General features: G+C 58.8%; 50 protein-coding genes and 2 tRNA genes (1 of these 52 cut by a window edge). 25 read left to right on the plus strand and 27 right to left on the minus strand.

Annotation, left to right across the window (positions count from 1 at the left end):
• From ACODTO_RS10400 to rfbB, 5 genes are all read right to left on the minus strand, one after another.
• Positions 1 to 509: the beginning of a sensor histidine kinase gene (locus ACODTO_RS10400; RefSeq protein WP_139646307.1), read on the minus strand. 1,300 nt of this gene lie to the left of the window's left edge; 509 of the gene's 1,809 nt are visible here — the first part of the coding sequence; its start codon is at positions 507 to 509; the stop codon falls past the left edge of the window.
• Between the two features lie 195 nt (positions 510 to 704).
• Positions 705 to 1,586: a dTDP-4-dehydrorhamnose reductase gene (gene rfbD / locus ACODTO_RS10405; protein ID WP_489106384.1), complete on the minus strand. Its 882-nt coding sequence runs from the start codon at positions 1,584 to 1,586 to the stop codon at positions 705 to 707.
• Complete coding sequence (rfbC, locus tag ACODTO_RS10410) at positions 1,583 to 2,128, minus strand: dTDP-4-dehydrorhamnose 3,5-epimerase (RefSeq protein WP_175361943.1); 546 nt, start codon at positions 2,126 to 2,128, stop codon at positions 1,583 to 1,585. The genes rfbD and rfbC overlap by 4 nt, the downstream gene beginning before the upstream one ends.
• A complete protein-coding gene (rfbA, locus tag ACODTO_RS10415) occupies positions 2,125 to 3,000 on the minus strand; it encodes a glucose-1-phosphate thymidylyltransferase RfbA (protein ID WP_139646315.1) in 876 nt (291 codons plus the stop codon). Before rfbA ends, rfbC begins: the two co-directional genes overlap by 4 nt.
• Complete coding sequence (rfbB, locus tag ACODTO_RS10420; RefSeq protein WP_175384573.1) at positions 2,997 to 4,079, minus strand: dTDP-glucose 4,6-dehydratase; 1,083 nt, start codon at positions 4,077 to 4,079, stop codon at positions 2,997 to 2,999. The genes rfbA and rfbB overlap by 4 nt, the downstream gene beginning before the upstream one ends.
• Before the next feature lie 257 nt (positions 4,080 to 4,336).
• Between rfbB and ACODTO_RS10425 the strand changes: the two genes are divergently transcribed.
• From ACODTO_RS10425 to ACODTO_RS10470, 10 genes are all read left to right on the plus strand, one after another.
• Positions 4,337 to 7,249, plus strand: a complete 2,913-nt coding sequence (locus ACODTO_RS10425; RefSeq protein ID WP_139646319.1) for an aminotransferase — start codon at positions 4,337 to 4,339, stop codon at positions 7,247 to 7,249.
• A gap of 263 nt (positions 7,250 to 7,512) precedes the next feature.
• Positions 7,513 to 8,391 carry an N-carbamoylputrescine amidase gene (gene aguB / locus ACODTO_RS10430; RefSeq protein WP_139646321.1) on the plus strand — a complete coding sequence of 293 codons (879 nt, stop codon included), beginning with the start codon at positions 7,513 to 7,515 and terminating at the stop codon, positions 8,389 to 8,391.
• Between the two features lie 3 nt (positions 8,392 to 8,394).
• Positions 8,395 to 9,501 (plus strand): agmatine deiminase, encoded by a 1,107-nt coding sequence (aguA, locus tag ACODTO_RS10435; protein ID WP_139646323.1) that lies wholly within the window; start codon positions 8,395 to 8,397, stop codon positions 9,499 to 9,501.
• Positions 9,502 to 9,744: 243 nt separating this feature from the next.
• Positions 9,745 to 9,945, plus strand: coding sequence for a hypothetical protein (locus ACODTO_RS10440; RefSeq protein WP_041021061.1), 201 nt, complete (start codon positions 9,745 to 9,747; stop codon positions 9,943 to 9,945).
• Positions 9,946 to 10,232: 287 nt separating this feature from the next.
• Positions 10,233 to 10,907 carry a DsbA family protein gene (locus ACODTO_RS10445; protein WP_489106385.1) on the plus strand — a complete coding sequence of 225 codons (675 nt, stop codon included), beginning with the start codon at positions 10,233 to 10,235 and terminating at the stop codon, positions 10,905 to 10,907.
• Positions 10,908 to 11,147: 240 nt separating this feature from the next.
• Positions 11,148 to 12,434 carry an OprD family porin gene (locus ACODTO_RS10450; RefSeq protein WP_489106386.1) on the plus strand — a complete coding sequence of 429 codons (1,287 nt, stop codon included), beginning with the start codon at positions 11,148 to 11,150 and terminating at the stop codon, positions 12,432 to 12,434.
• A 232-nt stretch (positions 12,435 to 12,666) separates the two neighbouring features.
• Entirely contained in the window at positions 12,667 to 13,413 is a 747-nt protein-coding gene (locus ACODTO_RS10455; RefSeq protein ID WP_139646329.1) for a 2OG-Fe dioxygenase family protein, read from the plus strand.
• Between the two features lie 13 nt (positions 13,414 to 13,426).
• Positions 13,427 to 13,864, plus strand: a complete 438-nt coding sequence (locus ACODTO_RS10460; RefSeq protein WP_175362009.1) for a GNAT family N-acetyltransferase — start codon at positions 13,427 to 13,429, stop codon at positions 13,862 to 13,864.
• Positions 13,861 to 14,574 (plus strand): AzlC family ABC transporter permease, encoded by a 714-nt coding sequence (locus ACODTO_RS10465; RefSeq protein WP_139646331.1) that lies wholly within the window; start codon positions 13,861 to 13,863, stop codon positions 14,572 to 14,574. Before ACODTO_RS10460 ends, ACODTO_RS10465 begins: the two co-directional genes overlap by 4 nt.
• Entirely contained in the window at positions 14,553 to 14,870 is a 318-nt protein-coding gene (locus ACODTO_RS10470) for an AzlD domain-containing protein (RefSeq protein ID WP_139646333.1), read from the plus strand. The genes ACODTO_RS10465 and ACODTO_RS10470 overlap by 22 nt, the downstream gene beginning before the upstream one ends.
• Here ACODTO_RS10470 and ACODTO_RS10475 read toward each other — a convergent pair.
• On the minus strand, positions 14,787 to 15,713 hold the full coding sequence (locus ACODTO_RS10475; protein WP_139646335.1) for a LysR family transcriptional regulator: 927 nt from the start codon (positions 15,711 to 15,713) through the stop codon (positions 14,787 to 14,789). The genes ACODTO_RS10470 and ACODTO_RS10475 overlap by 84 nt on opposite strands.
• A gap of 378 nt (positions 15,714 to 16,091) precedes the next feature.
• On the opposite strand from ACODTO_RS10475, the gene ACODTO_RS10480 reads away from it, so the two are divergent.
• Together ACODTO_RS10480 and ACODTO_RS10485 are read left to right on the plus strand one after the other, a co-directional pair.
• On the plus strand, positions 16,092 to 16,502 hold the full coding sequence (locus ACODTO_RS10480; RefSeq protein WP_139646337.1) for an MbcA/ParS/Xre antitoxin family protein: 411 nt from the start codon (positions 16,092 to 16,094) through the stop codon (positions 16,500 to 16,502).
• Entirely contained in the window at positions 16,502 to 17,179 is a 678-nt protein-coding gene (locus tag ACODTO_RS10485; RefSeq protein ID WP_139646339.1) for an RES family NAD+ phosphorylase, read from the plus strand. The genes ACODTO_RS10480 and ACODTO_RS10485 overlap by 1 nt, the downstream gene beginning before the upstream one ends.
• A 70-nt stretch (positions 17,180 to 17,249) precedes the next feature.
• Here the strand turns inward: ACODTO_RS10485 and ACODTO_RS10490 are convergent, their stop codons facing one another.
• Entirely contained in the window at positions 17,250 to 18,857 is a 1,608-nt protein-coding gene (locus tag ACODTO_RS10490) for a methyl-accepting chemotaxis protein (RefSeq protein WP_139646341.1), read from the minus strand.
• Between the two features lie 405 nt (positions 18,858 to 19,262).
• On the opposite strand from ACODTO_RS10490, the gene ACODTO_RS10495 reads away from it, so the two are divergent.
• Positions 19,263 to 20,198 carry an alpha/beta fold hydrolase gene (locus ACODTO_RS10495; protein ID WP_489106387.1) on the plus strand — a complete coding sequence of 312 codons (936 nt, stop codon included), beginning with the start codon at positions 19,263 to 19,265 and terminating at the stop codon, positions 20,196 to 20,198.
• A 491-nt stretch (positions 20,199 to 20,689) separates the two neighbouring features.
• Here the strand turns inward: ACODTO_RS10495 and ACODTO_RS10500 are convergent, their stop codons facing one another.
• Positions 20,690 to 21,337, minus strand: coding sequence for a TetR/AcrR family transcriptional regulator (locus ACODTO_RS10500; protein WP_464710159.1), 648 nt, complete (start codon positions 21,335 to 21,337; stop codon positions 20,690 to 20,692).
• Positions 21,338 to 21,445: 108 nt separating this feature from the next.
• Here ACODTO_RS10500 and ACODTO_RS10505 point away from each other — a divergent pair, with 108 nt between their 5' ends.
• From ACODTO_RS10505 to ACODTO_RS10520, 4 genes are all read left to right on the plus strand, one after another.
• Positions 21,446 to 22,339 carry an NAD(P)/FAD-dependent oxidoreductase gene (locus tag ACODTO_RS10505; protein WP_175361935.1) on the plus strand — a complete coding sequence of 298 codons (894 nt, stop codon included), beginning with the start codon at positions 21,446 to 21,448 and terminating at the stop codon, positions 22,337 to 22,339.
• A gap of 103 nt (positions 22,340 to 22,442) precedes the next feature.
• Positions 22,443 to 22,832 carry an antibiotic biosynthesis monooxygenase family protein gene (locus ACODTO_RS10510; RefSeq protein ID WP_489106388.1) on the plus strand — a complete coding sequence of 130 codons (390 nt, stop codon included), beginning with the start codon at positions 22,443 to 22,445 and terminating at the stop codon, positions 22,830 to 22,832.
• Positions 22,833 to 22,860: 28 nt separating this feature from the next.
• Entirely contained in the window at positions 22,861 to 23,733 is an 873-nt protein-coding gene (locus ACODTO_RS10515; RefSeq protein WP_053193159.1) for a class I SAM-dependent methyltransferase, read from the plus strand.
• A 319-nt stretch (positions 23,734 to 24,052) separates the two neighbouring features.
• The gene (locus ACODTO_RS10520) at positions 24,053 to 24,694 is read left to right on the plus strand and encodes a BRCT domain-containing protein (RefSeq protein ID WP_489106389.1); all 642 of its coding nucleotides are present in this window, start codon (positions 24,053 to 24,055) and stop codon (positions 24,692 to 24,694) included.
• A gap of 339 nt (positions 24,695 to 25,033) precedes the next feature.
• Here the strand turns inward: ACODTO_RS10520 and ACODTO_RS10525 are convergent, their stop codons facing one another.
• The 10 genes from ACODTO_RS10525 to vapB form a co-directional block, all read right to left on the minus strand.
• Complete coding sequence (locus tag ACODTO_RS10525) at positions 25,034 to 26,164, minus strand: hypothetical protein (protein ID WP_489106390.1); 1,131 nt, start codon at positions 26,162 to 26,164, stop codon at positions 25,034 to 25,036.
• A 158-nt stretch (positions 26,165 to 26,322) separates the two neighbouring features.
• Positions 26,323 to 27,312, minus strand: a complete 990-nt coding sequence (locus ACODTO_RS10530) for an Abi family protein (RefSeq protein ID WP_489106391.1) — start codon at positions 27,310 to 27,312, stop codon at positions 26,323 to 26,325.
• 267 nt (positions 27,313 to 27,579) lie between these two features.
• Positions 27,580 to 27,655, minus strand: a tRNA-Thr gene (locus ACODTO_RS10535).
• Between the two features lie 416 nt (positions 27,656 to 28,071).
• The gene (locus tag ACODTO_RS10540) at positions 28,072 to 29,325 is read right to left on the minus strand and encodes a methyltransferase (protein ID WP_489106392.1); all 1,254 of its coding nucleotides are present in this window, start codon (positions 29,323 to 29,325) and stop codon (positions 28,072 to 28,074) included.
• Positions 29,306 to 29,995, minus strand: coding sequence for an ABC transporter permease (locus tag ACODTO_RS10545; protein ID WP_041023462.1), 690 nt, complete (start codon positions 29,993 to 29,995; stop codon positions 29,306 to 29,308). Before ACODTO_RS10545 ends, ACODTO_RS10540 begins: the two co-directional genes overlap by 20 nt.
• Positions 29,992 to 30,687 carry an ABC transporter permease gene (locus ACODTO_RS10550; RefSeq protein WP_139646362.1) on the minus strand — a complete coding sequence of 232 codons (696 nt, stop codon included), beginning with the start codon at positions 30,685 to 30,687 and terminating at the stop codon, positions 29,992 to 29,994. The genes ACODTO_RS10545 and ACODTO_RS10550 overlap by 4 nt, the downstream gene beginning before the upstream one ends.
• A 78-nt stretch (positions 30,688 to 30,765) precedes the next feature.
• Positions 30,766 to 31,521: an ABC transporter substrate-binding protein gene (locus ACODTO_RS10555; RefSeq protein ID WP_139646364.1), complete on the minus strand. Its 756-nt coding sequence runs from the start codon at positions 31,519 to 31,521 to the stop codon at positions 30,766 to 30,768.
• A 13-nt stretch (positions 31,522 to 31,534) separates the two neighbouring features.
• A complete protein-coding gene (locus ACODTO_RS10560; RefSeq protein WP_024778039.1) occupies positions 31,535 to 32,308 on the minus strand; it encodes an ABC transporter ATP-binding protein in 774 nt (257 codons plus the stop codon).
• A gap of 277 nt (positions 32,309 to 32,585) precedes the next feature.
• Entirely contained in the window at positions 32,586 to 33,002 is a 417-nt protein-coding gene (gene vapC / locus ACODTO_RS10565; RefSeq protein ID WP_139646366.1) for a type II toxin-antitoxin system tRNA(fMet)-specific endonuclease VapC, read from the minus strand.
• Positions 33,003 to 33,233 carry a type II toxin-antitoxin system VapB family antitoxin gene (vapB, locus tag ACODTO_RS10570; RefSeq protein WP_139646368.1) on the minus strand — a complete coding sequence of 77 codons (231 nt, stop codon included), beginning with the start codon at positions 33,231 to 33,233 and terminating at the stop codon, positions 33,003 to 33,005.
• A gap of 174 nt (positions 33,234 to 33,407) precedes the next feature.
• On the opposite strand from vapB, the gene ACODTO_RS10575 reads away from it, so the two are divergent.
• Positions 33,408 to 33,857, plus strand: a complete 450-nt coding sequence (locus ACODTO_RS10575; RefSeq protein WP_175384580.1) for a carboxypeptidase regulatory-like domain-containing protein — start codon at positions 33,408 to 33,410, stop codon at positions 33,855 to 33,857.
• Positions 33,858 to 33,866: 9 nt separating this feature from the next.
• On the opposite strand, the gene ACODTO_RS10580 is transcribed toward ACODTO_RS10575, so the two are convergent.
• The 9 genes from ACODTO_RS10580 to panM all read right to left on the minus strand — a co-directional run bounded on the left by ACODTO_RS10580 (position 33,867) and on the right by panM (position 40,907).
• Positions 33,867 to 34,313, minus strand: coding sequence for a hypothetical protein (locus ACODTO_RS10580; protein ID WP_489106393.1), 447 nt, complete (start codon positions 34,311 to 34,313; stop codon positions 33,867 to 33,869).
• Between the two features lie 141 nt (positions 34,314 to 34,454).
• Positions 34,455 to 35,513: a PDDEXK nuclease domain-containing protein gene (locus tag ACODTO_RS10585; protein ID WP_489106394.1), complete on the minus strand. Its 1,059-nt coding sequence runs from the start codon at positions 35,511 to 35,513 to the stop codon at positions 34,455 to 34,457.
• Positions 35,514 to 35,752: 239 nt separating this feature from the next.
• Positions 35,753 to 36,160, minus strand: coding sequence for a hypothetical protein (locus tag ACODTO_RS10590; RefSeq protein WP_055136767.1), 408 nt, complete (start codon positions 36,158 to 36,160; stop codon positions 35,753 to 35,755).
• A 65-nt stretch (positions 36,161 to 36,225) separates the two neighbouring features.
• Positions 36,226 to 36,555, minus strand: a complete 330-nt coding sequence (locus ACODTO_RS10595) for a DHCW motif cupin fold protein (protein WP_055136766.1) — start codon at positions 36,553 to 36,555, stop codon at positions 36,226 to 36,228.
• Positions 36,556 to 36,679: 124 nt separating this feature from the next.
• Positions 36,680 to 36,755: transfer RNA gene (locus ACODTO_RS10600), tRNA-Phe, on the minus strand.
• A 102-nt stretch (positions 36,756 to 36,857) separates the two neighbouring features.
• A complete protein-coding gene (locus ACODTO_RS10605; RefSeq protein WP_024778047.1) occupies positions 36,858 to 37,130 on the minus strand; it encodes an oxidative damage protection protein in 273 nt (90 codons plus the stop codon).
• Positions 37,127 to 38,194 carry an A/G-specific adenine glycosylase gene (gene mutY / locus ACODTO_RS10610; protein ID WP_139646376.1) on the minus strand — a complete coding sequence of 356 codons (1,068 nt, stop codon included), beginning with the start codon at positions 38,192 to 38,194 and terminating at the stop codon, positions 37,127 to 37,129. Before mutY ends, ACODTO_RS10605 begins: the two co-directional genes overlap by 4 nt.
• Positions 38,191 to 40,416: an AsmA family protein gene (locus ACODTO_RS10615; RefSeq protein ID WP_175361882.1), complete on the minus strand. Its 2,226-nt coding sequence runs from the start codon at positions 40,414 to 40,416 to the stop codon at positions 38,191 to 38,193. The genes mutY and ACODTO_RS10615 overlap by 4 nt, the downstream gene beginning before the upstream one ends.
• Before the next feature lie 92 nt (positions 40,417 to 40,508).
• Positions 40,509 to 40,907: an aspartate 1-decarboxylase autocleavage activator PanM gene (gene panM, locus ACODTO_RS10620; protein WP_489106395.1), complete on the minus strand. Its 399-nt coding sequence runs from the start codon at positions 40,905 to 40,907 to the stop codon at positions 40,509 to 40,511.
• Between the two features lie 261 nt (positions 40,908 to 41,168).
• Here panM and ACODTO_RS10625 point away from each other — a divergent pair, with 261 nt between their 5' ends.
• The 7 genes from ACODTO_RS10625 to ACODTO_RS10655 all read left to right on the plus strand — a co-directional run bounded on the left by ACODTO_RS10625 (position 41,169) and on the right by ACODTO_RS10655 (position 46,987).
• The gene (locus tag ACODTO_RS10625) at positions 41,169 to 42,830 is read left to right on the plus strand and encodes an OFA family MFS transporter (protein ID WP_489106396.1); all 1,662 of its coding nucleotides are present in this window, start codon (positions 41,169 to 41,171) and stop codon (positions 42,828 to 42,830) included.
• A 301-nt stretch (positions 42,831 to 43,131) separates the two neighbouring features.
• Complete coding sequence (gene hisB, locus ACODTO_RS10630; RefSeq protein ID WP_024778052.1) at positions 43,132 to 43,725, plus strand: imidazoleglycerol-phosphate dehydratase HisB; 594 nt, start codon at positions 43,132 to 43,134, stop codon at positions 43,723 to 43,725.
• Entirely contained in the window at positions 43,725 to 44,363 is a 639-nt protein-coding gene (hisH, locus tag ACODTO_RS10635; protein WP_047699832.1) for an imidazole glycerol phosphate synthase subunit HisH, read from the plus strand. Before hisB ends, hisH begins: the two co-directional genes overlap by 1 nt.
• Positions 44,363 to 44,617 carry a DUF2164 domain-containing protein gene (locus ACODTO_RS10640; protein ID WP_033034336.1) on the plus strand — a complete coding sequence of 85 codons (255 nt, stop codon included), beginning with the start codon at positions 44,363 to 44,365 and terminating at the stop codon, positions 44,615 to 44,617. Before hisH ends, ACODTO_RS10640 begins: the two co-directional genes overlap by 1 nt.
• A gap of 42 nt (positions 44,618 to 44,659) precedes the next feature.
• Positions 44,660 to 45,397 (plus strand): 1-(5-phosphoribosyl)-5-[(5-phosphoribosylamino)methylideneamino]imidazole-4-carboxamide isomerase, encoded by a 738-nt coding sequence (hisA, locus tag ACODTO_RS10645; protein WP_139646386.1) that lies wholly within the window; start codon positions 44,660 to 44,662, stop codon positions 45,395 to 45,397.
• Between the two features lie 9 nt (positions 45,398 to 45,406).
• Positions 45,407 to 46,177: an imidazole glycerol phosphate synthase subunit HisF gene (hisF, locus tag ACODTO_RS10650; RefSeq protein ID WP_041024709.1), complete on the plus strand. Its 771-nt coding sequence runs from the start codon at positions 45,407 to 45,409 to the stop codon at positions 46,175 to 46,177.
• 63 nt (positions 46,178 to 46,240) lie between these two features.
• Positions 46,241 to 46,987: a substrate-binding periplasmic protein gene (locus ACODTO_RS10655; protein WP_489106397.1), complete on the plus strand. Its 747-nt coding sequence runs from the start codon at positions 46,241 to 46,243 to the stop codon at positions 46,985 to 46,987.
• Positions 46,988 to 47,097: the final 110 nt, after the last annotated feature.

Here is a 47,097-nt window from a genome sequence, read left to right on the forward strand (position 1 = left end):
TCGCGCACGGCGGCGGCGAAGAAATAGCCGCGCTTGGCCGACGTGGTGCCCAGGCCGAAGAAGCGCCCCAGGCGTCCGGCCATGGCTTCGATGTAATACGGCCGGAAGGCGAAATTGCGCCCGACGAAACTGTCGTGTTTGTCCCAGTTCGAGGCCGCCAGCGTCTTGCCGGTGGCGTCCATCAGGTACATCACCTCGGCGCCGGTCTGGGTGCTGATTTTTTTCAGGAGCTGGTTGGCATTGCTTTGGGTGAACTCATCGTCCGGGGCCAACAACGTCGCACGCAGGGCCGGCAGGTCACCGAGAATCTGCGGCAAGACTTCATAGCGGTGCAGCGTGCCCAGCAGGTTGGCGACGTAAAGGTCCAGGGTCTGGCGATTCTGCCCGGCCAGCTCGCTGCGGTAATAGCGCTCGGCCAGATGCTCCAGCGGCCATAGCAATGGGGCCAGGCACAGGGCGAGCAAGGCCAGGCTGCGCCAACGGGGTCTGCGGGGAAGGGTGGAGTTCATGAGCGTGCGCCTGTAGGAACAAGCGCATTATGCCTAGTGTCCTGTCTCGGAAATACGTTCTTTTTTGGCGAGTGGCTTGGGTGTTCGGCCAAGGCGCCGCGACGAGTCATAGCAGGGCTATGGCGAGGAGTGGCAACGCCGGCCGGGCACCCAAGACGCCGCCAAAAATGAACAGCTTATTTCCGAGACCGGACACTAGTGTCGCTCGGCAAGACACTGCTGCAACGCGCTTCGCCAGTCGGGTTGGCTCACTCCCCATTCCCGTAACAGGCGTGTGCAATCCAGACGCGAGTTCAGTGGGCGTGGGGCGGGCGTCGGGTACGCGCTGGACGGGATGGCCTCGAGCACCGAACAAGGCTTGTGCTGCTCGACCAACCGTTCGCCGATGGCCTGGGCAAAGCCGAACCAGGACGTCTCGCCCTGGGCCGTCAGGTGATAGGTGCCCCAGGTGCCGCACCGGCCGGCCTGCCAATGCTCGATGAGCTTGGCGGTACTGTCGGCGATGGTTCCAGCCCACGTCGGTGCGCCGATCTGGTCGGCTACTACTCGCAGGTGTGGTTTTTCCTGGAGCAGGCGCTGCATGGTCAGGAGGAAGTTGCGACCTTCCATGGAGTACACCCAACTGGTGCGCAATATCAGGTGCTGCCCGTCGGCTTGGCGAATGGCATCCTCGCCGGCCAGTTTGCTGCGCCCATAGACGCTCAGCGGGTTGGGTGTGTCGTCCTCTGTATAGGGCGCCGGTTTGCGGCCGTCGAAGACATAATCGGTGGAATAGTGGATCAGCGGGGCGCCCAGGTCGTTTGCTGCGAGGGCCAGGATCCCCGGTGCAGTGGCGTTGATGGCAAAGGCCAGTTCCGGCTCGCTCTCGGCCTGGTCGACGGCCGTGTGGGCAGCGGCGTTGATGATCAGGTTGGGGCGCAGGGCACCGATGTGGGAGCGCAGTTGATCGGGGCGTGCCAGGTCGAGCTGATCGCTTCCGCGCACAATCAGCTCGCCGGTGTCGGCCAGACGCGACTGGAGTGCCCGGGACACCTGGCCGTTCTTGCCGATAATCAGGATTCGCAAGGACTCACTCATGGGAACAGGTCGGCTTCATGCAGGAACTTGCCGTTCTGGTCCTTGGGCGACAGGGTGGGTGGATCCGCCAGTTCCCAGTCGATGGCCAGATCTGGATCGTCCCACCGGATGCAGCGTTCGGCCGAAGGCGCATAGTAGTCCGTGGTTTTATAGAGAAAATCCGCTGACTCGCTCAGGACCACAAAACCATGGGCGAAGCCTGGCGGAACCCACAACTGCCGCTGATTCTGTGCCGACAGGTGCACGCTTTCCCACTGGCCGAACGTGGGCGAGCTGCGGCGAATGTCCACCGCCACGTCCAACACCTCGCCAGCGATGACACGCACGAGTTTTCCCTGGGCCTGTTCGATCTGATAATGCAGGCCGCGCAGCACGCCTTTGGTCGAGCGCGAATGGTTGTCCTGGACGAACTGCAGGTCACAGCCAGTGGCCTCGGCGAACGCCCGGGCATTGAAGCTTTCGTAGAAAAAGCCACGGTCGTCACCGAAGACTTTCGGCTCGATGATCAGGACCTCCGGCAACCGGGTGGCAATGACGTTCAACGGGGTTCTCCAGCGATTTTGAACAAGTACTGGCCGTAACCGGTCTTGCCGAAGTACTCGGCACGCTCAAGTATGTGCTCGCGGCTGACCCAGCCCTGTTGGTAGGCAATTTCTTCCAGACAAGCTACTTTCAGGCCTTGGCGATGTTCGATGGTCTGCACGTATTGCGAGGCTTCCAGCAGGCTGTCGTGGGTGCCGGTGTCCAGCCAGGCGAAACCGCGACCGAATCGCTCGACATGCAGGTCGCCGCGTTGCAGATAGGCGTTGTTGACGTCGGTGATTTCCAATTCGCCGCGTTTGGAGGGCTTTATCGCCTTGGCGATCTGGATCACGTCGTTATCGTAGAAATACAAGCCAGTGACCGCATAACTGGATTTTGGCTCGGCAGGTTTTTCTTCAATGGAAAGGGCGTGGCCTTCAGCGTCGAAGTCGATCACGCCAAAACGCTCCGGATCCTTGACCCAGTAGCCGAATACGGTCGCACCCTGCTGTCGATTGACAGCGGTCTGCAATTGTTCACCGAAGTACTGCCCATGGAAAATGTTGTCACCCAGGATCAGGCACACCGGATCGCTGCCAATGAACTGTTCGCCGATCAGGAATGCCTGCGCCAGGCCATCGGGTGAGGGCTGTTCGGCGTAACTGATCTGCACGCCGAATTGGCTGCCGTCGCCCAGCAGATTGCGATATTGCGGCAGATCTTGTGGGGTGGAGATCACCAGGATGTCCTTGATACCCGCAAGCATCAGTACCGAGATCGGGTAGTAGATCATCGGTTTGTCGTAAACCGGCAGCAGTTGCTTGGAAACCCCGAGGGTAATCGGGTGCAGTCGTGTGCCGGAGCCACCGGCGAGAACAATACCCTTCATCATGCGATCGATTCCTTTTCGTCGAGCGAGCCGAGGCGCTCGCCCTGGTAGCTGCCGTCCTGGACACGTCGGCACCATTGGAGGTTCTCAAGGTACCACTGCACGGTTTTGCGCAGGCCCGTGTCGAAGGTTTCCCTGGGCGTCCAGCCCAGTTCCCGTTCGATCTTGCCGGCATCGATGGCATAGCGCAGGTCGTGGCCGGGACGGTCCCTGACGAAGGTGATCAGGTCGACATAGCGCCCGATCCCTGCGGGCTTGTCGGGCGCCAGCTCTTCGAGCAGCGCGCAGATGTTGCGCACGACGTCGATGTTCTTTTGTTCGTTGTGGCCGCCAATATTGTAGGTTTCGCCGACCACGCCTTCGGTGACGACTTTCAGCAGTGCCCGGGCATGGTCTTCGACATACAGCCAATCCCGCACCTGTTGTCCGTCGCCGTACACCGGCAATGGTTTACCGGCCAAAGCGTTGAGGATCACCAGCGGAATCAGCTTCTCAGGGAAGTGGAACGGCCCATAGTTGTTTGAGCAATTGGTCAGCAGCACGGGTAAGCCGTAGGTGCGCTGCCAGGCACGGACCAGATGGTCGGACGCCGCCTTGCTGGCGGAATAAGGGGAGCTGGGTGCATACGGGGTGGTTTCGGTGAACAGGTCATCTACGCCGTGCAGGTCACCGTACACCTCGTCGGTGGAGATATGGTGGAAACGAAATGCCTGTTTCTGCGGTTCAGGCAGGGTCTGCCAATAGGCACGGGTAGCTTCCAGAAGGCTGTAGGTGCCCACGATATTGGTCTGGATGAAGTCCGCCGGGCCATCAATGGAACGGTCCACATGAGACTCTGCAGCCAGATGCATGATTGCATCGGGCTTGAACCGCGCCAGCACTGCACTCACGGTGGCTTGATCGACGATATCGGCCTGCACGAACTCATAACGACTGGAGTGATCGACGCTGTTCAGCGATTCGAGATTGCCAGCGTACGTCAGCTTATCGAGGTTCAGGATCTGGTGTTCGGTATCAAGGATCAAATGCCGTACGAGGGCCGAGCCGATGAAGCCGGCACCGCCAGTGATGAGAATGCGCATCCGGTTAAGCCTTTTTTCCATGAGACGACAAAATATGGAGCATAGCTTGTCGACATGCGGATGACGGCGCAAGTGGGATATCTCAAGCGGTGTCCCCGAATCTGGAGGTCAAGCCAGGATTGAGGTAACTGGCCTAAAAGTATCCGTCAGTCTGCAAGAAAGGTGCGTACGCCTCTCTTCCAACAAAGAGGGGTTGCTTATTCTTCAACTCAATGGCGTGATAGGTGTTCAATAAAAACCACATCAGGGGTCGTTGTATGCCGCTCGCTACGTTGGTTCACCGTGCCAGTTTGCCAAGCCCACAGATCAGCGCCGAGCAGGCGTTGGTGCTGCTGCGCTTGAACTACGGACTCAGCGGCGACCTGCGACCCCTCGGCAGCCAGCAGGACCTCAACTACCGCGTCGACAGCGAGCGCGGGCGATTTGTGTTGAAAATTTGCCATGGCGACTACGCCGTCCAGGAGCTCCAGGCCCAACATGCGGCTCTCAGGCAATTGGCCAATCACGGCACGGTAAAAGTGCCACGGGTGATTGTGGCCAATAACGGCCAGGATCTGTTGACGCTCGACGTCGACGGACAGGCGGTCCATGTCCGGCTGCTGGAGTACATCGACGGGCAGCCCCTGACCCAACTCAAGCATCTGGGGCAGGAGCTGGTGAGCGGCCTGGGGCGCTTGTGTGCGGAAATCGATCTGGCCTTGGCCACGTTCGATCATCCGGGCCTGGAGCGCACCCTGCAATGGGACGCCCGCCATGCCAATGCGCTGATCGGCCATCTGCTGCCGGTCATCCAGGACGATCAACGGCGTGGTCTGATCGCCGAGGTTGCGCAACAGGCCGAACGACGCCTGCATCCGCTCAAGGCCCACCTGCCGGTGCAAGCGATCCACATGGACCTGACCGATGACAATGTCGTCTGGCAGCGCGATGCCCAGCGCCAGTGGCAATTGCAAGGCGTCATCGATTTCGGCGACCTGATCCGCACCTGGCGCATCACCGAGTTGGCGGTGACGTGTGCGGCGTTGCTTCACCACGCCAATGGCGATCCGTTCTTCATCCTGCCGGCGATCCAGGCTTATCACGGGACGAACCCGTTGCAGCGTGAAGAGCTGCTGGCGCTCTGGCCGCTGATTGTGGCGCGTGCCGCCGTGCTGGTGCTCAGTGGCGAACAACAGGTTTCCATCGATCCGGACAACGCGTACAGCCGTGCCAACCTGGAGCATGAATGGGAAATCTTCCGGGTTGCCCACTCGGTGCCGTTCGAACTGATGGAAGCGGCAATCCTGAGCGCCGTTGGCCAGAATCTGCCACCGATTGTCAGTGAAGGCTTTGTACCGCTGTTGCCGACCCTGGTGGGCCGTGAGTTCGCGCTGATCGACCTGGGCGTGCTGAGCCCGCATTTCGAGGCCGGTAACTGGGAGCAGCCGGGTATCGATCAGCGTCTGTTGAGCGAAGCTGCCACCGTTCACGGATTGGCCGCCAGCCGTTACGGCCAGTATCGGTTGTCGCGCACCCGGCCGGACAGCGCGGTGGAGCCTGATACCTGCGCGCTGCATGTGGAACTGCATGTACCTCGCGACACGCCGCTCGAGTCGCCGTTCGCCGGGGTGTTGCACAAGACGGCTGATGGCATGCTGCAACTGGACAGTTCTCAGTTGAGCATACGGCTTTGGGGTGTGGCATCGCCGCTGCATTCCGGGGCCGCACTGGTCAAGGGACAGGTCTTGGGCGAAGTGGTTGGTCCGTTGCGGGTGCAGTTATGCCGAGGCGCGCACTTGAACCCGCCGCTGTTCTGCACGCCGTCCGCAGCCCCGGCCTGGCAGGCGTTGTGCCCTTCACCGGCGGTATTGCTCGGGCTGGCTTGCGACGCAGAGGAGGAAGTCGACGCCAAGGCGTTGTTGGCCCGTCGCGATGCCAGCTTCGCCCGTACCCAGAAACACTACTACGTCGACCCGCCGCGCATCGAGCGTGGCTGGCGCAACCACCTGATCGACATGCAAGGGCGCTCCTACCTCGACATGCTCAATAACGTCGCGGTATTGGGGCACGGCCACCCACGCATGGCGGCCGTGGCTGCCCGGCAGTGGTCGCTGCTCAATACCAACTCCCGTTTTCACTACGCGGCGATTGCCGAGTTTTCCGAACGGTTATTGTCACTGGCGCCGTCAAACATGGATCGGGTGTTCCTGGTCAACAGCGGCACCGAGGCCAACGACCTGGCGATCCGCCTGGCCTGGGCCTACAGCGGCGGGCGGGACATGCTCAGTGTGCTAGAGGCCTACCATGGCTGGTCGGTGGCGGCGGACGCGGTCTCGACGTCCATCGCCGACAACCCCAAGGCCCTGAGCAGCCGTCCGGACTGGGTGCACCCGGTGACCGCTCCCAACACTTATCGCGGTGAATTCCGTGGTCCCGACAGTGCGCCGGACTACGTGCGCAGTGTCGAACACAACCTGGCAAAAATTGCCGAGCAAAAACGCCAACTCGCCGGTTTCATCTGCGAGCCGGTGTACGGCAACGCTGGCGGTATTGCGTTGCCACCTGGCTATTTGAAGCAGGTCTATGGGCTGGTGCGCGAACGGGGCGGCGTGTGCATCGCTGACGAGGTGCAGGTCGGCTACGGGCGCATGGGCGAGTTTTTCTGGGGCTTCGAAGAGCAAGGCGTGGTGCCGGATATCATTACCATGGCTAAGGGCATGGGGAATGGGCAGCCGCTGGGGGCTGTCATCACCCGCCGGGAAATCGCCGAGGCGTTGGAAGCCGAAGGTTATTTCTTCTCGTCGTCCGGTGGCAGCCCGGTCAGCTGTCAGATCGGCATTGCCGTGCTGGATGTCATGAAGGAAGAAGGGCTGTGGGAAAATGCCCGAGTGGTGGGCGGTCACTTCAAGGCACGGCTGCAAGCCCTGATGGACCGATACCCATTGGTCGGCGCGGTGCATGGGTCCGGGTTCTATCTGGGCCTGGAACTGATCCGCAACCGCGAAACCCTGGAGCCTGCGACCGAAGAGACCGCGACGCTGTGCAATCGCCTTCGGGAGCTGGGTATCTTCATGCAACCCACCGGTGATTACCTGAACATCCTCAAGATCAAGCCACCGATGGTCACGACCCGTCAGAGTGTGGATTTCTTCGTCGATATGTTGGAGAAGGTCCTGGACGAAGGACTCTGAACCGAGGCTGATGCTCCAAAGCAGGAGCCTGCTCGCGATGCCGGATGGAAAGTCGCATCGCAAGCAGGCTAGTTCCTCCAGACTGATCGCGAGTATTTTCCGATTTTTATCGGCGATAATCGCGATTTTTTTTCGTCTATATGTTTTTCAAGCTTTTAAGTTCGATTTTTATCGGCTATAAAGTCTTCGTGCCGAAGCCATGGTCGCTTCTTGCTCGCCGTTATCCTCTTTGTCATCCGCTGCACATCGCCCGGAGATGATTCATGAGCCGTATCGTTACCGTTGCCGCCACTCAGATGGCCTGTTCCTGGGACCTTGAAGCCAACATCGAGACCGCTGAAAATCGGGTTCGCGAGGCCGCAGCCAAAGGCGCCCAGATCATCCTGATCCAGGAATTGTTCGAGACTCCGTACTTCTGCCAGAAGACGAACCCGGATTACCTGCTGCTGGCGACCTCGGTTGAAGAGAACGTAGCCATCAAGCATTTCCAGAAGCTGGCGAAAGAGCTGCAGGTTGTGCTGCCGATCAGCTTCTTCGAACTGGCCGGACGTGCGCGTTTCAATAGCATTGCAATCATCGACGCCGATGGGCGGAACCTGGGTGTGTACCGCAAGAGTCACATTCCGGACGGTCCCGGCTACCATGAGAAGTATTACTTCAACCCGGGGGATACCGGCTTCAAGGTCTGGAATACCCGTTATGCGAAGATAGGCGTAGGCATTTGCTGGGACCAATGGTTTCCCGAATGTGCCCGCAGCATGGCGCTGCTGGGTGCGGAAATACTGTTCTATCCGACGGCCATCGGCAGCGAGCCGCACGACAAGACCATTTCGTCCCGTGATCACTGGCAGCGTGTGCAACAAGGCCATGCCGGCGCCAACCTGATGCCGCTGGTGGCCAGCAACCGCATCGGCAATGAAGAACAGGACGGTTACGACATCACCTTCTACGGCTCGTCGTTCATTGCCAATCAGTTCGGCGAAAAAGTCCAGGAACTGAACGAAACCGAAGAAGGTGTATTGGTGCACAGCTTCGATCTCGACGAGTTGGAGCGTATTCGCAGTGCCTGGGGCACTTTCCGGGATCGTCGTCCGAACCTGTACGGACCGATCAAAACCCTCGATGGCTCACTGGAGTCCTGATTCATGACAACGTTGCACAGCACTCCCCGCGCGGATGGTTTCTACATGCCTGCCGAGTGGGCAACCCAGACCCAGGCCTGGATGATCTGGCCGGAGCGCCCGGACAACTGGCGCCTGGGCGGCAAGCCCGCGCAGGCTGCCCACGTAGCGGTCGCCAAGGCCATTGCCCGTTTCGAACCGGTGACCGTGGCGGTGTCTGCGGCTCAATACGAAAACGCCCGGGCGCGCCTCGATGTACCGAATATCCGCCTGGTGGAAATGTCCAGCGACGACGCCTGGGTCCGGGATACCGGCCCGACGTTCGTCATCAATGACAACGGCGAAGTACGCGGTGTCGACTGGGATTTCAACGCCTGGGGCGGATTTGACGGCGGCCTGTATTCACCGTGGAATCGGGATTCGCAAGTCGCCAGCAAGATCCTTGAAATCGAGCGCAGCCCGCGTTACCGCACTGAAGGTTTCGTGCTCGAGGGTGGTTCCATCCACGTCGATGGCGAAGGCACCGTGATCACTACCGAGGAATGCCTGCTCAATCGCAACCGTAACCCGCACTTGAGTCGCGAAGAAATCGAGGCCGTGCTCAGCGCCCAATTGGCGGTGGACAAAGTCATCTGGTTGCCGGATGGCCTGTTCAATGACGAAACCGACGGCCATGTGGACAACTTCTGCTGCTACGTGCGTCCTGGCGAAGTGTTGCTCGCCTGGACCGACGATCCACAGGATCCGAATTACGCACGCTGTCACGCCGCGATGGATGTGTTGCAAAACAGCACCGACGCCCAGGGCCGCTCTTTCATGGTGCACAAAATGCCGATTCCGGGGCCGTTGTATGCCACCGAAGCAGAATGCGCCGGTGTGGATGCGGTGGAAGGTTCCCAGGAGCGCAATCCGAGCGTGCGACTGGCCGGATCCTACGTCAACTTCCTGATCGTCAATGGCGGCATCATCGCGCCAAGCTTCGACGATCCGCTGGATGCTACAGCCAGGGAGATTCTGCAGAACCTGTTTCCACAGCACGAAGTGGTTATGGTTCCGGGTCGTGAACTGTTACTGGGGGGTGGGAATATCCATTGCCTTACTCAACAGCAACCGGCGCCGTACACAAAATGAGTGGCGATGTAACAGCAAGGTGACGTTGGTTACAGCGGCCTTGCATGACGGTTTTTGGATCCAACCAAGCAAGCCCGCAGCCCGATTGGGGTGCGGGCTTTTTTGCGTCTGTTTATTAGCGGTGCCGGATACATTGGCATAGCTCTTGTATCTGCATCCCGGCAGTCCGGAGTGCGGAGCTGCGTTGTTTTGTAATAAACCTTGGATAAATTGGCCGCTCATCAACCAGGAGAGGGCGCTGGAATGAATATGATAAGCGAGCGCACATGCCATCCCTTGGCCGTTAATGGTGAGTCGCTTCAAGCCTTGGCGCAGTGGTTGAAATCCAATGGAACGCGTCAGATCAGAGAACCTGATCCGCGTCGGCTGATCATGGAGCGCTACCCCGCTGGGTTGTTCAGCGAGGCGGAGTTGGAAGCGTTGTGGGATGTCATGCAAGGATAAGAATTCGACGGATTGATAGAAAGCGCTGGCCGGGATGGCAGCGCTTTTTTTATGTGCACGAACCAGAGACTGAAACAGCCCCTGTGGGAGCGAGCCTGCTCGCGATGGCGGTGTACCGGCTGGCATCGGGGTAACTGATCCATCGCTATCGCGAGCAGGCTCACTCCCACAGGGGACACGGGATTTGACCGATTCACGAAACAGACTGAAAGCCATTTCGACATTTTTCCGCGAGGTCCTCGAGGGTACGCTGCCGTTATTCAGTCCTGACGGCGAGCGGAGTTTCCATGACCACCCTTCATTACATCTACGACCCGCTCTGCGGCTGGTGCTATGGCGCCAAGCCGCTGGTGCAGGCCGCCCGTGCGGTGCTGCCGGTGATCGCCCATGGCGGCGGCATGATGACCGGTGCCAATCGCCAACCGGTCTCACCCCAATTGCGCAATTACGTGATGCCCCATGACCGGCGGATCGCCGAATACACCGGCCAGCCGTTTGGTGAGGCCTATTTCGAGGGATTGCTGCGGGACGAACGTGCGGTGTTCGACTCGGCGCCACCCATCGCAGCGATTCTCGCTGCCGAGCAACTGGGTGGACGGGGGTTGGACCTGTTGGAGCGCTTGCAAACCGCACATTACGTTGAAGGCCGCAGAATTGCCGATGAAACGGTGCTGCTGGAACTGGCCCAGGCTATCGGACTTGAATCCAAGGCATTACAGTCGGTTTTCACCGTGGTTGATGTGGAGGCTCATATCAAGGCCAGCCGTGCCTTGCTGGCCCAGGTCGGTGGCCAGGGCTTCCCGACCTTGGTCTTGCAACAGGATGGACAGTTCACGCGTGTGGACATTGGTCCTTGGCTTGGCAAACCCGAGGCATTCGCCGAGTGGTTGAATCTGTCCTTGCCGACGCAGGCCTCTTCTCCGACCCCGGTCTGCAGCCTGGATGGATGTTCGGGGTCTTAGACGTTTTTCGCCTGATTACAGACGATTAACGAAATTGACACATTCTTGAAGGCACGGCTAGGATTCGTCCCACGCCTGTGGCTAACAGCCATGACTCTTAAATAATAAAAAGGCCCGACACGATCTTTCGTGGGCGGGCCTTTTCATTATTTCAGGGGCAAGAGTCCGAAAAAGAGTGCAAAAAGCGCCATTTCGGCTGCCGGTCGCAGTGCGTATCAACCCATTACAAGGAAAACAATTATGTTGAACACGCGCATCGGTTTGATCGCACTGGGGATTTTGAGCACGACACACGCCATGGCCAGCGACCAGTCTGAGTCCAAGGGATTTGTTGAGGACAGCAGCCTGAAAGTGCTGTTGCGCAACGCGTATATCAACCGTGACTACAAAGACGGCAACAAGGACAAGGCCGAATGGGGCCAGGCGGCCATCGGTACGTTCTCGTCCGGCTTCACCCAAGGTACTGTCGGTGTGGGGGTGGACGGCTTTGGCCTGTACGCATTGCGTCTAGATGGTGGCAAAGGCCGCAGCGGTGCGGGCGGCATCGACTTCTTCAAGCAAGGCGATAGCGGTAACGCGGCGGATGATCTGTCCAAGTTCGGTGCAGCAGTGAAGTTCCGCGTCTCCAACACGGTGTTGGCCTATGGTGACCAGATGCCGGCCTTGCCGGTGTTGAGTTATGACAACTCGCGGCTGCTGCCGGAAAGCTATACCGGCACGCTGATCACATCCAAAGAGATCAAGGGCCTGGAACTGAATGCCGGCCGTTTCACCGCTGAATCGCGCAAGAGCGCCGAAGGCCGTGACAGCGGTGGGTTGAAGTCGATCAACGTATTGGGCGGCAGCTATCAGTTCACCGAGCAGTTCAAGGCTTCGCTCTACGCCTCGGATGTCGAAGATGTGCTGAAGAAGCAATACGTCAACGCCAATTATGTATTCCCACTGGCCAAGGATCAGTCCCTGACACTGGACTTCAACGGCTACCGCACGAAGCTGGACAACGACTACGTTCGTGAAAACAACGTCACTGGCGACGACAACAAGATCTGGAGTCTGGCCGCCACCTTCGCCACCGGGCCGCACAGCTTCACGCTCGCTCATCAGCGCAGCACCGGCGACAGCGACCTGGGCTATGCCTACGGTGGCTATCAGCGTGAACAGAATCGGGTGGGGGACGGTGGCAACACGATCTACCTGGCCAACTCCTACTGGTCCGACTTCAATGCTGAAGACGAACGCAGCTGGCAACTGGGCTACGGCCTGGATTTCACCACCTTCGGCGTCCCAGGCCTGACCTATAACGTCGCTTACGTGCGTGGCGATAACATCACCACCTCCACCAGCGAAGGTGGCACCGAGCGCGAGATCTTCAACCAGCTCAAATATGTGGTCCAGAACGGCCCGGCCAAGGATCTTAGCGTGAGGTTGCGCAGTTCTGTCCTGCGTGTTTCGCAGAAGTCCAGCGAGTACAACGTCAGCGGCAACGAGCTGCGAGTGTTTGTGGATTACCCGATCAACGTTTTCTGATGCCTGATCGCGTTACCTGAACCAGAAAAAACCTCGAATCAGATTCGAGGTTTTTTTGGCTTCCGGTGCCAGAATATTGCTGTAATCGACTGTTTTCCCGATAAAAAGTCGTACTAATGGCTCTTCACCCTTCGTTTCAAGTATGTCTTGAAATGACTCAAATTCTTTTTCATGGACGGAAATTTTGCACCTACTAGATTAGGCCGCTCAATGCAGTGGAGACCTAATAAAAATGATCGTTCTGAACAGGGAAGTGGGCGAAGCGCTACGACGTGACAAATACGTTAACGTCCGCGGTGGAGACTTCAATCTCTACGGTCATTTCGGCGACTTTGTCCGGCTGACCAAGAGCTGGGACAACATGGAGCCCGACAGCTACTACGGCCAGGCCGAGTCAGGCATGCGTTTTCGCCGTTACAGCGACTTCGAATACAACCCCCAGACCCGTGAGCTCAAGCAGCTCGAACATCGGGCCTATATCCAGTCCAAGGCCAACAACAGCTACGTCGGGGGACTGGAGCGGCACTTCCAGGATTTCTCCAACGAAGTGATCAACTCCCCGGTGATGCGCAGCCTGATCGACACGGACTTCGAGGTATACAAGAACGTCCTGCCGCAGGAACTGCATGATGAAATCTGGCAGTGCCAGATCCATCAGATCCGCATCGAGATCAAGCCGGGTAAACAACTGGAAATCACCCCCGAAGGCATTCACTGCGACGGATATCCGTTCAGCGGTGTGCATTTCTGGGGCCGTCACAATGTGGCGGGCGCGGAGAGCCGGTTGTATACCGCCCAGGAAGAACAATTGGCGGCGGTTACCTACGAGGACATCCTCGATACGACGTTCTTCCTCGATCGCGACATGCGTCACTACGTGACCCCGGCTCGCAATGTCCACAGCCATGAAATGGCGTTCAGGCAGATCCTGGCGATTTCCTTCTCGCGGCCCGGGACCGCTTTTGACATTGTTCGCTGAACAGCTGGTACCCATGGACGACCCGGAGCAGCAGGTGCTGTTGCGCCGGGCGATGGTCAGGGATGCCGAGCGAATGGAGCAGTTCTTTCGCGCTTTCGACGAAGTGTCGTTCTGCGAATGGCAGGATGCCCGGTTCTTGCGGGGGGTGTTGTTGCAGGAAACCACCACGGCGTACCTGGCCATCGATGCCACTGGCAGCGTGGTGGGCGCCGTGATTGGCGGTATGCTCGGTACCCGTGGCACCATCAATCACCTGGCGGTCAGCCCAAGGCATCGTACCCGGGGCCTGGGTCAGCGCCTGGTGGAAGCGGCATCCGCCGACATGAAGCGGGTGGGCGTGCTGCGCATGTTCCTGTTCGTCGACGATGCTAACCTGGCCGGCAAGCGTTTCTGGGCGGCCCAGGGGTTCTGCGAACCACGGGGTGAAATCACTTTCGAGAGGGATCTATGAGCAAGACTTCCAGCCAGCCGCTGGTGGTCGAACCACAAACCTCGCGTACCTTCGCCGAAGCCAGTCCGGTGGTCGCGGGTTATTTTACGGTTTCGTTTGTGTTCGGTCTGATGGCGGTCAACGCCGGGTTACCCTTGTGGTTGCCGGTAGCGATGTGCCTGTTCGTCTACGCGGGCGCCTCGCAGTTCGCGGCGTTGGCGTTGATCTCCAGCGGGGCGTCGCTGACCACCATCGTGCTCACTACATTCCTGATCAATGCGCGACACATGTTGATGTCGGTGTACATGGCCAAGGCCCTGCGTGCGCTGGGGCTCAGTCGTTTCGAGCGCTGGTGCTACGCGTCAGGGCTGACGGACGAGTCGTTCGCCTTCCACAGCGTCAAGTTGGGTAGTGGCGCGCCGGTGAGTGTGCGCTATCTGATCGGCTTCAACCTGTTCTGTCATACGTCCTGGGTGCTCGGCGGCTTATTGGGTGCCGTGTGTGCGCAGTACGCTGCGCACCTGATCAAGTATCAGCTCGACTATGCCTTGACCGCGATGATGCTCTACGTGCTGGTTTCGCTGTGCAATACCCGTAACAAGCTGATCGCGGCCCTGGCGGCCGTCGTCTGCATGGGTGGGCTGAGCCTCCTGGGCAGTTCGCCATTCAATGTCTTCATTGCCACGTTCGTTGGCTGCGGGGTGGGCGTATGCCTGACCAAACGTTCCTGATCCTGGTCGTGGGCCTGATGATGGTCGTGACCTTCCTGCCGCGGGCCTTGCCGTTGCAGGTCAACACGGAACACTGGCCGCCCTTCATTGCCCGTGCCCTGGAATACCTGCCGGTGGCGATCGTCGCTGCGATCAGCCTCACCCCGTTATTGATCAAGGATCAGCAGATACAACTCGACCGCCCGGAGCTCTACGCCGCGATTCCGACGCTGTTATGTGCGTATTTCAGCCGTAACCTGTTTCTCAGTGTGGCGGTGGGCACGGCGGCGTATATCGCGCTCGGTTCGTTCCTGTAGCGCGAGGTCCACTACATCGTGCAGCGCCTGGCCGGACAGTTCAGGATTGTTCACTGCCAGGCGTACCTCGAGAGAGTCCTCGAAGTCGGGGAAGATCGTCAGGCCGTTGCGCAGTGCCGCATCCCGGGATACCAGCCCCAGGCCATCGAGTTGGGTGATCAACGACAACGTCAGCGTTTCGCTGCAGGAATACACCATTCGCTGACTTGAGCCATATTCGCTCAGCCCTGCGTCGAGAAAACGGAGGAAGCTGTGGGAATATGGACACTCTTCTGCGGGACGTACCTGAAACCTGTCTCCGAGCAAACCGAGGGAGTCGCCTTCGTTGCCACAATGGGCACCCACCACCCGAACCTGTACATCAGGCATCGTGATGCTGGAAAAGCCGCTCTGCTGCGCCCCGATCAGGATGGCCAGGTCAAAATCTTCATTCTTGAGTTTGCTCAGGTTCTCCATCGATTCGGCGTAACTGAATTCCAGCTGATACTGGGGGAAGACGGCTATCAACCGATCGATCATCCGCCGGTTGAACTCCGCCGGCAGGGTGGTATTGAGCGCCATTTTCAAGGTGCGCTGCCGCGGCTTCTTGAGCGCCGTGACTTTCTCTTCGAGCTGGCGTGTGGCCACCAGCACCTGATCCATGAAAGGGGTCAGTTCCGAGCCTTGGCTCGTCAACGTCAGGCCCTTGTTCGAACGCCTGAACAGCCGGAAACCAAATTGTTCCTCGACCTTGTTCAACTGCGCCGCCAATGCCTGCACCGTGAGGCACGAATGTTCCGCGGCCGCCGACAACGAGCCGGTCTGCACGATGCGCATGAGGTTGCGTAGGGTTCTGCTATCCATGAGGTAATGCCCTCTGCTTAAGTGGGCTCGCTATTGTTGTGCACTTGGCCCGGGTCAGGCGGTGCATGCGGCTATCATCGTGCAGCTTGCCACGGTTGTCGCGGTTTTGTGGTGAAAAGCTCCGGTAGGCGCTGTTTGGAGCTTATGTGGGATTTTGGTTTTTTGCTGGTTTGGCGCGTGTTGGCTTGTGTAATTCTTCTTGTCAGGGCTGAGGCGAGGCAATCAGGCGACAAAACCCGTGGGAGCCTTGATTTCAACTGACGGGTATTAGCAGGACCTGAATACAACTTTGGCTTGTTCGTTTGCGAATTAAATATTAATTTATATCCGTATGTGTACTACTCTCTAAGCGTCACCCGTAAAAGGAGCCCAAATCCCATGGCTACTTCCTCCATCACCCTCAACGCACAGCAACAACTGGATTCCCCGGACGCGGGTCGAATTGCGTTGAAGTTTTTCTTCAACCTCATGGAGTTGTGGGGCTGCAGCGTCGAGCAACAGCGCACGTTGCTGGGCAAGGTGGGGAACACGACCTTCTACAAGTACAAACAATTACCCACCAACGTCAGGTTGCCCCGTGACACCTTGGAGCGTATTTCCTATCTCATGGGTATCCACAAGGCGCTGAGCATCATCTTCAGCAACAGCCGGGACCGGGCCTATCAATGGGTCAGCAGCCCCAACGCCGCTGCGCCGTTCAATGGCCAGTCGGCGCTTTCCTACATGCTGGCCGGGCGAGTGGTGGATATCGCCGATGTGCGGCGCTACCTGGACGGAGTGCGCGGTTGATGACGCCACCTCTGACAGAGCCGCAATGGAAGGGTGCCTATCGGATCGTCAACAGCAGCTTCCCGCCGATCACGCTGTTCGAAGACGTGCTCGATCCCGAGGATTTGCCCACGGCCTATGCCTTGGAAGCGCTGACCAACGATCGGTTGATGGAAGAGGCCGGCGTGCTGTCGCGGGTACGTCCTGAAGACCGGGTTTCCGGGCCTGGTTCCTCGCCGGTGATGGCGGCGTTCACCCATATCGGCAAGAGCAGTCGCTTCAGCGACGGCACCTTTGGTGTCTACTATGCCGCCAGCAGCCAGGAAGCCGCCATTGCCGAGACTTGCTATCACCAGGCGCGCTTTCTCGGGGCAACCAATGAGCCGGATCTGGAGTTGACCATGCGCACCTACGTCAACCAAGTCATCAAGCCCTTGCACGATATCCGCCACGACTACCCCCACCTCCACGACCCGGACCCCACCGCCTACGGCCCGTCCCAGGTATTCGCCCGGCAACTGCGTGAAACATTATCCTGGGGCCTGCTCTACAACAGCGTCCGCCTGCCCGGCCACGAATGCGTCGCCGCATTTCGCCCACCGGCGGTTTCGATTCCAGTGCAGGGCAAGCATATCCGGTATGTCTGGAGTGCCCAGAAGCGGGAGATTTCGTTTGTGTTTGAGGTGAGTCAGGTCTGATTCGAAAACAAAAGCTCTAGCAGAATCGGCTTCGTGGCGAGGGGGCAAGCTCCCTCGCCACAAATAGAACTTAGATCTTGAACTGCTGCACCGAAGACTGCATCGACCCCGCGGCAGTGTTCAGTTGAGTGGCGGTTTGCTGCAGATGGTGAATAGAGAGTGTGTTTTCCCGTGACTGGGCGGCAATCGACTCCACCCGCTGAGCCATCTCATCACTGGCCTTCGATTGCTCGGCAATCGTCTGGGAAATTTCCTCGACCACTTCGGCGGCATGACGGGCGCCAGTGCGGATTTCGCTGATGGACACCCCGGCCTGTTGGGCCAGGTTCACCCCCTCGTCCACGCGACTGACGCATGCCTGCATGTTGGACACAGCATCCCGGGCACTGGTCTGGATACGCTCGATCATCGCAGTGATTTCCTGGGTGGACTGGGTGGTGCGCGCCGCCAGGTTGCGCACTTCATCGGCGACCACGGCAAAACCCCGACCAGCCTCCCCGGCGCGGGCAGCCTCGATGGCGGCGTTGAGCGCCAACAGGTTGGTTTGCTCCGCGATACTCTTGATCACCTGGATGATGGAATGAATGTCTTCGGACGAAGCATCCAGGGCCGTAATCTTGCTGGAGGACTGATTGACCACCTCGGCGATGCGGCTCATGCCTTCCACCACCCCGAGAATCACTTGCCCGCCGCTGCTCGCCAGTTGTTCGGACTGCGCCGAAATCGTCCGGGCGCTGTCGGCATGCTGATGGATCTGGCTGATGTTCGCCATCATCTGCTCCATGCTCGCCGCCATGCTGGTCGCGCTCTGGGCCTGTTGATCGGCGCTGGAGACAATTTGCCTGGCAGTGTCGCCCAAGGTACGGGAGGTACCATGCAACTCGTCGCTCTGACTGCGGATCGTGGCGATCATTTGCCGCAGGTTGGCTTGCATCTGTTCAATGACGCTCTGCAATTGGCCCAGCTCATCCTTGCCGTGCGCCCCCATGGACCGCTGCAAATCGCCTTGGGAAATCGCCTGGGTATTGAGGATGATTTTATTCAACGGTGTGAGCACAGCGTTGACCAAGCTCCAGGACGACAGTATCAGTGCCACACAGGTCGCCAATAACGTCCCGATCAGCCAGCGCCCCGAAGACTGGATGCTCTCATCCTGATGCTCGCGAGAAGCCTGGGCCTGATTCTCGATCAGCTCGCTCACGGCTTCATTACGCTCTTCCAATGCCGAAAACGCTGCGTTGAATTCCGTCCGCAGCGCTTGTGTATCCTTGGCGCCACCCAGCACTTTGCCGATCACCTGCTTGGCTTTATCAATGTAGGTATCGGCCTGTGGTTTCAATTCGACGATGGCCTTGGCGACTTCCGCCGGCAACTTCGCCTCGGCGTTCTCGGCAATCACCTTGCGCATCCGCTGCGAATGCTCGTCAAACGCTTCCTGCACTTCCTTGGCTTCCTGAACATTACCGGGCGTTGCCAACAGCGCAGCCAAGACATCGGCACGAATGGCATCGTGCATCATGTCCGCCTCCATGTGTTTGCGCATGGCTGAAATACTGGTTTCGTTCTCCGCCAGGGATGCGGTCATGGAGGTATGCCCCCACAACCCGATACCGCCGAGTAGAAGAGCAAAGAAAAGACTGACCAACCCCGAAGCTATGATCTTGGTGCGGATCTTCATTGTCGATTGCTCCTGGAGCGGCGATTTCTGGGCAAGTGTAGTCGAGCGCCTGTGAGGGCTTGGGGCAGTGATGCGTCTATTGAGGGTATCGGCAAGGGAGAAATTAAATGAATGCCGCATAGCGCCTTGCGGCGAGGGGGGCATTCACTGCCTGAATTCCGATGTGCGGATCGCTTACCTCTATTTGAATAGTCTTGAGAGCGCTAAAGGGAGTAGCCATGCCCCCGCCGTTTATCGGAACTGTCATTCCTGACAGTGCCAGCGGACCGAGGAATCCTCCACGCTGACACTGAAAGACATTCGGTTTTTTCAGGCCCGTTACTAATGCTTGATCCGCCTGTTTAGTCTCGGGAATCAAGGTTCGGAGTGATGCTCCGGGTCGTCCGGCTTAAGTAAGGTGTCAGAATGAATCGGCTTATTCATCCAGGCGTAATGTCCGCCTCGTCAGATGGAGCAAATATTGTCGTTGACGGTGCGACATTCAGAAGTGAGTACGCGAACGTAAACGGCATTCGCATGCACTATCTGGTGAGCGGTAATGGTGAGCAGCCGGTCTTGTTGATTCACGGGTTTCCAGGAAGCTGGAGAAATTGGAAATCCCTGATGGGAAGACTCCTGCGCGCGGGCTATACCCCTATCGTTCCAGATTATCGTGGCGCTGGAGAAACGGATATCTCGAAGGATGGATACGATAAAAAGAACATGGCACGCGACCTCCATGAATTGGTCGCCGTTCTGAAACTGGGGCGACTGGATATTGTCGGTCACGACATGGGGCTGATTGTCGCCTACGCCTATGGCGCACTCTATCCGCATGAAACCAAGCACATCATTTTGATGGATGGATTCGTCCCGGGACTCCCAGGCTGGGAAATCCCTTATAACGGCAATCCGGCGAATGGCACTGCCAGCAAATGGCATTTTCGTTTCTTCGGCGAAACAGCGTTGAAAATGATTCGAGGGCAGGAAAAAACTTATCTGGACATGTTTTTTGATGAGTTCGTATATCCAGGCAACCCTAAAGTTGATGATGAGGTGCGCAACGCATTGGTAATGGATTATTCCCGGCCTGGACGAATGGAAGCGGCATTCAAACTCTATTCAGCTTGGGTGGAAAGCGATGCAAATGACAATCAGGCGTTTGCTCAGAACAAATTGGCCGTACCAGTACTCACCATCGGCGGAGATCACTCAAGAGGCAAGACGTTGGCCGAGCAGGTAAACCATATCAGTTACCGACCGCATTCACTGATTTTACAGAACACGGGTCATTGGGTTCTGGAAGAACAAGCGCAAGCTACCACTCAGGCAATTCTGGATTTTCTGCAAGATCGTCAATGACGAGTATCGATGACGCCACAGTGCAGTGACGTGGGCGAAAGGAAAGGGAAGCTCAGAACGTAGGCTGACGCTTGTTACGTCATTTATTTACGTAAGGGAAAAACAAAGCCCCCGCATTTCTGCGAGGGCTTCGTCTTGTATGGTGCCGGCACCAGACGGACGGTATCTTTCGACTGAGCCAGGTTTTCCAGGCGCCTGGAATTCGCTGGAAAACTCGGCGTACCCCAACTAGTAACTATGAATAAATCAGCTAGGTATGGCGTTCGGTGGAATCAAGTTCGGGATATTTGAGATGTAAGTACGCTGTCGGTCTGTAAGTAATTTAGAGCCGCATTCAGAGACAGAGCACTCGACCCCAGTCACGGAGTTGCCAGTTCGTGAAATGCTGAAGGTGATCCACCAACGCAGCGTTTCGATACTGTCGCCATATTGGCGCGCGCCAGTCCAATATGACGAAGTACCCGGCCAAGCTACCCGGAACAATAAAGTTATTATTCGCCCGCGTGGTCGGTGCGACTGTGCGCGGCGATGAACATGGCGACGGCCGACCGGCAATAGGATTCTATTTCGTCGTCGTCCTCTGCTCTCGCCTCATCGAAGCGCGCGATAATCAGGAGATCGGATCCTTTGAAAAGCGCGGCAAACAAGCGGGCGGACTGGAGAGGATCAGGCACGTTCAGAACCGCCTTCGCGTGCAACTGACGCAACAGGGCCTCGATTTGGGCGATGACATAGGCGGGGCCGGCTTCGTATTGGCGCTTGCTTAACGACTTTTGATTCGTCTTGTCGGCCATGATCATGGCTTCGACACTCCGCACGTCCGGGCTCAACAGCGTGCGAAGCAGGGTTGATCCCACCGCCATTAGCTGATCTTCGGCCGAACCGCCGACGCCTTCAAAAAGGGCTTGTGGTGCAAACTGCTGGCAGTGGGCCGCGATGGCTGCGCTGAACAGCGCCTCCTTGTTCTCGAAGTGCCGATAGATGCTTAGCTTGGATATCTTCGCCCGCTTGGCGACCTTATCCATGGTCGTCGCTTGAAAACCCAATTCCACAAAAAGTTCGCACGCGGCGTCGGCTATCGTTTGGCCAAGCGCCTCGTTGGCCGGCCGGCCGCGCCGGCTCTGGCTGTTTTCGCTCATAAAAAATTCCAGTACTTGACAGTATTCTAATTCTTAAATTAGGGTACTCCAAAGTATCTTAAGTGTGCAAGCCAATCCCCCTTAATCCACAGCGCGGAGCCCATCACCATGAATGACGTCATCATCATCGGCGGCAGTTTTGCAGGTCTTGCCGCCGCCTTGCAGCTCGGCCGTGCCCGGCGCAAGGTCATCGTTCTCGACACCGGCCTGCCGCGCAATCGCTTCGCCGACCACTCGCATGGCCTGCTCGGCCACGACCACAAGCCACCACTGGAGATCCTGGTCGAGGCACGGCAGCAGCTGGCGCGTTATCCCACGGTCAGGCTGGTCACTGCCTGTGCCGAGAGCGTCTGCGGCGCTATCGACGATTTCTCTGTCCTCACTGGCGATGGCGAAAGCCTCAGGGCGCGCCGCCTGATCCTGAGCTATGGCGTCGCCGACCAGATGCCTGAAGTTCCCGGCTTTGCCGAAGGCTGGGGCAGCTCAATCGTGCCTTGCCCCTATTGCGACGGCTTTGAGGTTGCCGGTCGGCATTGGGGCCTCGTCTGGTCCGGCCCGCCGTCGCACAACTACGTCAGGCTGTACCACGACTGGACCGAAACGCTGACGGTCTTCGCCGATGGTCACGACATTCCAGCCGATATCCGGGCCGATCTGGCACTCCGCCATATCCCTGTCGTCGATGGCAGGATCACTGAAATCGACCATGACGAGAGCCATAACGCCATCGTCAGGCTCGACGCCGGCCCTTCTGTCGCGGTCGACATCCTGTTCGCGCATCCGCGCAACAAGCCATCCGCGCGCCTGCATGAATCGCTGGGCCTCGCCACGGTCAATACGCCCCAGGGCATCGCCCTCAAAGTCGACGAGCGCCGCGAAACCAGTATGCCCGGCGTTTACGCCGCAGGCGACCTCGCCAATCCCCTCATGTCTTCGGTCACCACGGCATCATGGCAAGGCGCGATGGCGGGAATCTTCGCCCAGCAGTCGATGCTGGTTTGAGAGCACAGATACCCTTCTTCGGTTGTCGCAGGCTACTAAAAGGCTGCTTCCAAGCAGCATCGATCATGCCATTTTCAATTTCGCAGTAGACGGGAGCATCACCATGGCCGACCTAAAGCCGCAAGACCGTAAATTCAAACCGCTAGACGATAAATTCCCGCTTGAGCGCCAACTCGGCATCGCGGCCGCGCCAGTCGTGCTAATCAACCTCTTCACGCTCGATTACGCCGACGAAGCGGTCTTCCTGGACGCTTTCAAGGCGGCCGCCGAGATCATAACCAAGCAACCGGGCTTCATTTCCATGCAACTGCATCGAGCGATCGGCGATAGCCCGACTTATCTGAACTATGTGGTGTGGGAATCCACCGAGACGGTCCGCGCCGGCCTCACCCATCCCGAGTTTGTCGCGAAGCTCTCGGCCTATCCGTCATCCGTCGTAGGCAGCCCGCACCTGTTCCAGAAGGTCGCCGTTCCCGGCTTTTGCACGGCCTAGTTAAGGCGAATCAAAACGAGGAGATGTCATGACAGAGCAAAATGCCTATCAGGTAGCCGACTGGAATGGCCAAAGTGGAGAGTACTGGGCCGCCAACCAGGCCCGGCTCGACGCCATGTTCGCGGTGTTCGGCCAGGCCGCGATAGAAGCCGCCGCGCCTGCGACGGGCGAACGCGTGCTGGACGTCGGCTGCGGCGCGGGTGCCTCGAGTCTGGCTCTGGCCGCTCGGGTCGGCGCGGGCGGCCATGTGCTAGGCGTGGACATATCCGAACCGTTGATCGGCCGAGCGCGTGCGTTTGCACCAAAGGATACGCCGGTCCTGTTCCGGGTGGCCGACGCCAGCAGCACCGAGTTGCCCGAGGGAGCATTCGACATCCTGTTCTCGCGTTTCGGGGTGATGTTCTTCGACGATCCGACTGGGGCGTTTGCCCATATGCGGCGTGCGCTGCGGCCGGGCGGGCGGGTCGCTTTCGTCTGCTGGCGCGGCGTGGCCGAGAACGATTGGCTGCGCCTGCCGATGGGCGCGATCAAGGACATCGTCCCGCTACCCGCGCCGCCCGGTCCCGAAGCGCCCGGCCCGTTCTCGTTCGGCGACCGGGGACGAGTGACGCGCATCCTGACGGCGGCCGGATTTACCGATATCGCTATCGCGCCCTTCGATGCTTCCATCCCGTTCGGCGAGGGCGGGACGCGGGACGCGGCGATCGACGACGCGGTGAAGATGGCCTTCGAGGGCGGCCCGCTGTCGCTTGTGCTCGCGGATCAGCCCGACGACATCCGCGCCCACGCCTGGGCCGCGGTTCGTGCCGCCTTCGCGGGCCTCCCCGGCGAGCGGTCGGTGATGATCGACGGCGCGGCGTGGATCGTCATGGCACGCAATCCGGCAGCTAGCAGCGACTAACAGGGGAGACGCCCCCGCACGGTGGATCGAGGGGGATTTTCCTAAGCGATGAGTGAGTAATTGCATGCTCAGCAAATAGTAATAGCGCGTCGATTCAGTGTGCTGGTTTAGCTGGTGATTCAAAAACCACTCAAGGTGTTTTCTCTGCCAAGTCCATGGATTGTCGCGTTGCCAGCGCTCCCGAAAAAGGGGGCGGATTTATTTTCTTGATCAGAAAATGAGGGAACCGTGAACAGGAATGCTACGTTTCAATACAACATCCCCTCAGCCAGTATTGCTTACGTATCGAGCCAAGACGCGCACCCAAAGGAGACCCGTAATGGACCTACACAGCGAGTTCGAAAACAGCAAATTCTTCAACCGCACACGCATCGACCGGCGCGCTGCCGATGCCTTGTTGGGGCTGGCGGCTGGGATCACGGCGGACGGTATCGTGAACACCAGCGAAGCGATTTTTCTTAAGCGATGGTTGGAGAGCAACCTCGTCCATCTGAATGACCCGGTGATCAATCTGCTGTATTCGCGTTTGGCATCCATGCTTCAGGACGATGCTCTGGACCCGGACGAGTCTCTTGAGCTGCTTAACGTGCTGCGTAGTTTTTCTGGCGTGGATATCGAGGGCTCGAAGGTCGACGGAGCTGTTGTCGTTGCGCCAACGGACCTGCCCTTCAATTCACCGGCCCCTGATTTGGTGTGGGACGGCCGGATGTTTGTATTTACAGGCGTCATGGCTTTTGGGCCGCGTAAAGATTGTCAGGCATTGGTGGAGGAGCGTGGCGGTTTGATTGGGGGCGGGGTGAGTAAGAAGGTGCATTACCTGGTGGTCGGCAGCGTGGGTAATGAGCAGTGGCGGCACAGTACCTATGGAACGAAGATCATGAAGGCAGTGGAGCTGCGGGAGGCGGGTGCTTCAATTGCTATTGTGGGGGAGGATCACTGGCAAAAGATGCTGTTTGGTTGAGGATGCTCGGTCGTGGTGTTCTGAGAAGGCCGTCTTGTCTTGGCTGAAGGACTGTCGGTGGGTTTGACGGCCTCATCGCGAGCAGGCTCGCTCCCACGGGTTTTTCCAGGGAGTGGAGAAAAAGTGAACACCCTGAAATAACAAAGCCCCCGCATTTCTGCGAGGGCTTCGTCTTGTATGGTGCCGGCACCAGGAGTCGAACCCGGGACCTACTGATTTAAAGGAAGGTGCTTAAGACTTATAAAACAATGAGTTAAGTGGTTCCTTGTTACGTGCGGACACGCCAAAACCCTTATGTTCCGCGGGCTTTGGCTCGCCTGTTACGTGGCGGATAGGCACTCAGAGATTCTCGGATATGAGGATTGGCATTTCGCGTGACCATTCGCCTAACCCCTCAATATCGAGATCGACACGGAATCGATACCAGCCACCCTCACCGACAGTGTCGATTTGCTCAATCGAAATAACCTTCCGAACACAGCGCAACGGCGTCGTCGGCGGTGTTATGCCGTGGCTGTCTACGTATGGAATTGCGGCCATCCTAATCGCCTCCAGCTTGATTAGACGTGGAAGCCAGGGCGAGCCAAAGAAACCGACGGAATACTCACGAATTCGCGTGCCGTAGCTGGGAGCGAAGTAGGACTCCCCACGGCTCATTGAAAGACACGTTTTGACTTGTTGAGGGAGCGCCTCCAAGCCTCTTATACGAGCGAGACTTCCGTTGAGTATTTGAAAGTCATGGTCGTCACCCAGTGCTATCGTCATTGGAAGCTGATGGACATCGATCTTCGGAAAACTGGGCTTAACCAGAGTTGTGATCACGCAGTCATTGCCGGTTTTCGACCATGACGGCGCGGCCAACAGTTCGCGGCCGTCACCAAGTTCATTGACGAGCACGTATTTATCATAAGGATCTGCGCTTTCGAACTGGTCTATGTATCTCAACAGTTCAGAAAGATTTCCTATTACGAAGTGCTCTACGCGATAGCTCCACTTGCTCTGCTCTGCAGCTACTAAATCACCGACAAAAACTATCGACGGGCCGATGGCTATGAAGTCAAAAGCGTTTCGTCCAGGGTTTAAACCGGAAATTTCAAGATTTATGCGCGCTTCGTGCTCGGCTTTCATTGTGCGGAGTAAGTGTGCGGGGTAGACAGAGGGATCAACATCGATGAGCCGAGCGTGAATTTTACACATCCATATCCCGTTGCTGATGCTAGTCCTCTGCTCTGGGGTCAGGGTGGGATCGTACCGCGCGCCTCCCGGTGCAGCAGCGGTGATATGGGCAGCCTCACCGATGCTTATGGTTTTGGTAATGGCGGAATCGCTTGGGCCGATGGTTATCTTGTCGCAGTTTCTAAATGAGCAACGGTAGGCAACGCGCAGTGCAAGCATGCTTTTCGTAGTAGAACTGAACTCATCTCGCGGTGATTTAGCGATGCGTCCTTTGCTCGGTTCGTCAGTTCTCATGCATCGTTTCCCTACGTTGGCCGCATTCAGCCGTGGCTTGTCAGCTTGGCTTTTTTGCGGCTGCCTCCGCTATTTTTTGAAGGCAACTGCCCTTCTCAGGATAGAGGTGTCAGTCAGCAGTGAAGCAGGGAATTTACCGCAATCTGTTTCCAGTTTCTCTACGCTAGGCGCCATTGCTGTTGATCTTTCCAATCATTTGGAAATCCCATGAGCCTCAAGTAATCCAGTTCCTGCTGATCCATGATTTCGGCCAGGCGAAGCTTCCACTGGCTGTCTGGGCTGATCAAGTCGGTTAGGTAGGCCAGCATCGTCAATACGACGTATAGCCGCTGTTTGGGCTGAGGCTGGTCGGCGGGGGCAGTGGGAATGGCCCATTCTTTAGGTAAGGACGGTCGAATCGAGAGCTCTCGGTTCCATAGTCGTGAGTGGTGGGCACAGCAGTTGCGAATGAAGGTCAGCGTGTGTAGCCAGGAGGCCAGTACTTCGAAGGGCAGGCTGAATCTGGTGGCGATAGCTTTCTTGTCGGCGCTTTTGCCTATGGCATTGAAGAGGGTAGATACCGTCCCAAGGCTGAGTTCTTCCAGGACCGCCCAGGCGGGTGGCAGCTCAGGGGAGGCATAGGTTGCAGCGTAATATCGGAAGTAGTTGTCACGCATGCGGTTTTCTATCCGCTGTTGTTGGAGGCCATCGGCTTGCCGGCCCTTTTTGATGCGGTCGATATCTCGTCTGAGTTTGTTGCGTTCCTTATTCAATTGCTCCCGCAACGGACGCAACAGATCGGGGTGTGAGTATGAAGAGGAGAAGACTGACGCGTCAGCTATCCAGTCAGGCCCGTACTTGGGGCACATATGATTGCTGATAGTCGCTCGTATGGCGACTTCGACACGTTCGATGGCATCCATGGTGATGCGCCGTAACGAACCATCGAAGCGGTAGATATCGACGATTGCCTTCAGTTTGCTGCCGGGCTTGAAAGTATGTTCAGGATCTGACTCCTGAAAGGGGCGCATATAGGGACTCAGGCGAAACAGCGTGACCACTTCGAGAAAACGTATGGCCCGATCATCGTTGGCGATGTGCAAACCTCGTTGCTTTAGCAGTTCCAATTGCTGTTCTACGCTGAGAGCCGGTTTGTCGAAGGGCCTCATGTAGTTTTCTCCGGGCAAAAAAAACCCGCACGATTTGAGCTTGCTGACTGGGTCAACCTAGGCTTGGCGGGTGTGTTGGGGTGCATTATAGGTCGGTGTAAGAGACCGTCAACATTGTCCTGACGTGAAATTGTAACGGGTAGGAGCGCAGGCAAGGTTCGGTCTGTGGATGCCGATAAGGCGATATCGGTCTTATCTAGCTCCTAGGAAGGTTCAACCTCCAGAAACAACAAAGCCCTCGCATTTCTGCGAGGGCTTCGTCTTGTATGGTGCCGGCACCAGGAATCGAACCCGGGACCTACTGATTACAAGTCAGTTGCTCTACCATCTGAGCTATACCGGCGTGTGGGCGACGATTATAGCGATTGAGTGATTTCTGTAAACCCCTGAATTTTGACTATTTTTGCCAGGACCGTAGGTCGGGTGCGAACCGGAAGCTTTCGGGGTTTGTACAGGGCCTGGCAGGTGCGGTTGTTCGGGATGTCCTGTTGCTGGCTTCGACCTGTTTGGTGCCGGTAGGGATGTAACTGCAGGCGCATTTCCTGCCCTGATTTCGACCGTTATGCCGATTTGCTTGAGCGCTTATGCACAACGGACCCGACTGGACGGGTGGCGTCTTGCGATTTTGTGACAGCCTTCTCATTCGCATGCAAATGACTGTTTTAATGGTTTTTTATTCTGATGAACAAAAAATGACCAGTCATGATTTGCTCAACAAAACGCGGATTTATTGGATCCCGGCATATTCCATCAACAGAGTTATCCACAGGCTGTTTCACCTTGGCAACGCTCTGCCAGCAGCATCAGATTTCGCGGCGTAATGGGTGTTTCGCAGAAAGTGCCAAGGCGAACGTCGTAGCCTTTTTCAGTCAGGAAAAGTGCTCGATCCAATGCCAGCCAAAGCTCCAGCGGCCGTCGGAACAGGCCGCGCACCAGTTCCAGGTTACGCACCTCGATCAAGCGTTGATGACCCGCTGCTTCCAAGGCGGCCCAATCCGGCGTGTCGGTGATGGAGAGGTTTTTCAGGGCTGCCAGATCGATGCAGTACTGGGCGAAGGATTTATCCAGCCACGCGGTGGGTAACGAGGGGGTGGGGAGGTAGTCGTTGCGGCCTCGGATCTGTCGTTGCAGCAAGTCGAAACCCAGGCGCCGGGCCATGGACTGATCTCGTTGCCTGCGCACCCGGGCCCCGGCGGTAACGGTTTCGGTCAGTGGCAGGCCGAGATCATCGACGGACAACTGCAGGGCGGAGCCTCGGGCGGCGCTGGACAGTGGCTGATAATGGTCAGCGTTGATGCGGTTATAGCAGCAGGGTGCAATAGCTAACTGGGCGCAACCGGCGGCGCTGGCCAGTTGCATCAGCCGGACGTGCAGGTCGCCACAGGCGTGCAGGGCTACTGGCGTGTGCTCGGCCTGGATCGCCTGGGCGGCCTCCGGTGCCAATACGTCTTGTTGCAGATGCGTGGCGGCCAGGTGGTGACGCTGGCTCAGTTGCTGGCCGTTGACGACCAATGCGGGATCGTATTCCAGGCAGGTCAGCTGTTGATCGCCGTGCAGCAAGCGTCTGCCGAGGTGGCCTTTGCCGGCGCACCAGTCGAGCCAATGGGTCGGTTCGGTGGAGAATTGCAGGCGGCTGGCGAAGGCTTCGATCTGCTGCCACTTGCGACCGGGCACGTCGACCTTGAGGCGCTGGGTCGGTGTTTCGAGCTGTTTGCCGGGTAATGCTGCGACGGTGCTCAATGCGTGGGAAAACATCGCCAGTTCCGGAAACGGCGCTGGTGCCTGTTCAATCAGCCAAGGCTGGTGATGGTCGTTCTCCGCGTCTTCCAGCGAGCGCCTGCGTAGCCACTGGGCGAGTTCCGGATGGGACGCTTCCCAAGGCAGTTGCAAGTGGGTAAACGGGCGTGGTTTCCACAGCCTCTGGTGTGCCGTGAGAAATCCATCCAGCTCGATGAAACGGGCGAGCAGCGCTGCGCCCGTCAACACGTCGGTTTCAGCGCCCCTGGCAGGCATCGACGCGTAACCAACGCTCCAACTGCTTGAAGCCTTGCACCAGCAGGAACGCTATCACCAGGTAGAACAAACCAGCCGCGAAAAAGATCTCCACGGGCAGGTAGGTTCGGGCAATGATGGTGCGGGCCATACCGGTGAGTTCCAGCAGGGTCACGGTGCTCGCCAGGGCGCTGGCCTTGAGCATCAGGATGACTTCGTTGCTATAAGCCGGCAGCCCGATGCGCGCGGCGCGCGGCAGCATGATGTAGAACAGCGCCTTGGGCCGCGACATGCCCAGGGCTCGCGCGGCTTCGATCTCGCCTTTTGGGATGGCCTGGATCGCGCCGCGCAGGATCTCGGCGATGTAGGCGGCGGTGTGCAGGGTCATGGTGGCGGTGGCGCACCAGAACGGATCCCGCAGGTACGGCCACAATGCGCTGCTGCGTACGGCATCGAACTGCGCCAGGCCGTAATAGACCAGAAACAGTTGGACCAGCAGCGGCGTGCCGCGGAAAAAGAAAATGTAGGCGTAGGGCAGTGCCCGCACGTACCACAGGCGCGAGGAACGGGCGATGCCCAGCGGAATCGCCAGCAGTAGGCCGGCGATCACGGCTATGGCGACCAGCTCCAGGGTCAGGGTCGCGCCCTGGGCCAGTTTCGGCAACCACTTGATGATGACTTCCCAGTTCATTGGGTGCTCCTGGCAAAGCCGCGGGCGGCGCGTCGTTCCAGCAGGTGCATGCCGATCATGGCGAGGACTGTCAGGCCCAGGTACATGAACGCGGCCACCATGTAGAAGGTGAAGGGTTGCTTGGACACGGTCACGCCGATCTGTGCGTGGCGCATGATTTCTTCCAGACCGATCACCGAGACCAGTGCGGTGTCCTTCATCAGGATCATGAAAAGATTGCCCAGGCCCGGCAGGGCAATGCGCCACATCTGCGGCATGATCAATTTGGTGAAGATCCGCCATTTCGACAGGCCCAGGGCCACGCCGGCTTCGCGGTGACCTTTGGGGATCGCCAGGATTGCGCCACGAAACACTTCCGTGGCGTAGGCGCCAAAGCACAGGCCCAAGGCGATGACACCGGCGGAGAAAGGATTGAGGGCCAGGTCCGGGTTGCCGAAGTACTTGCCCAAGGCTCCCATCAGATTGATGGTGCCGAAGTAGATCAGCAGCACCCAGAGCAATTCCGGGACGCCGCGGACCAGGGTCGAATAGGTGCCGCCAAGCCATTGCAGCGGCTTGTGGGCGGAGGTCTTGGCCAAGGCGCCGAGCAGGCCGAGCACCAGTCCCAGGCACAGGGCCGAGAGCGCCAGTTTGACGGTCATCAGTGCGCCGGCGGCAAGCGCCGGGCCGAATCCGTAGAGGTCGATCATCATGGGTATGTGTTCATATCGCGGCAGGCTTTGCTAAGGGTCGGCGCTGCAATGCAGCAGCGCCGACCAGGCGCATTCGCATCAGTAGATGCTGAACGGGAAGTACTTGTCGTTGATCTTTTTATAGGTGCCGTCGGCAACAATTTCCTTCAGCGCGGCGTTCAGGTTGTTGCGCAGGCCGTCGTCACCCTTGCGCACGGCGATGCCGATCTTGTCGCTTTCCACCACCGGGTCGCCCTTGAATTCATAGGCTCGGCCGGCATCGGTTTTCAGCCAGTCGTAGTTCACGTATTTGTCCGCCAGGATCGCGTCGACGCGACCGGAAGTCAGGTCCAGGTAGGCATTTTCCTGGGTGTCGTAGAGCTTGGCAGTGATATCGCTGCCCAGTTCGTCTTCCAGCCAGGTGCCGGCGAGGGTCGCGCGTTGAGCACCGATGACCTTGCCTTTGAGCGAAGCCTTATCGGTCTTGAACTCGACATTCTTCGGTGCGATGAATTGCAGTTTGTTGGAGTAGTACGGGTCGGTGAAGTCCACGGCCTGCTTACGCTCTTCGGTGATCGATAGAGAGGAAATCAGGAAGTCGAACTTCTTGGCGTTCAGGGCCGGGATGATCCCGTCCCAATCGGAGGTGACCACTTCGCATTCGACTTTCATCTTGGCGCACAGGGCATCGCCGATGTCTTTGTCGAAGCCCACCACTTGGCCGCTGGCGTCTTTGTTGTTGAACGGCGGGTACGCCGCTTCGATGCCCATCTTCAGTTTCTCGGCTGCCATGGCGTTGGCCGAGAACACCAGGCTGGCAGCTGCGGCCAAAAGGAATTTCTTGTAAGTCTGCATATGCACTGCTCCGTTAGCGGTTGCTGGACATGAATTGTTTGCAGCGCGCCGAAAGCGGGTTTTCGAAGACCTGCTGTGGCGATCCTTGTTCTTCGACCAGGCCCTGATGGAGGAATACCACTTCACTGGAAACCTGACGGGCGAACCCCATTTCGTGGGTCACCAGCAGCATGGTGCGACCTTCTTCGGCCAGGGCGCGGATCACATTAAGTACTTCCTGGACCATTTCCGGGTCAAGGGCGGAGGTGGGCTCGTCGAACAGGATCACCTTGGGCTGCATCGCCAGGGTGCGGGCGATGGCAGCGCGTTGCTGTTGGCCGCCAGACAGCTCGGCAGGATAGGCGTGGCGCTTGTCGGCGATGCCGACCTTGGCCAGCAAGGCTTCGGCTACTTCAACCGCTTCGGCCTTACTCTGGCCGAGCACCCGGCGTGGGGCTTCGGTGATGTTGTCGAGCACGCTCATGTGGGGCCAGAGGTTAAAGTTTTGAAACACAAAACCAATCTCACTGCGCATGCGATTGATCTGTTTGCCGTCGGCTGCCACCAGCTCACCGTTTTTCGCGGCCTTGAGCTTGAGCGCTTCACCGGCCACCAGGATCTCGCCCTGATTGGGATTCTCCAGCAGGTTGATGCAGCGCAGGAACGTGGACTTGCCGGAGCCGGAGGAGCCCAGGATCGAGATCACATCGCCGTCGCGGGCGGTCAGCGAGACGCCTTTGAGCACCTCCAACTGTCCGTAGCGTTTGTGCAGGTTGCGGATTTCAAGCGCGGGCGTGGCCTGGGCCATGTGCGGTCCTCATGATATGTGCTCCCTTGCTGTTGGCAGCCTTCCTTGGCGAGGCGGCCAAGCTAGCATGCGTCCGAATGGCCGCCAACAGCGCTACGGGTGGTAAACCGGTGATGTGCGGCAGCTTGTCGCATCGGCACAGCAGACTGTCGCGCCATCAACAACCGAACGGCTGTTTGAACCGTGTTTGCCGGTGAAAAATCCCGGGGAGTCGCGTAAAAAAAGGCGCGATGGTGCCAGCTTTGGGCGGGGGTTGGAAGGGTTAACCGGATGAGCGTTACTCTGGCCCTTTCACAACGGTCCAATCTTCGGTGCGCAGTCCCGGAACTCTTTCAAACTCCTTCAGATTGTTGGTTATCACGATCAGCCCGAGAGAACGGGCATGGCCGGCAATCATTTGGTCGTAAGGGCCGATTGGCTTGCCTGCCTTCGCCAGTTCGGCTCGAATCATTCCGGTATGTGCGGCAGCTTCATAACCAAATGGTAGAACCTCAAGGCGAGCACAGAAGCCTTCGATGACGGCGAGATTTCTTTCTGGGGCGCAAGACTTTTCTGCGCCGTAGATCAGCTCCATCAGCGTAACGGCACTAATGCAAAGCTGGCCGTGATGCAGATTGAAAGCTTCTCTGACCATCTGGGGTTTGTTCTTGATGGTGAAAATACAGATGTTGGTATCCAGCATGAATTTGATCATTTAGAAGGATTCACGCTCCTGATCGGCGGGCTGATCGCGGTCTGTCATAAAGTCAGCTGTCACGGTATCTCCATCGAACCAGCTGTCCCATGCTTCTCCGGCCGGGGTAATGATTCGGGCTCTGCCGACGGCGATTACATCTACGCGCTTCACGTCGCTTGGCATCGCCACTGCTTTGGGAAGCCGGACCGCTTGGCTGCGGTTGCTCATGAAAAGGGTGGTTTGTTCCATCAGGAGTCCTCCACGAATCCAAAAATCCAAGCGTAGGCTACCACCGGGATATGGCGATGGGATATACGATTCTGACGGCTGCCGGTGGCGCGGATGCTTCCAATCGATCTAAACCTACGACTGCGACCCGAATCAAAAGGGAACCTGTATGGGCGAACCGTGGGAGTTATCGCCATGAAGCTTTTTCGTTGCTTTTTGTTGCCCTTCACGAGCCTAGGAGTATTACTTTTTTCCATCATGCTCAACGCCGCCAACCTCGCTCCAATAGACAGCGCCGGCGTGCAGGTTCAGCCGCTGCAGCAAAACGGCATAACCTACCTGTCCGGTGGTATCGGCGAAGACGAAGCCCGGGCCATCGGGCAGGCGCACGGGTACAACCTGCACATGACTTTTGCGGTCGGACCTGAAAACAAATACATCCCGGATGTGCACGTCACGATCCACAACGCATCGGGGCAAACACTGTTGACGCTGGATGACGCGGGGCCGCTGGTTTATGTGCAACTGCCGCCGGGCAAGTACACCGTGATGGCGACACGCAATGGCGAGGAGCGCCGCGACACCGCCGACATCGGCAGCGGGGCCGCACGCAATCTGGTGTTCCATTGGAACGGTGACGAATAGCCAATCGGCTTACTCGCCGGCGGGCTCTTCCATCGATTGGCGATAACGGTCCAGCGCTTCGCCGAAGTTCTTGATGAATTCAGGGGTGCTGAGCCAGCGTTGTGCCGTTTCGCGGTCCATGTCGTCGGCCCACATGCGGTAATCCACCAGCATGTCGGCGGCCAGGTTGGTTGCCGCCATGCTTTCGTTCTCGGCGTTCTTCAGGTCCAGCAGGCCCGGACGTTCGCTGATCATCACGCTCAGGGAAGACAGCAGCGTGTCGAGCAATTCGCTTCGGCTGACGGCTTCGGCTTCACGCAGTTTGGCGAACAGCTCCAGCACATAGACGGGCGGCTGCGCGGTGGCGTGGGCCGGGTCGCCATACATTGGAGTGGATTTACGCCCGGTCATGCGGATCTGCTTGGCTTTGTCTTTGGCACGCTTGGCGCGTTTCTGCTGCTTATTCAGTGAGGCCATTGGGCTTCGGTTTCCAATTCGTCAGGTGGCAGCCCCCGACTCAAGCCATTTCGGCACGGTCGGTAGTCTGTGAGGCGGGTAGTTTACCGCTTCGGACTCGGATAATGCCCTTGGAACGCATCGCGAATCAGCGCCAGGGTGTCAGTGGCCTTCAGCCGGCATGCCCGATGGTCGCTCTTCAAGTCGGGCACGCTCACGATCCAACTCATTGCGCAGTTCTTCTTCTGTCGGGAGTACAAGTTGGTATTGGCTGGCGAAGAGCTGTTCGTTGCCTTGCAGCACTGAGTAGCGCACCACCGACTCGTCCTTCTGCGTACAGAGAATGATGCCGACGGTGGGTTTGTCATCCGGGCCGCGTCTCAGGTCGTCGTAGAGGCGGACGTACATGTCCATCTGGCCGATGTCCTGGTGGCTGAGTTCGCCGCGCTTGAGGTCGACAATCACAAAGCATTTGAGCAGATAGTTGTAGAACACGAGGTCGACGTAGAAGTCCTTGCCCTCGGTGCTGATGCGCTGCTGACGGGCAACGAAGGCGAAGCCCTTACCCAGTTCGAGGAGGAATCCCTGCAACTGGTCGATCAGGGCTTGTTCCAGATCGGTTTCCAGCAGGAGACCGGCATTGGGCAGTCCGAGAAACTCCAGGACGACCGGATCCCGAACGATATCCCTGGGGCCGAGATCCAGTGCTTTCAGGTTGGCCGAGGCCTCCTGCTTCACCTTGGGCCGGTCGCGGCTTGCCAGCAGGCGCTCGTAGTAGAAGGTTCCGATTTGCCGTTCCAGGGCGCGGGTGGACCAGTTCTGCGTGGCGGTTTCGTTCATGTACCAATGCCGGGCGTTATCGTTTTCCACCCGGAGAAGCGTGCGGTAGTGGGTCCAGCTCAATTCGTGACGCAGTGCGTCACACTTTGGAAATGCCTGATAAAAAAGCCGCATATAACGCAGATTCGAGGCATCGAACCCTTTTCCAAACTTCGCCGTATGTGTTTTTGCCAGAATTGGCAGCAGTTGTTTCCCATAAGCCGCCCGCTCAGCTCCTCGCTGCTCGAATTCAACGATATGCCGGCCGATCTGCCAGCAGGTCTGTACTTGAAGGGTATCAACGGCGCGCAGCACTTTACGACGTGCCTGCTGGATCAGTTCACCGAGTTCGTTGATCAGTGGCGCAAGCTTTGGATCGTCTTGGGATAAAAGTGGACTCATCGAATATCAGCCGAAGTGGTGGGCGGTCCAGAAAAGGATGCTCCAATCGGTATTTCGATGATGCCGGACGAGGCTGATTGACCTGGATGAAAAGCGACAGATACATGCAGGATCGGTTTGAGGCAGCGTTATGTCTGTTGCGTCAGAACCTGTAGGCGCTGTCCAAAGAAAGTGTCGGTGTGCGGAAAGTTCTGACGCAGGCTACCCAGTTTGACCGGGCAGCCTCGTAGTCACCGAAGTTAATCAGACGCTTGCGTCAGTTGCCGGGATGCTGCGACGTAATCGGCCTGGAACTGGGGACTTTCGACCCAGTCCAGTGCAGTTTGCTCGTCAACTCCTGTGGTCAGGCGACGGTATTCGATCAAGGCGGTAAAGATGAAGTCCGTGGCTTCTTCCTCACCTTCCTGTTCCAGCACCAGCGCCAGCAGTGGATGCCCGAGGAAGGCCGCGCACATGGCCTGCTGACTGACTTTTTCAGCCATGCGCATCTGGTTGAACAGATCGGACAGATCCACCGTTTCCAGATCGATGCGCTCATCGTTCGGGTCCAGGAAGTCGTTCGGCGCAGCGGCACGTTGAACGCGGTTCTGCTTGGCTTTCGCTTTGGCGCGCTGGTTACGTTTCTGCTGTTTGTTCGCCGATGCCATGGGCCGGATTCCTGACGTGAATTAAGGCTGTATATCCTACAGCCTCAAGGCCAATGCTTCGAACCTCAATCCACCACGAACAAGGTGGCACCCTGGGAGGTCGAAGAACGATGGGGCTCGGCCTGGTCGGCCACCTGGTAGCTCATGCCAGCCTTGAGCACGAAGTGCCGTCCATCCTCCAGCTCGGTGTTCAGCTCACCTTTCAGGCAAAACAGGATGTGCCCTTTGGTGCACCAGTGGTCGGCGAGGTATCCCGCCGTGTATTCCACCATCCGCACCCGGATGTTCCCGAACTGCCGGGTCCGCCAATATGCCGTTCCGGTGACGCCTTTGTGTTCGGTCGGTTCGATGGTTGACCAGTCGGTGGTGCCGAAGGGGATGCCGGTGATGTCCATAACGACTCGTTTGTTAGGGAAGGGAGAGCAACGAGGGGCGAATGTAACTGAGTCGGCGAGACGGTGGAATAAACCCAGGCAATAAAAAACCCCGATCAATTGCTTGATCGGGGTTTTCGGTATTTGGTGCCCAGAGACGGAATCGAACCGCCGACACGGGGATTTTCAATCCCCTGCTCTACCGACTGAGCTATCTGGGCAACGGGGCGCATTAAACGGGTTTTTCAGGGGGGCGTCAAGCAAGTTTTCAAAAAATATTTAATTATTACCGTCGCTTACGATTCGCCCCCGGTCCGGACAGCTTATTCGGACGGCGGCACGTAGCCTTCGGCCTTGGCGTATTCTTCGCCGGAAAAGAACTTCGCCATCTCGCCCTGGAGGTATTTGCGGTCGTCGGCGTTCATCATGTTCAGGCGTTTTTCGTTGATCAGCAGGGTCTGGTGTTTCTGCCAGTCGCCCCAGGCCTTGGCCGAGACGTTGTCGTAGATATCCTGGCCGATGGAACCCGGAAAGGGGGCTCGTTCCAGGGCGGGCAGTTCTTCTTTGTACTTACGGCACATGATGGTGCGGGTCATGACGGCTCTCCTGCGTTCAATACGGCGGCCGCGCGCTCGAGCAAGGTTTTGACCGGGGCGGCGAGGCCCAGGCGCGGCGGGGTGGCGAGGTTATACCAGAGCCAGTCGGCCTCGGCCACGTGATGGCCGCTCTCCCGAACCTGGACCAGCCAGGGTTCGATTGCCAACTGGAAGTGACTGAAGGTGTGTACCAGGCCAGGCATTTCCTGGTGCTTGCCCAGTTCCAGGGAGTGTTGCAGGGCCAGGTGTTGCAGGTCGTCGAGGTCGTCGAGTTCCGGAAGGCTCCACAATCCACCCCACAGGCCGGTGGAAGGGCGACGGTAAAGCAGGATGGCGCCTTCACGGTTGGCCAGCATTGGCATCAGCGTGCGTTTCTTCGGGACTTCCTTGCGCGGCTTGGGGATCGGGTAGCGGGTTTCCAGGCCCAGCATGTGGGCTTCGCAACCTGACTTCAGGGGGCAGAGCAGGCAACTGGGTTTGCTGCGAGTGCAGAGCGTGGCGCCCAGGTCCATCATCGCCTGGGTGTAGGCGTTGACCCGATCCTGGGGGGTGAAGCGCTCGGCGGTGGCCCACAACTGCTTGGCGACCTTGGGTTCGCCCGGGTAGCCTTCCTGGGCCGTGAAGCGCGCTAGTACCCGCTTGACGTTGCCATCGAGGATTGGCGCCCGCAGGCCCATGCTGATGCTGGCGATAGCGCCGGCGGTAGACAGGCCGATCCCCGGCAGTTCGGTGAGCTTTTCCACGTCCCGGGGGAATTCGCCGCCGTACTGGTCGACGACGATCTTCGCGGTTTTCTGCAAGTTGCGCGCACGGGTGTAATAGCCCAGGCCGGTCCACAGGTGCAGCACTTCGTCTTCCGGCGCGGCGGCCAGGGCTTCGACGGTGGGCAGCGAGGCCATGAACCGGTCGAAGTAATTGAGCACGGTGCTGACCTGGGTCTGCTGCAACATGATCTCGGAGACCCACACCCGGTACGGGGTGATGCCTTGTTGCCAAGGCAAGTCATGACGCCCGTGGCGGTCGAACCAGTCCAGGACGGCGGTGGAAAACTGCTCGGCTCTCATCGTTTGAACAGCCCCTTGAGCGCATCTTTCAACTCGGGGCTGACCTTGTCGCCCAGCTTCTCGTCGATCTTGTCGCCGAGACGGTCGCCGGCCAGTTTCGCCGCGACCTTGCCTAGTCCGTCGTTGTCCAGGCGGCAGGCCTTTGCGCCGAGCTCCAGCGGACCGCGGCAGCGCAGCGGCCATTCGACATCGACGTAGCGTTCGTTGACCTGGCAGGCCGGGTCAGGCATGTCGCTCTTGTCGCCTTCGACGATGACGCCGACACGGTAATCCATGCCGAGCACGCGCAGATCGATATCACCGTTGCCGTTGACGGTCATGCCGGGGATGCGGACTTTCAGGTCCGGGTTGCTGGCCACGCCATTGCGGAAGGTCAAGTTGCCGTCGAGTTGCTGGAACGGTGTGTCCTTGCCCCGAGGTTCGCCGCTCAGGCTCTTGCGGTTCAGCAGGGCAATGCCCTTGCACAGTTGCTGTTCGAGGTTGGCGTTGAGCAGCACACCGTCGTTGATGACGAAGCCGGCGTTGCCGTTGAGGCTGTCGATCAGAGCTTTCTGGCTGTTGCCGCTGGCGGTCACGGCGCTGTTGAGTGTCACCAGGCCTTTGACCGGCGGATTCTTGCCTTGGCTCTCGATGATTTTCTCGGCCGGCACCCGGTTGATCCGGGTTTGCAGGCTCAACTGTGGCGTGGGCTGGCGTACATCCAGCGTACCCTTGGCCTCGAAGTTGCCGTTGAACAGGTCGCCCCGCAGGTTTTCCAGGGTCAACAGGCCACCCTGGCCGGTGGCCTTGAGGGCCGCGTCCTGGATCGGCAGTTTGTCGAGGGTCAGCTGGCCGAAAGTCAGGTCGGCATCGAGGTCCAGTTTGCTCAGGCGTTCCACCGGAAAGAGTCGGTCGTTGCTCCAGGCGCCCTGAGTCGGAGCGTTCGGCAGCGGCGTGGTGCCGGCGCCGGCCATGGCACTGGCCTCGGTGTTGCTGACCTCCTCCTCGCGGGCGGTCTTGGCGCTGTTGGCCTCGGTGGATTTTGGCGGCAGGTAGCGGTCAACGTTGAACGTGTCGGCCTTGAGCTGCGCGCGCAGGGACTGCTTGGCGAAGTCTTCCACGGCGATACGACCGCTGAAGTTGCTGTCGTCGACTTTCAGATTGATGTTGTTGAATTCGACGCTGGTGGGCGTACCGGCGATGCGGCTGACCAGTTCGACCTTGGTCAGGCTGCCTTCGCCCATGGCGGGTAGTTTCTGGCCGATGCTGTCGACAAAATTCGCCAGGTCGAACTGAGCGATCGATACACCGCCGTTCAACTGCGGGGTCTTGTCGAGGTCGTTGACCTTCAGTTCGCCCAGGGCGCGCAGCTGGTTCAAGGACAGCTTGATGCCGGTCCATTCGGCAACGTTCGCGGCCCTGTCCAGGAACAGCTGACCCTGGGCGTTGAAATTCAGGATCTTGCCCTGTAGCGGATCGCCAGTGACTTCGCCGGACAGTTTCAGGTCTTCGAACTTGTAGCGCTGCAAGGCGCGTTCGAAGCGCAGTTCGCCGGTGACTTCGGTCCGCACGCGCACGGCTGGCTGGCTGCTGGACAGGAAGGCGGTCAGCTTGACCGGAATGTTGGTGGAGTCGTGGACCGGGCCTGTGCTCAGTTGGATACTTTCGGCGCTGAACTGCTTGCCGGTCTGCTCGTCGGTGTACTCGACCCGGGCGTTGTTCACGGTCAGGCTGTCGATGTCCAGGCGGGTCGGCTGGGCTGGTTTTTCCGCCGGGGCACTGGCGGGCGGAGCCGGTTGCTCGGCCGGTGCCGGGGTGCCCGCGGTCGTTGTGGAAACGGGCGCCTTGCCAATGTCTTCCCAGTTGCCGTGGCCGTTCTTGTCACGGTTGAGGCGCAGGTTCAGGCCTTCGACCCGCACGTCGCTCATCTGTACTTCCCGGCGGAGCAGCGGCATGACCCGCACCGAAAGACCGAGCATCTGCAGGTCGGCGAAAGGTTGTGTCGGGTTGGCCAGCGTCGCGACGCTGGCCTCGTGCAATTCCAGACCCAGCCATGGAAACAGACTCCAGCCGATGTCGCCATTGAGGGTCAGCTCAATGTGGGCCTTGTCGCGGGCTATCTGGCGGATCTCTTCCTTGTAGTCGTTGGGATCGAAGAGGTGGGTCAGGGCAAAGCCCAAGGCCACAATGATCAGCAACAGCCCGAGAAGTACCAGACCCAGGATTTTGCCGAACGCTTTCATGGGCGAGTCCTTGTAGGTTGAGTTCAGAATTTAGCCTGCGAGTATAACGCTGTGGATTGCTGGTGCGTTGGGGCGATCATTTCCCCTGATGCTCAACTTTCGTCCAGCGCCAGCTTCAATTTGGCTGCCAGGGCCTGGGCCATCAAGTGCCCGGCCGGGGCCAGCAACCGCAGCTCGGCGCCCTCTTGCCGGGCCATCCGCTGCGCTTCGCTGACCAGTCGCTCAGCTACGCCACGGCGACGGGTTACGCTTCGCACGCATATCTGGGACAAGTGCCAGGCGTTCTGGTGCCGTTGCAGGCGTGCGGCACCGAGCAGTCGATCGTTGAAGCGAGCCGCGATCAATGAGCCATCTTGCAGGTAATCCTGGATCAGGTGCGTGGCATCGTTGAACGGCTCGAGCAGCCAGGGCGGGGCGTCCAGGTAGATTTTGTGCAGGTCCTGCCGATCCTGGCCGGTGGCTTCAATCAGGTGCTCGACAACAATGGGCATGGAAATTCCTGAAAAATAAATGACTTTCGCCCTACAGAAAGCAAACAAGGACGCGATAAGACAAATGACATGAAAAAGGTGATATCACTTTGGTTTTTCTGTCGCGAGCAAATGGTAACCTTTACCCGTTCGCCCGTCCTTCTGCGACTTGATGTCACACCAACAGGGAGCTTCACCGCACAATACAGTCATGCCTGCGTGCAAATAAGGCTGAGGGTGATGCGTGGCTGGCGAACCATTCTAACAATTGGGGGAAACACAATGAGCACGAGCATCACGGCGGGCGGCGTTGCCGACCAGCCTGCGTTCCTCTCCAAGGAACGTATCATCGCCAAGTCCGGCTTCAACCGGTGGCTGGTTCCACCGGCCGCGCTGGCCATTCACCTCTGCATCGGCATGGCCTACGGCTTCTCGGTGTTCTGGTTGCCACTGTCCAAGGCCTTGGGCATCACCAAGCCGGTAGCCTGCGCACCGGACATGAGCTTCATCTCGCAAGTCTTTTCGTCACAATGCGACTGGCCGATCTCGATGCTCGGCTGGATCTACACCCTGTTCTTCATCTTCCTGGGTTGCTCGGCAGCCATCTGGGGTGGCTGGCTGGAACACGCTGGCCCACGCAAGGCGGGTGTCGTGTCGGCCTTGTGCTGGTGCGGTGGCTTGCTGATTTCCGCGCTGGGTATCTATACCCACCAGATCTGGCTGATGTGGGTCGGTTCCGGTGTCATCGGCGGTATTGGCCTGGGCCTGGGTTACATATCTCCGGTCTCCACCCTGATCAAATGGTTCCCGGACAAGCGCGGCATGGCGACGGGCATGGCGATCATGGGCTTTGGTGGCGGTGCGATGGTTGGTGCCCCGCTGGCAGCAGCGCTGATGAACCATTTCGCCTCGCCAACCAGCGTGGGCGTATGGCAGAGCTTCCTGGTCATGGCTGCGATCTATTTCGTGTTCATGATCGGTGGTGCGTTGTTGTACCGCGTGCCTCCGACCGGCTGGAAGCCTGAGGGCTGGACTCCGGCGCCGAAGAAGGCCACGAACTCGATGATCACCCATCGCCACGTTCACGTGAACGTAGCCTGGAAAACCCCACAGTTCATTTTGGTGTGGCTGGTGCTGTGCCTGAACGTGTCCGCTGGCATCGGCATTATCGGCATGGCTTCGCCATTGTTGCAGGAAGTGTTCGGCGGAAAGCTGCTCGGCAACGACCTGCCTTTTGGCCAATTGGACGCTACCCAGCTGGGCCAGATTGCGGCCATCGCCGCCGGCTTCACCGGTCTGCTGAGCCTGTTCAACATCGGTGGGCGGTTCTTCTGGGCATCCTTCTCGGATTACCTGGGCCGTAAAAACACCTACTTCGTGTTCTTCGCCCTGGGTGTTGCCCTGTACTCGCTGATCCCGAACCTCGGTCACCTGGGCAGTGTCGCCCTGTTCGTGGCGGCGTTCTGCATCATCCTGTCGATGTACGGCGGCGGTTTCGCCACGGTGCCGGCCTACCTGGCCGACCTGTTCGGTACGCAAATGGTTGGCGCGATCCACGGTCGCCTGTTGACCGCCTGGGCTGCGGCCGGCGTGCTGGGTCCGGTTCTGGTGAACTACCTGCGTGAATATCAGCTGAGCATCGGCGTTGAACGCGCCGCCGCTTATGACATTACCCTGTACATCCTCTCCGGCCTGCTGGTGCTGGGCTTCCTGTGCAACCTGATGGTTCGCCCGGTCGCCGACAAGTACTTCATGACCGACGCAGAACTGGCTGCCGAACAGGCGCTGGGCCATGACAAGGGTGCCGACAGCACCACTTCTCTGGAGTGGAAAGCCGCACCGGGCACCAAGCTCATGGCGGTCGCCGCCTGGCTGGTGGTGGGTATTCCGTTGGCGTGGGGTGTGTGGGTGACCCTGCAGAAGACGGCGGTGTTGTTCCACTAAGCAACACCGAGGTGATCCCGGAGCCATCGGTTTCGGGTGAGCCCTGTGGGAGCGAGCCCGCTCGCGATGGGGTGTGTCAGTCGAGTCATTGTTGACTGATCCGCCGCTATCGCGAGCAGGCTCGCTCCCACATTTGTTTCTGGCTGATGGCAAAAAACTGCATCCCTCACTTGTATGGACATGTCTATCGCCGGCGGCGCAGGATTCAGCCCGTCAGTGATATCGTCTCTCGTGTTTCTGTTTGTCGCTCGCGCCCCTATAATGGCTGCCTTTTTCGCCCAATGATTTTGCGGAGCTGGTGATGGCCGAACGTAAGGCGTCTGTCGAGCGCGACACTCTGGAAACCCAGATCAAAGCCTCGATCAACCTGGATGGCACCGGAAAGGCCCGGTTTGATATCGGCGTGCCTTTCCTTGAGCACATGCTGGACCAGATCGCCCGTCACGGGCTGATCGACCTGGACATCGTCAGCAAGGGCGATCTGCATATCGACGACCACCACACGGTGGAAGACGTCGGTATCACCCTGGGGCAGGCCTTCACCCAGGCCATCGGCGACAAGAAGGGCATCCGTCGCTACGGCCACGCCTATGTGCCGCTCGATGAAGCGCTGTCGCGGGTGGTCATCGACTTCTCCGGTCGTCCGGGCTTGCAGATGCATGTGCCATACACCCGCGCTACCGTCGGCGGCTTCGACGTCGACCTGTTCCAGGAGTTCTTCCAGGGCTTCGTCAACCACGCCAACGTGACTCTGCACATCGACAACTTGCGCGGGCATAACACCCACCACCAGATCGAAACCGTGTTCAAGGCTTTCGGCCGCGCCTTGCGCATGGCCGTTGAGCTCGATGACCGCATGGCCGGGCAGATGCCTTCCACCAAGGGCGTCCTGTAATGCAGACGGTTGCGGTTATCGACTACGGTATGGGCAACCTGCACTCGGTGGCCAAGGCCCTTGAGCACGTGGGCGCCGGCAAGGTCCTGATCACCAGCGATGCCGACGTGATTCGCGAAGCCGACCGGGTGGTATTCCCCGGCGTCGGAGCTATTCGCGATTGCATGGCCGAGATCCGTCGCCTGGGCTTCGACTCGCTGGTCCACGAAGTCAGCCAGGACCGTCCGTTCCTTGGCATCTGCGTGGGCATGCAGGCATTGCTCGAGCGCAGCGAAGAGAACAGCGGTGTCGATTGCATCGGCATGTTCCCGGGCCAGGTTAAGTTCTTCGGCAAGGACCTGCATGAAGATGCCGAACACCTGAAAGTCCCCCACATGGGCTGGAACGAAGTGAAACAGGCGGTGGATCATCCTCTGTGGCACAACATTCCGGACCTGGCGCGCTTCTACTTCGTGCACAGCTACTACATCGCGGCCGGCAATGCGCGGCAGGTGGTGGGCAGCGGTCACTATGGCGTCGATTTCGCCGCAGCCCTGGCCGATGGGTCGCGATTCGCCGTGCAGTTCCACCCGGAGAAGAGCCATACTCATGGCCTGCAACTGCTGCAGAACTTCGCGGCGTGGGACGGTCGCTGGTAATGGCACGCAAGAAACCGCCAATCCTGACCCTCACCCCCGAGCAGGAAAGTGAGGCGAATCGCAAGATCCAGCGGTTCATGGAGGATCGTTTCGAACTGGACCTGGGTTCGTTCGAGGCGGCGGAAATTCTTGACCTGTTTACCCGCGAAATTGCTCCGCACTATTACAACAGGGCGATTTTCGACGTGCAGGCGCACCTTAAGGAAAGGTTCGAAAGCATCGAAAGCGACCTGTGGGCGCTCGAGAAAAACTGATTCCCGAGCCAAGCTGAACATTCGTATTTGAAGGTTTGCCAGATGCTGATTATCCCCGCTATCGATCTCAAGGACGGCGCTTGCGTACGTCTGCGTCAGGGCCGGATGGAAGACTCCACGGTATTTTCCGATGATCCGGTGAGCATGGCCGCCAAGTGGGTGGAAGGTGGCTGCCGTCGCCTGCATCTGGTCGACCTGAATGGCGCCTTCGAAGGGCAGCCGGTGAACGGTGAAGTGGTTACCGCCATCGCCAGGCGCTACCCGAACCTGCCGATCCAGATCGGCGGGGGTATTCGTTCGCTGGAAACCATCGAGCACTACGTCAAGGCCGGCGTCAGCTATGTGATCATCGGCACCAAGGCTGTCAAGGAACCTGAGTTCGTTGCCGAAGCCTGCCGCGCCTTCCCGGGCAAGGTCATCGTTGGCCTGGACGCCAAGGACGGTTTCGTCGCCACTGACGGCTGGGCCGAAGTCAGCACCATGCAGGTGATCGACCTGGCCAAGCGCTTCGAGGCTGACGGCGTCTCTGCCATCGTCTACACCGACATCGCCAAAGACGGCATGATGCAGGGCTGCAACGTCCCGTTCACCGCCGCCCTGGCCGCCGCCACGAAGATCCCGGTCATCGCTTCCGGTGGTATCCACAACCTGGGCGACATCAAGACGCTGCTCGACGCCAAGGCGCCCGGCATCATCGGTGCGATCACCGGTCGCGCGATTTATGAAGGCACCCTGGACGTCGCCGAGGCCCAGGCCTTCTGCGATTCCTACACAGGCTGAGGACTCATCATGGCGCTGGCCAAACGCATCATCCCTTGCCTGGACGTGGATAACGGCCGGGTGGTCAAGGGCGTCAAGTTCGAGAACATCCGTGACGCCGGCGACCCGGTGGAAATCGCCCGTCGCTACGACGAACAGGGCGCGGACGAGATTACCTTCCTGGACATCACGGCCAGCGTCGATGGCCGCGATACCACGTTGCATACCGTCGAGCGCATGGCCAGCCAGGTGTTCATCCCGCTGACCGTGGGCGGTGGCGTGCGCACCGTGCAGGACATCCGCAACCTGCTCAACGCCGGTGCGGACAAGGTGTCCATCAACACCGCGGCCGTCTTCAATCCTGAGTTCGTCGGCGAGGCAGCCGAGCGTTTCGGCTCGCAGTGCATTGTCGTGGCGATCGATGCGAAGAAGGTTTCCGGTCCGGGCGAACCCCCGCGCTGGGAAATCTTCACTCACGGCGGCCGCAAGCCAACCGGACTCGACGCCGTTGAGTGGGCGAAGAAGATGGAAGGCCTGGGCGCCGGTGAAATCCTGCTGACCAGCATGGACCAGGACGGCATGAAGAACGGCTTCGACCTGGGCGTCACCCGCGCCATCAGCGATGCCCTGGGGATCCCGGTGATTGCCTCCGGCGGTGTCGGCAACCTGCAGCACTTGGCGGACGGCATTCTCGAAGGCCACGCCAGCGCGGTGCTGGCGGCGAGCATCTTCCACTTTGGCGAATACACCGTGCCGGAGGCCAAGGCCTACATGGCGCAGCGCGGTATCTGCATTCGCTGATCGCTGGACACCATGGCGGGCCCAAGGCAATCTTGGGCACACCACGGATTGCGGTAGCCCGACATGTTCAAACGCCTCGTTCTTGCCTTTGCCAGCGCCACGTTGCTGCTCGCAGGGACCGCCCGCGCTGCCGATACATCGCTGGTGCTGCTGACGGAAAACTTTCCGCCGTACAACATGGCCAAGAACGGCAAGAACTTCGCCCAGGACGAGAACATCCATGGTATTGCCGTGGACATCGTCCGCGAGATCTTCAAGCGCGCCGATATCAGCTACAGCCTGACGCTGCGCTTTCCCTGGGAACGCATCTACAAACTCGCCCTGGAAAATCCCGGCTACGGTGTATTTGTCATGGCGCGGTTGCCGGAGCGGGAAGCGCTTTTCAAATGGGTCGGCCCCATCGGTCCGGACGACTGGATCATGCTTGCCAGGGCGGATAGCAAGATTGCCCTGGACTCATTGGAGCAGGCGCGCCCATACAGGATCGGCGCCTACAAAGGTGACGCCATTGCCGAAACACTGGACAAGCAAGGGTTGAAGCCAGTTGTCGTGCTGCGCGACCAGGACAATGCCAGGAAACTGGTCAACGGTCAGATCGACCTGTGGGCCACTGGCGATCCGGCCGGTCGCTACCTGGCCCGTCAGGAAGGCGTGGACGATCTCAAGACCGTGCTGCGATTCAACAGTGCCGAGTTGTACCTGGCGCTGAACAAGGGCGTGCCCGATGACGTGGTCGCACGGCTTCAAAAAGCCCTGGATGAGCTGCGCAAGGAAGGGGCGGTGGACGCGATCATGGCGCGCTATCTCTGAGAGATTTGCCGGCCAGTCTGGCATTACGCATTATTTGAAGTCCCCCCCGCCGTCCCTGTGGGAGCAACTGTCTTACCTTGCCGCCCATCACCGCCATTCAGTGCCGTCTC

Source organism: Pseudomonas sp. FG13 (assembly GCF_057809755.1).

Excerpts from the sequence above, each read along its gene's own strand:
- ACODTO_RS10460 (WP_175362009.1), top strand. The coding sequence starts at position 13,427 with ATGGACGACCCGGAGCAGCAGGTGCTGTTGCGCCGGGCGATGGTCAGG.
- ACODTO_RS10505 (WP_175361935.1), top strand. The coding sequence starts at position 21,446 with ATGAATGACGTCATCATCATCGGCGGCAGTTTTGCAGGTCTTGCCGCC.
- ACODTO_RS10625 (WP_489106396.1), top strand. The coding sequence starts at position 41,169 with ATGAGCACGAGCATCACGGCGGGCGGCGTTGCCGACCAGCCTGCGTTC.
- aguA (WP_139646323.1), top strand. The coding sequence starts at position 8,395 with ATGACAACGTTGCACAGCACTCCCCGCGCGGATGGTTTCTACATGCCT.
- ACODTO_RS10530 (WP_489106391.1), bottom strand. The coding sequence starts at position 27,312 with ATGAGGCCCTTCGACAAACCGGCTCTCAGCGTAGAACAGCAATTGGAA.
- ACODTO_RS10425 (WP_139646319.1), top strand. The coding sequence starts at position 4,337 with ATGCCGCTCGCTACGTTGGTTCACCGTGCCAGTTTGCCAAGCCCACAG.
- ACODTO_RS10655 (WP_489106397.1), top strand. The coding sequence starts at position 46,241 with ATGTTCAAACGCCTCGTTCTTGCCTTTGCCAGCGCCACGTTGCTGCTC.
- hisF (WP_041024709.1), top strand. The coding sequence starts at position 45,407 with ATGGCGCTGGCCAAACGCATCATCCCTTGCCTGGACGTGGATAACGGC.
- hisB (WP_024778052.1), top strand. The coding sequence starts at position 43,132 with ATGGCCGAACGTAAGGCGTCTGTCGAGCGCGACACTCTGGAAACCCAG.
- ACODTO_RS10590 (WP_055136767.1), bottom strand. The coding sequence starts at position 36,160 with ATGGCATCGGCGAACAAACAGCAGAAACGTAACCAGCGCGCCAAAGCG.
- ACODTO_RS10605 (WP_024778047.1), bottom strand. The coding sequence starts at position 37,130 with ATGACCCGCACCATCATGTGCCGTAAGTACAAAGAAGAACTGCCCGCC.
- rfbB (WP_175384573.1), bottom strand. The coding sequence starts at position 4,079 with ATGCGCATTCTCATCACTGGCGGTGCCGGCTTCATCGGCTCGGCCCTC.
- ACODTO_RS10640 (WP_033034336.1), top strand. The coding sequence starts at position 44,363 with ATGGCACGCAAGAAACCGCCAATCCTGACCCTCACCCCCGAGCAGGAA.
- panM (WP_489106395.1), bottom strand. The coding sequence starts at position 40,907 with ATGCCCATTGTTGTCGAGCACCTGATTGAAGCCACCGGCCAGGATCGG.
- ACODTO_RS10550 (WP_139646362.1), bottom strand. The coding sequence starts at position 30,687 with ATGATGATCGACCTCTACGGATTCGGCCCGGCGCTTGCCGCCGGCGCA.
- ACODTO_RS10495 (WP_489106387.1), top strand. The coding sequence starts at position 19,263 with ATGAATCGGCTTATTCATCCAGGCGTAATGTCCGCCTCGTCAGATGGA.
- ACODTO_RS10445 (WP_489106385.1), top strand. The coding sequence starts at position 10,233 with ATGACCACCCTTCATTACATCTACGACCCGCTCTGCGGCTGGTGCTAT.
- ACODTO_RS10510 (WP_489106388.1), top strand. The coding sequence starts at position 22,443 with ATGGCCGACCTAAAGCCGCAAGACCGTAAATTCAAACCGCTAGACGAT.
- ACODTO_RS10580 (WP_489106393.1), bottom strand. The coding sequence starts at position 34,313 with ATGGCCTCACTGAATAAGCAGCAGAAACGCGCCAAGCGTGCCAAAGAC.
- rfbA (WP_139646315.1), bottom strand. The coding sequence starts at position 3,000 with ATGATGAAGGGTATTGTTCTCGCCGGTGGCTCCGGCACACGACTGCAC.
- ACODTO_RS10440 (WP_041021061.1), top strand. The coding sequence starts at position 9,745 with ATGAATATGATAAGCGAGCGCACATGCCATCCCTTGGCCGTTAATGGT.
- hisH (WP_047699832.1), top strand. The coding sequence starts at position 43,725 with ATGCAGACGGTTGCGGTTATCGACTACGGTATGGGCAACCTGCACTCG.
- ACODTO_RS10555 (WP_139646364.1), bottom strand. The coding sequence starts at position 31,521 with ATGCAGACTTACAAGAAATTCCTTTTGGCCGCAGCTGCCAGCCTGGTG.
- ACODTO_RS10520 (WP_489106389.1), top strand. The coding sequence starts at position 24,053 with ATGGACCTACACAGCGAGTTCGAAAACAGCAAATTCTTCAACCGCACA.
- ACODTO_RS10585 (WP_489106394.1), bottom strand. The coding sequence starts at position 35,513 with ATGAGTCCACTTTTATCCCAAGACGATCCAAAGCTTGCGCCACTGATC.
- mutY (WP_139646376.1), bottom strand. The coding sequence starts at position 38,194 with ATGAGAGCCGAGCAGTTTTCCACCGCCGTCCTGGACTGGTTCGACCGC.
- ACODTO_RS10470 (WP_139646333.1), top strand. The coding sequence starts at position 14,553 with ATGCCTGACCAAACGTTCCTGATCCTGGTCGTGGGCCTGATGATGGTC.
- vapC (WP_139646366.1), bottom strand. The coding sequence starts at position 33,002 with ATGATCAAATTCATGCTGGATACCAACATCTGTATTTTCACCATCAAG.
- hisA (WP_139646386.1), top strand. The coding sequence starts at position 44,660 with ATGCTGATTATCCCCGCTATCGATCTCAAGGACGGCGCTTGCGTACGT.
- vapB (WP_139646368.1), bottom strand. The coding sequence starts at position 33,233 with ATGGAACAAACCACCCTTTTCATGAGCAACCGCAGCCAAGCGGTCCGG.
- ACODTO_RS10575 (WP_175384580.1), top strand. The coding sequence starts at position 33,408 with ATGAAGCTTTTTCGTTGCTTTTTGTTGCCCTTCACGAGCCTAGGAGTA.
- aguB (WP_139646321.1), top strand. The coding sequence starts at position 7,513 with ATGAGCCGTATCGTTACCGTTGCCGCCACTCAGATGGCCTGTTCCTGG.
- ACODTO_RS10615 (WP_175361882.1), bottom strand. The coding sequence starts at position 40,416 with ATGAAAGCGTTCGGCAAAATCCTGGGTCTGGTACTTCTCGGGCTGTTG.
- ACODTO_RS10525 (WP_489106390.1), bottom strand. The coding sequence starts at position 26,164 with ATGAGAACTGACGAACCGAGCAAAGGACGCATCGCTAAATCACCGCGA.
- ACODTO_RS10500 (WP_464710159.1), bottom strand. The coding sequence starts at position 21,337 with ATGAGCGAAAACAGCCAGAGCCGGCGCGGCCGGCCGGCCAACGAGGCG.
- ACODTO_RS10455 (WP_139646329.1), top strand. The coding sequence starts at position 12,667 with ATGATCGTTCTGAACAGGGAAGTGGGCGAAGCGCTACGACGTGACAAA.
- ACODTO_RS10560 (WP_024778039.1), bottom strand. The coding sequence starts at position 32,308 with ATGGCCCAGGCCACGCCCGCGCTTGAAATCCGCAACCTGCACAAACGC.
- ACODTO_RS10490 (WP_139646341.1), bottom strand. The coding sequence starts at position 18,857 with ATGAAGATCCGCACCAAGATCATAGCTTCGGGGTTGGTCAGTCTTTTC.
- ACODTO_RS10595 (WP_055136766.1), bottom strand. The coding sequence starts at position 36,555 with ATGGACATCACCGGCATCCCCTTCGGCACCACCGACTGGTCAACCATC.
- rfbD (WP_489106384.1), bottom strand. The coding sequence starts at position 1,586 with ATGAGTGAGTCCTTGCGAATCCTGATTATCGGCAAGAACGGCCAGGTG.
- ACODTO_RS10450 (WP_489106386.1), top strand. The coding sequence starts at position 11,148 with ATGTTGAACACGCGCATCGGTTTGATCGCACTGGGGATTTTGAGCACG.
- ACODTO_RS10485 (WP_139646339.1), top strand. The coding sequence starts at position 16,502 with ATGACGCCACCTCTGACAGAGCCGCAATGGAAGGGTGCCTATCGGATC.
- ACODTO_RS10465 (WP_139646331.1), top strand. The coding sequence starts at position 13,861 with ATGAGCAAGACTTCCAGCCAGCCGCTGGTGGTCGAACCACAAACCTCG.
- ACODTO_RS10540 (WP_489106392.1), bottom strand. The coding sequence starts at position 29,325 with ATGCCTGCCAGGGGCGCTGAAACCGACGTGTTGACGGGCGCAGCGCTG.
- ACODTO_RS10480 (WP_139646337.1), top strand. The coding sequence starts at position 16,092 with ATGGCTACTTCCTCCATCACCCTCAACGCACAGCAACAACTGGATTCC.
- ACODTO_RS10475 (WP_139646335.1), bottom strand. The coding sequence starts at position 15,713 with ATGGATAGCAGAACCCTACGCAACCTCATGCGCATCGTGCAGACCGGC.
- ACODTO_RS10515 (WP_053193159.1), top strand. The coding sequence starts at position 22,861 with ATGACAGAGCAAAATGCCTATCAGGTAGCCGACTGGAATGGCCAAAGT.
- ACODTO_RS10545 (WP_041023462.1), bottom strand. The coding sequence starts at position 29,995 with ATGAACTGGGAAGTCATCATCAAGTGGTTGCCGAAACTGGCCCAGGGC.